The organism is Eikenella glucosivorans, assembly GCF_016025525.2.
GTDB lineage: Bacteria > Pseudomonadota > Gammaproteobacteria > Burkholderiales > Neisseriaceae > Eikenella > Eikenella glucosivorans.
In genome coordinates this window covers 1-51,543 of the sequence record NZ_JACSGR010000004.1, presented here as the reverse complement: position 1 = coordinate 51,543, position 51,543 = coordinate 1, and the positions used below count along the sequence as shown (strand labels likewise).

Here is a 51,543-nt window from a genome sequence, read left to right as displayed (position 1 = left end):
CATGCTGCCTCCAAAGTAAATTTATGTATGCAAAACGAAGGCCGCAGTTTAGCAAACTTTAACCAGCAAATAAAACAGATTTTGTCGCCAACCCATCTTTCTGCGCGGAATATGATGTTTTATCATAAAAAATCAACATGCAAAATCATTCACCGGCAGATTGATTGCAGCTCCCATATTGCCCGGCCTCATGCAAAACGCCTCTGTCGCACCCAGTTCAGTAAAGTTTTATTAACTCATCTTGGCGGCTAGCTGAAATTGCATGCCGGCAAGAAAATAGGTTGCACACCGCGAAAAATAACGGCGCCTTTTTTTCAGGTAGCCTGCTGCTCCGCACAGTGGCTACCTGAAAAACCGCCTTTATTGCTCGTTTGCAAATTCCGGCGGCGCATTCAGCTTGCGGTTTATGCCGTCGATTTGATTTTGCAGATCGCGGCGGCGTTCGCGGTAGAGCACGGCTTGGTCGGGGTGTTGGCGGCCTTCTTCGTTGAGCTCTTGCAGGCGGCGGTGCAGTTTTTGCCGCTCGTCTCGCCAGCGGGTGGCTTGGGCGCGACGCGGGGCGGCGGCTTCGTCGGCCTGTTGGTAGATGCGGGCGAGCTCGGCAGCGTTGGGGCAAACTTGGGCGTTAATGGGGCGGTCGCCGTCTTCGCCGCGTTGGCGGAAACGTGCTGGAGTGCAGTATTGCGCCAACCCGGCGCGGTAGCCGGCCTGCCATTGCTCGGCATCGGGCGGGAAGTTTGTGCCTTGGCAGAGGTTGCGGTAGCGGTTTTCTTCAAATGTGCCGTTGGCTCCGGCCGCGCCTTGGCGTTTGCCCAGGGCGTACCAATCGTAGTCAGCGCGGCAGATGAGCCGTTTTTCATCGGCGCGGCTGGAGTGGTCGAGCACGGCCACCAGCGCAGAGGCGGGCAGGGTAACGGGCAGCATGATGATTTCGCCCAAGGTTTCGCAGGCGCTCAGGAACGGGATGAGGGATAGGGCGAGCAGGGAGTTTTTGCGCATCATTTTTGAGGAAATGGTTTTCAGGTAGCCTGATTCGGGATTTTAGCGGATTTAGACAAACTGCGTGCTGAAGCGGAAGCCGCTCTTTTTAAGCAGCCTCTGCGGCGCATAAAGGCTACCTGAAAATCCGCCCGCCCGATTTTTCAGGTAGCCTTCCGGCTGTATAATGCCGCCTTCCTTCATTCCCCTGCCCGATGCCATGTCCGACCTGTTTGCCCCTGCCGCGCTTTCCGTTTCCGAGCTGAACCATCTGGCCAAAACCCTGCTGGAAGACCAGCTTTCCGGGCTGTGGGTGGGCGGCGAGGTGTCAAACTTGGTAAAGGCGGCCAGCGGGCACTACTACTTTGTTTTAAAAGACCAACGTGCCCAAGTGCGCTGCACCCTGTTTAAGCACGCCGCCCGCTCGTTGGCCGCACTGCTGCGCGAGGGGGAGGAAGTGGAGGTGCAGGGCAGGATCACGCTGTATGAGGCGCGCGGCGAGTTTCAGATTAATGTGCAGGAGGTGCGGCGTAAAGGGCTGGGGCAGTTGTTTGAGGCCTATGAGCGGCTGAAACAGCGTTTGCAGGCGGAAGGCTTGTTCGATCCGGCGCGCAAACGGCCGCTGCCCGAGGCGCCGCAGTGCATCGGCGTGGTCACCAGCCTGGCGGCGGCGGCGCTGCGCGATGTGGTCACCACTTTGCGGCGGCGCGCGCCGGATGTGCGCGTGATCGTATATCCCACGGCGGTGCAGGGTGCGGGCAGCGAATTTCAGGTAGCCTCCGCCATTGCGGCGGCGGCGGAACACGGACGGGCGGACGTGCTGATTGTGTGCCGCGGCGGGGGCAGCATCGAAGATTTGTGGGCGTTCAACGAAGAGGCGGCGGTGCGCGCGGTGGCAGCTTCTCCGATTCCCGTGGTGAGCGGCGTGGGCCACGAAACCGATTTCACGCTCACCGATTTTGCCGCCGACCTGCGCGCGCCCACGCCCACCGCCGCCGCCGAGCTGGCCAGCCCCAACCGCACGGAGCAGCTGGGCAAAATGCAGCAGCTACTCGGCCATCTGCGCCACACCCTGCAACGCCGCTGCACCGATGCCGCCCAGCGCCTCGACTGGCAGGCCGCCCGGCTGCGCCACCCACGCCAGAAATGGCAGGAGCAGCTAGGCGCCCTCGCTCGCAGCCGCCAAATCCTCGCCGACAGCATGCAGCGCCACCTATTGCGAAAACAGGAGCAGCTGGCCTATCTGGCGCAATTGTGCCGCCGCAGCCGTCCCGCGCCGGAAGCCGCCGCTCGGCAGCTGCACACCCAGGCCGTGCAGCTCAACCGCCACCTGGCCACCCTGCTCGCACACAAACAGGCTCAGTGCCAAAGGCAGGCAGGCATCTTGGCAGCCCTTTCCCCGCAACACACCCTCTCGCGCGGCTACAGCATCATCACCGACCGCGCCGGAAAAGTGGTGCGCGATGCCGGAAAACTGCACAGCGGACAAGTGTTACAACTGCGTTTCGAAACCGGCACGGCCAAGGCGCAGGTGCTGCCGCAGCGCACCGGGCAGCAGGACTTGTTTGACTAGGCAGGCTTGCCGTTTGCCGCTTTTGGGCAAACAAATATTTTCAGGTAGCCTCATTTGTGCAACGGCGGGCAAATGAGGCTACCTGAAAAAGGAAAATGGCTTCCGAAGCAGGAAGCCATTGGTTATTGTTGCGATTGCGTGTTGCCGAGAAAGCGGCATCATCTATTCGGCGGTGAAACCTTCTTCTGCCAACGCCGCTTTGAATGCGGCGATGTCGAAACCGTCGCCGTGCGTAATCACCACGCGACCGTCATCATGATTGGCATTCACCATCCTCACCCCGGCAACTGTCTCGCCTTTGGCAACCAGCCGGTCTCCGTCCGTTTTGCTCTGCATACCGGATACTTGAATCAACATTTGTGGCATATTAACCTCTAAATAATGTAGTCGATCAAAAAATCTATATATAAGCTTACTGCATTGTTTTTGTGAAAATATGCAGTAGACGTCGCAAGTATTGCCCGCGTTTATGAATCCGTTATCCAAACTTCGTTACAACATTTAACAGGCAATAATGCGCATTTTGCCTAGATAACGCCCGATTGTCCAGCCTTGCAAAGAGAATAAATGCCACAACCGGCATCCGCGCCACGCCACCCTCCTAGGCCGCCGCTGCCGGATTTGGTAAAATATTGAAAAAATCGACAGAAAGGCGGCAATAGAATGATCAGCATTTTTGACATGTTCAAAATCGGTATCGGGCCTTCCAGTTCGCACACTGTCGGGCCGATGCGCGCCGGGGCGCTGTTCCGGCAACAATTAATCAATCAAGGCTTGTTAAACAAAATCACCCGTTTCCGGGCGCATGTTTACGGCTCGCTCTCCTTCACCGGCCGCGGTCACGGCACCGACTCCGCCATCATCGGCGGCCTAGCCGGCTACGAGCCGGACACGGTGGACACCACCACCTTTCCAGAATTCATCCGGCAGGTCATGGCCAACAAAATCCTTCCCGACATCAATGGCCACCAAACTCCCTTCGACTACATGCACGATTTCCGCTTCCATTCCTCCTTCCTGCCGCTGCACGAAAACGGCATGCGCCTGGAAGCCTTTATCGGCAATGATATTGTGGCGCAGGAAGTGTACTACTCCATCGGCGGCGGCTTCGTGGTAACCGAAAAGCAGTTTGCCGAAGCCGAGCAAGAGCAGGCGCCGCTCAACGTGCCCTACCCCTACCGCAGCGCTGCCGATCTTATCCGCCAATGCAAGGAGCACAACCTAAGCCTGTCGGAAGTCATCTTCCGCAACGAATGCGCGCTGCGCCCCGAAGAAGAAGTACGCGCGTACGCCCACGCCATCTGGCAAACCATGAGAGACTGCATCCAGCGCGGCCTCAACACCGAAGGCACGCTGCCCGGCCCGCTGCACATCCAACGCCGCGCCCCGCTGGTGAAAAAACAATTGGAAAGCAGCGCCGGCATCAACAGCGACCCGATGGGCATCGTGGATTGGATCAACATGACCGCCTTCGCCGTGAATGAAGAAAACGCCGCCGGCGGCCGTGTGGTTACCGCGCCCACCAACGGCGCCTGCGGCATCGTGCCCACCGTGCTCGCCTACTACGACCACTTCGTGAGCACACTCACCGACGAACAAGTGCTGCGCTACCTGCTCACCTGCAGCGCCATCGGCAGCCTCTACAAAATGAACGCCTCCATTTCCGGTGCCGAAGTGGGCTGCCAAGGCGAAGTGGGCGTGGCCTGCTCCATGGCCGCCGCCGGACTCACCGAGCTGCAGGGCGGCAGCCCGGATCAAGTGTGTATTGCCGCCGAAATCGCCATGGAACACCACCTCGGCCTCACCTGCGACCCGGTAAACGGCCAAGTGCAGGTGCCCTGCATCGAGCGCAACGCCATGTCTTCCGTGAAGGCCATCAACGCCTCACGCATGGCGCTGCGCCGCACCACCGAGCCGGCGGTTACGCTCGACGAAGTCATCGCCACCATGTATGAAACCGGCCGCGATATGCACCAAAAATACCGCGAAACCTCCATCGGTGGCCTGGCTAAACATGTGCTGTGTTAGCCTGCTGCCAGCTTGCTGATTCCAAACTCAAAGGGCATGGGATGGTTTATTCCACATGCCCTTTCCGTTTTTCAGGTAGCCTTATCGGCTGCCGGAAGAGCAAGAGGCTACCTGAAAAACCGTTTTCAGGCAGCCTCGTTTGCGAAGGCGGCAAACATCTCCGGTGTGCCGCCCGTTTCATACGCCATCCATACCCTCTCACCTGCCCAATCTATCAGACTACCTGAAAATCCGCCGCCTTGTTTTCCGCTTCGCCAAAACCGTTTTTCAGGTAGCCTCTGCCTTCATCACATTCTCTTTACGCTTGAAAAGTTTTGTTTTAATGTTTGCCCGAACGCCAAATAGCCCAGATAATCCACAAGCTGTTGGCGAAGGCCAAAAGGTAACCGAAAAAACCGAGAAACGAGAGGCCGAACAGCTTGGGGCCGATGTTGCTGCTCAGCAGGATGGAGGAGCCGATAATCAGCGCCGCCGTTACCATGCCCATGGTGAGCCGGTTGGCGCTGTGTTCCAAATGCTGGTTGAGGCTGTCGAGGCGCTTCAAATCGAGGTTGACGTTTACACGGCCGCTTTGCAGCCGGTGGTTGAGGCGCAGCAGATTTTTCGGCAAATCGCCGAGCATGCGCCCCAGCATCCTGCCCTGCGCGCGGGTGCGCCGCCACACGTGCTCGGGCGAAAAGCCTTGCCGGATCACGCTTTGCACAATCGGCTTGGCGTGTTCCAGCAGCTGGAAATCGCCGTCAAGGCGCTTAACCACGCCTTCTAAGGTGAGCAGGGCTTTGAACAGCATCACCAAATCGCCGGGCAGTGCCAATTCATGCTCGCGCATGATGCGGGTGAGGTCGTTGATGACTTGGCTGATGCGCAAATCGCGCACGGCGGTGTGCTCGTAGTCGAGCAGCATTTCCATCACATCGGCACCTAGCAGGTCTTCATCGGGCACTTCGCCCTGTGCCCAGTTGGCGAGGATGTATTGCACGGCGAAGGGGTCGCGGTGGATTAGGGCTTCAATTAATGCGTTGATTTCCTGTCGCCGCACGGTATTCAGGTAGCCCACCATGCCGAAATCGATCAGCCCGATGCTTAAATCGGGATAGATAAAGATGTTGCCCGGATGCGGGTCGGCGTGAAACAAGCCTTGGCCGAGAATCATATTGAGTAGGGCGTCGGTGATGCGGCAGGCCAGGATGTGCCGCTCCTCTGAGCCAAATGCGGCCAAATCGGCATCTTTCAGCAGTTCGGCGGCCATGTATTCCTGCACCAGGATCTGCCGGTTGCTGTATTCGGGATAAACTTTGGGGATGTGAATGCCGGAGTGGCTTTCATACCAGGCGGCAAAACGCTGCATATGGCGCAGCTCAGCAGACAAATCGGTTTCCTTGGCTAGGCTTTTGGCAAAATATTGCACCATCTGCACTGGATGATAGCGGCGCGTTTCGGCGATTTCCGATTCTATCAATTGCGCCAAATAGGTTAGAATGCGCAAATCTGCCTGAATCAGCGGTTCGATATCCGGCCGGCGCACCTTCACCGCCACCTCACTGCCATCGAGCAGCACCGCACGATGCACCTGCGCGATGGAGGCACTGCCCACCGGCTCGTTGTCGATATGCCGAAACACTTCTTCCGGCGGCCGCCCCAGCTGCTCGGTGAGCAGCAAACGGATCTCCTCAAATGGCAAGGGATTGGCACGGCTTTGCAGCCGTTCGAACTCCTCTATCCATTCGGCGCTGAAAATATCCACACGGGTGGCCAGGATCTGCCCCAGCTTGATAAACGTGGGCCCCAGCTCTTCAAACGCCTGCCGGAAACGGCGGGCAGTGCCGATATTGGCTTGGCCGGCCGGCTGCTCCTGCCCGGCAGCACCACCCAGCCAGGAAGAGCGGTTCAGCTTAAGCCGGCCAAGGAAACTGCCCAACCCGTGCCGAGCCAGAACAGACACGATTTGGCGCAACCGGTTGAGGTCGCCCCAAGCCAAAACGGCAGATTTAGCCATACGCATACCCCCTGCAAAATCTGTATCCATAACGGATGCACAGCATAACATACCCGCCCCTTATAGCGCATACGCCGCCCGCCGCGCCGAGCTTCCGCCACACCCCGAATACGCTATAACACGGCAAGAAACAGAAAGCTCCAAATTGATGAAGTGGATCAAGCAAGCAAGTATTTTCGCCCTCACGGCGCTCTCCCTCGCCCTCCCGCTCAGCGCCCAAGCCGCGCCCGAAGGCTTGGATAACGACGCGCTCGAACGCCTCATCCGCGAACGCACCGGCCACGGCAGCAATGCCTCGTCTTCATCATCATCCAGCCGGTCATCATCCAGCCGCCAATCCTCAAGTAGCCGCTCCTCCGGCAGTCAAGACGAAGCCGGTGACCTCATCATGAATGCCATGAGCCTCATCGGCCTCTCCTACCGCTTCGGCGGCAACTCCCCCACCCAAGGCCTCGATTGCAGCGGCTTCATGCAATACATCTTCAAACGCAGCATGGGCATCACCCTGCCCCGCACCTCTGCCGAAATGGCCACCGTGGGTCAGCAAGTCGACCGTGCCAACCTCAAGCCGGGCGACATGGTCTTCTTCGGCGGCGGCGGCCGTGTATCCCACGTCGGCATGTACATCGGCAACGACCGCTTCATCCACGCCCCCCGCACCGGCCGCGACATCGAAATCACCAGCATGAACGGCAACTACTGGAAAAACCGCTACATCACCGCCCGCCGCGTAGACCGTTCCACCCGCTTCACCCGCTAAAGGCACACACCATGAACATGCCGGAAATGCCCAAATGGTATAGCGACAACGGCGAAATCGTTTCCTGCACCGAAAAAGTGAAAGTGATGCAGGAAAACATGCAGGAACTCTACCAGCTCGCACAAGACACCTTCGAAGACGCCCTGCTCATGGGCTGCGGCGAACAACAAGTGCGCGACTTCCTCATCGACCTCATGCGCCACGTGCACAACCCCTACCGCCAGCCCTAAGCGCCGAGCCACAATACAGGCTACCTGAAAATGCCACCCCATTTTTCAGGTAGCCTCTTTGCTATCCCACATCAACGTTGTCAGAATCCTTGGCAAATCCCGCCAAACCCGCTATAACTGAAGCCGCGCGCGATAAATATCCCCACTTCGGCGCGATAAATCAGTCCTGATATTATTGCACCCTATGCAACAACGTTACAAATCCCACCTTGCTTGGTGGGATTTTTCACGTCAAGCCTGCTCTGCCTGCTCCATGTTGATGGGGTAGTTGGCAATCAACAGCTCGTCAGCTTCGGTGGTGGCCTCCTTATTGATGCTGTAGCGCAGGCTGACCTCTTTAAACTGGAAGCCGGTGAAGATCTCCCTAATGGCCGGCACGTCGTTAATCGACAGCAGAAAGCGCCCTTTGATGTGGCGTAGCTGCTCGGCCAGCCGTTCGAAGTCGGCTTTGGCGAAGATGCCTTTGCCGTACATCGTCTCACAATCCCAATACGGCGGGTCGATGTAGAAGAAGGTGCCGGGCTTGTCGTAGCGGGCGATGAAGTCGTCGTAGTTGAGCCGCTCCAGCATCACCCCTTGCAGGCGTCGGTGGCTGTGTTGCAGCTCCTCGGCCAACCTGTCGGCGCGGAACTTGGGCGGGCGGGTGCTGGTGGCGGCGCAGCAGAACTCGGCCACCTTGCCGCCGAAACCCATGCGGTGCAGATAGAGGAAGCGCACCGCGCGCTGGATGTCGGTCAGGGTGGTGGGGTTGCAGTGCTGCAGCCGGCAATACTCATCGCGGCTGGGCAGCAGGTATTCCGCCTGCCGCAGCAGCTCGGGCAGGTGGTTTTGAACACACCTATATAGATTGATGACATCGGCGTTGATGTCGTTGATGGCCTCCACTTTGGATGGCGGCTTTTTGAACAGCACCCATGCCGCACCGCCGAACACTTCGGCGTAGCAGGTATGGTCTGACGGGATTAGCGGAATGATGGTACCGGCCAGGCGGTATTTGCCGCCCAGCCAGCCCCTAAGCGGACTGACGGGATGGGTGTTGCCCATGATGCTTGCTCCTTGAAGTTTGGCGCTCACAGGCACTCCGGGTTGTTAAAGAACCAAATTGGTTGACCGCTTTGCAGCGCGGGCATTTGATTTCCAGCTCACCCTCGCCTTTGGCCAACAGCTTATTGCAGTTTTTGCAACGATATTGCATTTTTGCAGCTCCCACATTACCGGTATGTTAGAATCCGCCCGCCTCTAGAGGTGGCGGCCTTGGGTCATGCAGGCTGTCTCTGCGTGGCTGGCGCGGTTTGGTGGGCAAACACCGGCCGCGCCGCCGTCCTACTTATTGCGTATACCCGCCCCTGTGGCGGGTATTTTCATGCCTCCTCCTTATATAGGGCGGGTACGATAACAGCGAGGTCGTTGGGCGACCAGCGCCAGCTTTCAGGCAGCCTCAACGCGGTGGCGCACCACTCGGAGCAGAACCAGCGGCGGCGGTTTTGCGGCAGTCCGAAGGCGATACCCAATGCGCCCATCAGGTCGTAGCCCTGCCCATCGGTGGACGTCCACACCCTCTGCAGCTGCTCGTGTACCTCAGGGACGGAGGGCAGCGGGATCAAGTCCCATTTAGCCGCCGGCAGCGGCATCACTTTGCAGCGCACGCCTTTATCGCGGATGGAAGCGGAGTAGCAGGTATAAACCGATGCCTGCGGATGCTCGCGCACCGCAATCTCGGCATGGCTGTACTGGCCGCGGGTCAGTTTGCGCGTGAGCCAGTCGGTAAACCGGGCACTCCATACCCGCCAGCCGGAGCCATCACGACGACCTTTGTACAAGGCTAGATAAATTGGGCGCTGGCTCATTTGTCGGCCTCCTCAAACTCGGCGGCGGGCTGCTCATCAAAGTTTGCCGTCCAGCCATCGCTGTAGTCGTATTCTAGCGGGTGTTCGGCTTGGAGCATGGCGGCACGGTGTCGTTTGGCATTGTGATAGTCCGCCATCTCGTCGGCTACCATTTGCATGACAATCTCTTCAAATAACGCTTTGGTGCACTTTTCCGGCGGCAGGTCGGTGTTGTCCATTGTCCGCCACGGTTCTTTGAGCGGAAACGCCTCATTCGGCAGGGTGCGCAAAGTCAAATATTGCAGCCGCGTGGCATCATCAGTCTGAAACCACTTGCCCACGCTTTTGACAAACACCCCATGCCGCAGGTTGTCATAGCGCTTGGCCTTGATGCGCTCCCACATCTCATCCTGCTGTTCGGCTTTGAGCCGGGCGGCACACTCGGGGTTGATGTGCCACTGCTCGCCGTCCCAAGTGCTGGATGGGCAGGGCGGCTGCTCGGCCAATACAGGCTTGCCGTCTTTGTTTGGCATAATCACTTGTCCGTTGGACTGCCCCGCCAGCAGTGCGGCGTGCTGCTCGGGGCTAATTGCTACCGCATCATCCGGCACGGTGCTGTGGATTTGGTCGTCATAAAAACCGCCGGTGGATTGTGAGTAATACAGTGTCATGGTTGTCTCCCGTTATTTGCCGATGGCGCGCCAAGCGAAGCCTTCAAAATCATTGGCTGCCGCACCTTGAGCCCATGTGTTAAGCATGGCGCTAAAGCCGGTGGCCGTTATCTCTCCCGCGCCGATGGTTAAGTCCGTGCCCACCGCGCCCGACCGGCCGCTGCTTTTGACGGTGATTTGCACGTTGTAACACTCGGAGGTAAACGCAATCGGAAACACTACTTTCACCGGCCCTTCTCCCTGCCAGCCCGTCAACACCTCGCCCCATTGGTCAATGAGGTCGTTGGGTAGTTTGGTGTAGCCGTTGGTGCCGGCTTGGTGCTGCATGGCGGCGGCCATCTGCTGCTTAATCGCCTCGCCCAAGTCGCTGATGTCGGCGGCGCGGTGGGTATGGTTTCTGTCAGCCTTGTCCTGCAACTGTGCGGCCAGCGTGGAGGCATCCAGTGCTCCGGCATTGGTTACTTGGCCGTAAGCCTTAATCCAAAACACGATGTCATCCAGGCTGTCTTTGGCCTTAATGCACAGCACCATGCCGATGTATTTCGGGGTGTTGTCCTGATAATAGGGTTTGGGCGTGTATTGGTCGGTGTAGGCGTGGTCGTAAGTGATGGGGACGGCGTGTTTTTGCGAGTATTTCCCGATAGCCGCTTGCTCATGTGCCGCCGAAAACATATCCGTACCGTTGTTTTTGCCCTCATTGCCGCCCAGTTGTCCGTAGATGACAAACATCGGGTCGCCTGCCTTGATTTGGCCGGGGTAATACTTATCCACCGGCAGGCGTTTGAGCAGCAGGTCGTCGTTGCCGTAGGCCACAAGCCCAAAAACATGATGGTGGTCGCCTACCGTCCACGGGTATTGTTGTCCGATTTGGCCGCTGCCGCCCACGTTGCGCACAAAGTAATCATCTACCGGCTTGACGTTGGCAATGCTGCCGTATTGCGCCACCAGCTTGCGATAGAGCTCGGGATAGGCGGACTGAGTAACCCTAGTGGCAATCTCGTCGTACTTAATCCAGCCATCCGGGATGTCGCCAAACGGGAAATAGGCGGTCATACCGATGTCGGAGCGCGTAAGGTTGGGCAGTTTGTTGCTGCCCAGTACGCGATACAGGTCGGGATAGGTAGCCTGCGTGAATGTGCTGCCGTCGGCCTTTAAAAAGCCTTCTTGGCTGGTAACGGCGCGCGGAAAGCCGATTACTGCGCCAACTGGCAGGCCTTTGCCGGCAGATTCAACAGCCTTGTCGTAAGCCGCCTTCACCGACTTCGGCGTGGCTGCCAGCTCTTCGCTGTTGCTGTCAGTGGCAGACGAGAGCTGTACGATGCCGGCCTTAGTAGTGCTGGCCGCACCCGGTTTGTCCTCCTCCTGCTTCTTCTTCAAATACTGCGTCCGCGCCGCCAGTTCCTTGGCCTGCCGGTTGGCTATGCCGTTCGGCCCGCCTAATACCGGGTCGGTGGTTTCCAGCTGGTAGATACCTTCCGACCATTGCGGGTTGTTCAGTTCTTCCGTGATATTCGCCATTTAAGCTGCTCCAAAGTTAAAGTTGCCGTCGTAGGCCGCCCGCCCGTTGTAACGCAGGGGGACGGCCTGATAATCCAAGGCTGCCAACAGGCAGCGTGCCGGTGCGAAGGCGGCCAGCGTTTTGCGCAACAGCGCGGCCTGGTCGTTGGTAATCACGCTATTCATGATGATGCGGTAGTGCGCCCAGTAGCTGCCTGCACCGTAAACATGGCTGCCGTTGTAGTTGATGCTGCCGTCGTAGGTTTGGCCGGTGAGCCCTTCAATAATCCGTACCTCACCGAACCCGAGCCGCCGCACGATTTCGCGGATTGCCCACGGCGTGCCTTTGTAGCGGTGCAGCTCGTACGCACCTTTAATCAGTTTGCGCCGTGCATCGTCGGATTCGGCCAGCCAGTAGCCGTCGGCACCCAGGATGCTGCGGCTCTCGGCCAACAGCGGCAGGTGTTCCGGGGCGACCAAATCGACCAGGCGCGGCATCAGCTGCGGCAGCTCGGCCAAATCCAAACGCAGACCCAATTCGGCCAGGGCGCGGGCGCGTTGGTCGCGTTCGATGATGGCGGCGTAGGAGAGTTTGGCCATCGCCTAGCCCTCCGCCGTTTGTGCGGCAATGCGGATGTTGACGCGGGTGCAGCGTGCCCACTGATCGGGCTTGACCACGGTCAGCGGCAGGTTGTGCAGCACCACGTTATAGACACCGGCCACTTTCAGCGCACTCATGATGTCCAGCGGCACGATGTCCAAACCGAGCCGACTGCGGCGGGCGGCTTCATACACTGCCCATGCCTGTTCGGCCGCCGCTTTGGCGGTGCGGGCATCGGTGCCGGTAAACAGGGTCAGCTCGGCGTCCAGCGTGTAATCGACGGCGGTCGGGGCTTTGACCACCACCGTATCGCACAGCGGGCGGCGTTTCTCGGCCGATAAGGCAGCCTGAATCTTGCCAATCAGCTCGGCATTGGGCAGGCCGTCTTTGGCCAGCACGGTTACCGCCACCCGCCCGCCTATAGGCTGGCCGCCGCCATCGGTATCGTTGGCCACGTGCACGTCCACCACCGCCGGGCTGGCCTGCCGCGCCCAATATTGGTAGGCACCCACTGGCCCGGCTACGCTAAAGCTCTCCGGTGCCAGCAACACGCGCTCGCGGTAGGCTTCGTCGCCTTCAATCTCTACGCCGCCAGCGGAAACGGTGGCGTTGCTGACGGCCACATCAATTGTCGGATGCAGCCGCTCGGCCAGGCTGTTGATTTGTCCGACCGACCAGCCGTTGCCGACTGTGCCGGTTTCGGTGCATTCGGCGGCCACTTCGGCGCTGCTTTGGGCGGCAGTCAGCAGGGCAGCTTCAGTGGTGACAAAGCTGGTCTGTCCGGCATTGACCCGCGTGCCCTTGGGTACGGCAATTTGTTCCGAACCGCTCAATACCGCAGTAAAGCGCAGGGTGGTCAAGGCAGGCTGCGCCTGCAGGCGCGGGGTGGACACATCATCGCCGCACAAGTCCAGCATCAGGCCGGTGGCAAAGCGCGGGTGCTGCTGTCGGTAGGCTTCATTCACCTGCTGGCGCAGCAGGTGCTCGCGGTAGGCAAAGGTGTTGATCAGCAGCCGTTCGATGTGCGCCGGCTGCAATACCTTGCCCGCGCGCTGCTCGTAGTCGGCAATCATGGCGGCCAGGCTCTGTGCCAAGTCGTCATCGACAATCTTGACCTCTTCGCGTTTCAGTTTGCTCAAATCCATTTTCAGGTAGCCTTTATTGCAATATCGGTGCGGTAGATTTCGCCCGCCACTTCATCTGCCACCCGCCAATGCACGGTCATGGTGATATGCGGGGCATGGCCGGCAAACGTGACCTGCTCGACCAGCGCGCGCTTTTCCCACGTCTGGATGGCCAACACCACTTCGCGCACGGTGTTGGGGATAAATTCGTCTTCCGGGTAATCGATGTAGTCGAACCAATTGCTGCCGAAATCCGGCCGCAACACGTCGCTACCCTTGCGGGTGGCGAGGATGTTTTCGATGCACTGGTTGATGTCGTCAAGGTCTTGCACGATGTCCTGCCCGCTCGCGAGAGGGGCGGGCTGCCAGTGGCGGCTGCGCGGGGTGGTCTGGGTAGTCATGGGTTTATTCTGCCTGCGCGGTGGCGGCGGGTCTTTTAAACGGGTTTAAAAAACAATCCCCGTATCGGGCGGGATACGGGGATTGTGCTGCGGGGATTGTCCGCGGTCTTGTAAAACGTTTTCAAAAATCAATCAGCCGGCCTGCATGCTGCCGGTGGTGCCGCCGGAGTCGCCGGGGTGGACGTGGCCGGACACGCTGATGCCGTTGAGGATGATATCGCCGTTGATGCGCACGGTGCCTTCGATGCTGGCGGTATCACCCCCGCCGCCGTTGGAAGCGGTCAGGCCGGCGGTGTAGGTCAGCATGCCCTTGACTGTGGTATTGCCGGTAATCTCCGTTTCCGGCGACTGAACCTCTACCTTGGCGGCGGCCTTAACCACCACCTTGCCCGGGGTGTCGACGGTTACCTGGCCGTCGGCTCTGTTATGGCTGATGACGGTGCCGTTGCTGAATTTCCGTAGCCACATATTCGCATCGGCAGCGGGCGTGCCGTCCTGCTCGTTGTAGATGACACCGAGGCACACACCGCCCTCGCCACGTGCGTCCAGCAGGCAGACGGCCAGTGCGCCGGGGTCGGGCAGCGCGTAGAACTGGTTGCCGCCCGCGCCCAGGCTGACCACCGGCAGCCAGTCGGTTTGGATGTCGTCCAAAGTCGGCACGGTGACGCGCACCGCGTGTTTGGCCGCGTCCACGGCCGAAACCGTGCCGAATTGCAGGGTGGCGGTAAAGTCATGGGTTCGCATTTTTGGCTGCCTGTTTTTTGGGTTGGGTTGCGGCGGCCGGCTGCGGCGGCTCGTCCGGCACGTATTCGACCATTTTGACCTCCAAATCGCTGGTAAAGCCGCCGCCGCGGCGGATTCCGTGCCGCGCCTGCTTCACGAGGTATTTGCCGCTGAACTTACCGAAGCCTTTGAGCTGCACGGTCTGCCCGGCCACCAGCTTGGCGTTGCCCACCAGCGAAATATTGCCGGCCACCTGAGATTGCTGCGCGTCGTTCAAGGCGGCATCGGCACGGGCATTGACCTGCGCCTGGCTCTCGCCGCGGTTGGCCACGATTTTGAGCGTGTCGCCGCTGCTGGCGCGCTTGCCGCCCGGGCGCAATGCGCGGCTTTGTCGGCGGGTGCGGCGCGTGGTCTTGCGTTTGGCATCGTAGCCGCTCACCACCGCTTCCTGCGGTACGCCCTTAATCAGGTCACGCAGCCTGAAGTTTTTGATGTCTTCCGGCAGCAAGACCGCCACCGGCTTTTGCTCGGCTAGCGCGTCGTTGGCTTGGAAGACCAATTGGCGGCCAACGATTTTGAAGGTGTGGCCGTACTCTTTGGCCAAACGGGTCAGAAACTCCACATCGCGCTCCTGATACTGGGTCACGCGCTCGATTGGGATGTGCCGGATGGTGCCGGTTACCTTCAGGTGCAACCGTCGGGCAATGCGGTGCACGATGTCGGCCAGCGTGGTGTGCTCGTAGGCACGGCCGCGCTGGGTGCGGTTGGATTTGGTGATGCCGGTGGACAGCGCTTTCAGGGTAATCACGGACGGCGGGTGCTGGTACTCAATCTCGGCCAGCTCCATGCTGCCCAGCTTGAGCATGCCGTTAATCTGGTCGCCGATTTCCAGGCTGATTTTGTCGCCCTGCTCGGGATACCACTTTTGCCGCCAGCGGCCGTCCACGTCTTCCAGCTCCACCTGCACTTCGTCCGATTGGCCTTCCAAGTAATCGGTGTAGCTCACCGATAACAAATAGGGCTGGATGTCGCTGGTAATGTCCTTTTGCTCGTATTTGATGATGACCTTGGGCAGGGTCACCGGATGGCTGGCCGTGCTGTTCAGGCTACCTGAAAGCAAGGCACCCAGATGGAGGTTAGGCATCTGCATCGTCGTCTCCGTTATCGCCGCGCAGCCACGGCGGCATGTCGGCTTGGGTTTGGGGTTTGGCCGGGATAACCGGCACGAACACGGTCAGGTTGGCGGCGAACTGCTCGGCCGCCGGCAGGTGCGGATTGGCGGCAATCAGGCGGGAGATTTCCAAGGGGTTGCCGTAGTATCGCCAGGCAATCAAATCCCAGCGGTCACCCTCGCGTGTCAGGTGTCTTAATACCGATTCGCTCATTTCGTCCCGTCCTTTCTGCCGGCCAGCCACGCGGTCAGGCTTTGCGCACCGCGGGCGCCGTTGTTCAGGCTGTCGGCGGCAGCGGAAACGGCGGCCATGCCGCCTTCCAGCCAGCCGCCCACCGTGCCGCTTTGTGCACCGTTGCGCAGCGCGGCCAAACCGCCGGAGAGTTCGCGCGCCGCCTGCCCGCCGTAGGCCAGCATCTCGGCCGCACCGGACAGGTTGCCGATGTATTTGCCGACTTCAGGCAGCCTGTTCAATTTACCCAACGCCGTGCCGCCGAGATTGACCGCATCGCCCACCACGCCGAACAAGGCCAGCGGGTCGTGTTTCAGCTCGCGGGCATGGGCAATCAGGGTTTGCAGCTGGCCGACCTCTTGTTCCACACTGCGGTAGATGCGCACGCCGGTCTGCACCGCATCGGCCAATTTGGACAAAGGGGCACGCACCGACTCGGGCAACATGGCGAGCAGCGGGTTTTGGCCGTTGGCCACGCCCGGGGTCGGCAGCGGGTTGTTCGGGTCGCCGACAAACTCGGTCAGGCTCACGTCCAGCTCGCGCGCGGCGGTGCGGCCGCGGCCATCCTGCAACAGGGTGCGGGCGGTCAGCGACTCAATCACAAACCAGCCGACAAAACGGCCGGAGCCGAACACCAAGGACACCGCCTGCTGTGCCTCTTTGGCCGCAATCAAGCCCTTGTAGGCCGCGTCCACATCGCCCAGCTTCCAATGCAGCTTGATGCCGAAGCGTATCTGCGTCAGCTCGTTGCCCATCGCCTGCAACCTCGGCCGCCCGGCCAGCACCTCATGCTTGGCATAGCTGGCACCGTGGGCCTCTTCAAGGTCGGTAAAGCTGCCCAGCAGCTCGAAGCGTACCTCGCCCAACATGGCAAACATCAGTAAGCCCTCCTAGCCTTATCGGCCATCAGCCGTTCAAACAATTGCTCAAACTCGCGCAAGCCCATCTGCATGGCTGCCTGAATCTGCCCCGCATCGCCGCCGGGTGCATTGATGGTCGGGTTGAAATGCACCGTAATGCCGCCTGCCGCAGCCGTGCCCTGCCGTGCAGCAGAGAGTTCGGCGCTGTTGGCGGCCATTGAAGCGGCCAAGGATGAGGTGTTGTTGGTGAAACGCTGTTGCAAATCCGAAGCCACAGAGCCGATGGCGTTAAGCGGGCGGGAAGCGCCGCCGTCGATACCCAGCTGCAAGCCCTGCATCATCCAGCCGCCGAAGCGCCTGAACAGGCGGCTCGGGGAGTGGATTTCGTTGCGGATGGCAAACTTGGACGAGAACCAGCCGGCCACGCCTGAGAACCATGCCTTAACCTCTTCAAACTTGGCTTTTAAGCCGTTCCACAGACCGCTGATGATGTTTGAACCGAACTCCGTGAACTTGCCCGGCAGCTCAATGCCGAACCACGAGAGGACGGCGGCAAAGGCCGAATAGAAGGCACCAATGGGTGACCAGTTGAGGATCAGGCCGAGGATGCCGAGCAGGCCGCCGTCGAAGGCGGTTTTGATTTGTTCCCAAGCCGAGCCGACCAGCGAGAAAATGCCGTCGAAAATCATGCGCCAGCCGTCTAGAATCATTGGGCCGATATTCAGAATGCTGCCCAATATATAGCCGATGATATAGCCGAAGCCCTGCGCACTTTCCGAAGCCTCGTCATTGGACGAAAAGAAATCCGAAAAGAAACCTTTAACCACATCCCAAATCTGTTGCCAGCCGAAAGCAATCATTTCCAACAGTGGCAACACCGGCCGAATTCCGTCTTGAATACCGTCCCACAAGCCGATAAAGAACGACTTCACCGCACCCCAGTTTTTATAAATCAGGAATGCTGCGATGGCGATGGCGGCAATGGCCGCACCGATCGGATTGGACATGGCCGCCATACCGACTGATGTCCAAATACGCTGCAACCACATCATGGCGCCGCCCAAACCGCGCACCCTGCCGGCCATCGATAAAAAGCGGGAACCGGCCACGCTGACCCGGCCGATACCGCGTTCCAACAAAGACATGGCACCGCGCGCCTGGCGGGCGGAAAAACCCATGATGCGTAAGGCCGTTGCCCCGCGCCCCATCCTCAGCAGGCGGAACACACCGTTAAAGCGCAACAACGTACCGTGCAGCCCTAAAAGACGCTGCACCACCCCCAAACCGGCACCGGCCACACCGTTAAACAGCAGACGTACGCCGAGCGAGGCCGCCTTAACGCTGACCAGTGCCACGGCAATCTTAATCAGGGTATGAATCAGCTTTGGATTGGCCTGTGCCCATTCGGTCATTCTGTAAACCACCGGCATCAGGCTTTTGAGGAAATCATTGATGCCCGGCAGCATCACGCTGCCCACCGTAATCCCTAATTCCATCAGACTGTTTTTAAACAGCCGCAGTTGGTTGGCAGTTGTTGCCGAGCGGTTTTGGAACTCGCGCTGCATAGAGCCCATGTATTTCAACTGCCCGCCGGCATCGGTTTCGCTCAATAGGTTCAGCTGCCGGTTGTACTCTTCCATCGAACCGGTCAGCAGCAGCACGTCGTCGGCGTAGTTGCGGCCGAACATCTTCAAAAGCAGCGGCATCTGCTGCTCTTTCGGCAACTGGCGCACACGCTGCAAGAAGTCGGAAATCGCGCCCTGTGCGTCTTTATCCATGGCGGCAGCAAAGTCTTTGGTAGTCAGCCCCAGCTGTTTGAGTTCGTCATCAAACTTGCCGACCCGCGCTAAAGAAAAGGCCGTTACCATGCCCTTGGTGGCTTGTGCCGCCAACTCCGGCGCCTTACCCATACTGAGGAAGGTACTGCCCAAGGCTGCCCCCTGATTGTCGGTCAGCCCCAGTTGTTTGATGTCACTACCGACCCGGGTCATCACATTGACGATATCGGCAGCCTTGGAGTTGGTATTGTCCGACAGATAGTTGATGGCATCGCCGAACTCCGACATGGTTTCAATCGGCCGCCGCAACACATTGGACATAGTGGCCATGGCCTCGCCGGCAGTACCGGCCGACATATCAAAAGCCACCCCCATCTTGGCCGCATCTTCGGCAAAGCCAATCAGTTTTTCACGTGCCACACCGGATTGGCCGCCGGCAGCCACGATAGCGGCCAACTCATCGCCGGCCATCGGGATGGAACGGGTTAGGTGCAGAATATCCCGCTCCATCGCTTTAGCTTGCTCGGGCGTGTCGAAATTGACCACTTTGCGCACATCAGCCATGGCTGATTCAAATTCAATCGCCAGCTTGATTGGTACGGAAACCACACCGACGGCGGCCACCGTACTGAGGATTTCCGACTTCAAACTGTCGCGTACCGAGCGGTTGCGTTGGATAGCGGCATCAATCCTGCCGCGCTGATTTTGATTGCGCCGAATCCGGCTCATGGTTTCGCCCAAACCATCATACTGCCGCTGCAGGCGGCGCAGTTCTGACGAACCTTGGCGGCTGCTGTCGCGGATTGCCCGACCCAGCAGCAACTGTTCGCGGCGCAACAGGGTAGTGCTGCGCCGCACAAAATCCACCCCGCCGCCGACCGAGCGGATAGCGGCAATCGTGCTTCCTATAGCAGCACCGATCTTGACAACTATTGATAACTCGGCAGACATGTTTTACTATCCTATAAACCTAGACAGGGAAAGGAGAAAGAAATGGCAGTCATCGTTGCTTTGGTTGTATTGCTCGCCTTCGGCACCCTGCTGCTCGAAGCCGTTGGCATCGTGCTTGGCATGGTTTGGCTGGCCGTATCTTTCTGTTTGGATATTTCCGCCGCCCGCCGACTGCGCCGGCGCTGGCAGCAGCGCGAAGAGGAGGAGGAACAGGCTCGCTTTAGCGAACACCGCCGCCCGTATGACGAACAGCGCAGCCGGGAAAACCTCGCCTATTGGCAGCAGCGTTTGTCTGAGCAATAATCACAACCCTTTCCGGTAGCCCGCCTTGATTTGGCGGGCTGCTTCTTTTTGGAAGTCAATGAAGTCTTCCATGGTCAAATCGTCGATGGCCTGTATCGGCCAGCCATACCACCACGCCACATCCGCACAGGCCGCCAGCAACTGTGCCGCCAGTTCGGCATGGTCAGTCGGCTCGGATGGCTGAGGCCGGTTTTTCCTGACAGTAGCGAAACCAGTCTTGAATCTGCTTGTAATCGCTCAAATCCAGCGCATCCATGTCTTCCGGCACCAAACCGGCCAATCGGGCGGCCAAGGCAATCTCCTGCGCGGCATCGCCTTCCAAACGGCTGACTGCCCGCAGATCGGCTACTTTGGCGCGCCTCAGGGTCAGGCTGTCCAGTTGGCGACCGTCGGCCAAAACAACCGGCACATTCAATGTAATCGTGATGTTCATCCCCAAGTCTTCCTGTAATTTCTGTGCTTCGTTCTGAGCCATTTTTGCAATCCTTTTTCAAAATCGGCCGGGCGGCGCGGCCGGAATCAAACCGCCGGTGGTAAATAAAAATCCCTACATCTGGATTGATGTAGGGATTTTGCCTGTGGGGCTGTCCACGGTCTTTTAAAACGTTTTCTAAATTAAGCCCCGATATTGCGCCGGTAGGTCTCTTCCACGTCCACGCCGTCTACGCGGTATTCGTTGGTAAATGTATTGATATACAAAGTCTCTCGACCATCTAGCACTTGGCGGATTTCTGTGGTCTGGTAGGTGCTGGAAAACTCCGCCTTCTCCTTCGGTTTGAATCCGCCCAAGGCGTTTTTACTGAAGGTTGCGGTTACCATTGTCACCAACGGCACCTCTTTCACGCGTCCGGTAGTATCGTAGGTTTCCACATCGGCGCGCACCATTAATTGTGCAGCACGGTATGGATTGGCAGCACGGCGTCCAACTTCCGGGAAAAAACTATTCCATGTGATTTCCCCTTCTAATGCTGCCATACCCATCGGTAACTTAATCGTGCCTTTGATGCCTAAACCCTTGAATTCATCCTGCTCGAATTCTACTTCCGGCAATTTAAACTCAGACGCTTTACCTAACAAATTATTGCCGTCAATATAAACATTGGCATTATAAATAGCGGTAACTGCAGTCATTACTTACTCCTTACTTTTATCGTTGGCTGACCAAGTTGGCCAGATATTTGCGGGTCATCACGCTGGCATTGCTGATGCGCTCGGCCGGCAGCTTGGGCGTGTATTCGTACTTAATCGGCACTTGGCCTTTACTGAAAGCATCCACCAAGTCGTAGTCGTAATCCAAGTCTACGCTGTAACCGACGATGGATTGCAGGGTGCCCAGATAGGTGCGGATGGAGCCGAGCAGGCTGTCAATCAGGGCATCGTCAATCGGGCGGTCGATATACTGCAATTCGAAGCGGCGGATGGATTCGTCGATCACGTCGCCGGTGCGTTGCGCCACCTCGAAGTTTTTGATGTGGCTGACGGTCGGGAAGCAGGCCAGGCGGTTGCCCCAGAGGCGGTAGCCGGTGCCGTAGCTGTTGAACACCGTGGTAATGCCTTTTTCGTTGAGGCGGTTGGTGTCGCTCTGCGGGTCGTCGGCGCGGGCGGTCAGCGGCATTTCGATGCCGGTCACGCCCAGCAGGTCGCGGTTGGACGAGCTGTACCAGTAGCCTTGTTCTACGTCGGTCTTCATACGCAGGCCGGCAGCGTGGGTAGCCAGGCTCTCCACGCCGAGCAAACCCAACACATAGGGATAGAACAGCATCATACGGTCGCTGGAGGTTTGGAAGTTGATACTGCCCAACGGGCCACGGCCTTCGATGGCCTTGCTCAGGGTGGTCTGCTGCGGTGCTGCCGCATAGCCGATGGCCTTAATCTGCTCGGCCAGCACTTCGATGGCGGCGCGGCATTTGGCGGTCTTGTCGTACTCCGGCACGATGATGATTTTGGCATCGGCGCCGAAGCGGTTGAAGCCTTCAATCACCGCCTGCAGTCCGGTGCGTTTGCCGGTGGCGGCCACATAGGCGCCAATGATCTCTTCTTCGGTTACCTTGGACGGGTCGGTGTAGGTATAACTGATGGTCGGCGCGGTGGGTTTGGTTTTGAACACAATCTCGCCGAGCAGGGCATCGGTAACGGTGTAGTCGCTGCCCTCGTTCAGGGTATTGCCTCCGTCTTTCACGGTATAGCCTGCCTGCAAGGCCGGATGGGCGGTGCGGGCGGTCAGGGTGTCAGCATCGACCGTCAATGCCTCGTCGGCCACGCTGCTCTTATGCTTGGCCGGGTCGCACACATTGACCACATAGGCGGTGCCGGCCTTGTAGCGGGTAAAGATATTGGCGGCGTCGGGCAGGGTAAAGCCTTTGCCGGTCAAGCTGCTGCCGAATGGCAAGAAATCACGGGCGGCGGCGCATACGGTCAGCGTATTGACCGCACCGGCTGGAGCCGTGCCGACAATAGCGGTAATCGCGCCGTCGGCGGTGTAGATCGGGCTGGTACCGCCGTCGATACGTTTGGTTTCCGTACCGTGGTGGAAAGCTGCGGACATAATAATCTCCTAGGGTTTGGGTTTGATATCTGGGTTGAGCGGCTGGCCTTGCTGCCGCAGGTACAGGCTGCTGACTTTGGGTCGGGTATCCGCCGGGCGGCGTTCGACCTGCTGGGTTTCGGTTTGGGCAATCAGCTGGTATTGCCATGCCCCGCCTTCTTCAGCCAAAAACTGCTCGCTGATTAAATGGCACGGCTCGCAGTCGGGCGGGCGGTAGCCGGTGATGGCCAGCCGCAATGCGTCGAGCAGATCCAAGGCTGCACCGTCATGGTTCAGGCCGCGCCCGAACACGGTCAGCGCCAGTGTGACGTCGCGCTGCTGGCCGATTAGGCCGAGGCCGTCCGGGCGGGCAAACTTGCTGCCTTGATAACCGACCAGCACCGCGCCCAGCGGTGCCATAAAGCGGTAGCCGGCCGGGTCGTCCGGAAACAGCTCCACCGTGTAGGCGGGCAGCTCGGCGGCCAAGTAATCGCGCACGGCAATCAGAATCGGGCGGGTGGCAGACATCAGTAGCCTCCCCAGTTTTGCTTGGCATTGCCGCGCACCCGGTAGGCACCGCGCTCGGCCTGCGGCCGCTCGGTATCGCTGGCCAGCTCGTCGGCACGCACGCCCAAATGCAGCTTGCCGTCGCGTACCTGCACCAAGAGCTTGAGCGCGTTGTCGTAGGCTGCCTGCAAAGGTTTGGGGAAATCGGCAGTGTTGATGCGGCGGGTATGCAGCCAGTAGCGCGCGATGTCGCTGCACACCGGCCGCAGGATGCTGGGTACCGGCTCCAGCGGCAGGGTGTAACGACCCATCAGGTAGCCGTCGGCAATTTCGCAAGCATAAGCGATGGCTCTATCCACCACCGCCCAGTCCGGCTCGGTGCTGCCGCCGATATCGTTGGTCAGTTGGGTCAGCTCGGCCAGGCTGACGGCAGCCTTGATGTCTTCGCGCGTGATGTACATGGCCTAGTCCTTTTTGCCTCTGCCGCGTGCTTTGGACTGTTCTTCAGGCTGCTCGGCAGATTCTGCCGGCTGTTCGGTTTCAGCTTGTGCCGGCTGCTCTGTCTCGGCAGGCGCGGTTTCGGCCTCAGCCGGTTGTTCGGGCTGGGTCGGTTCGGCAGGCGGCTGTTCCGGCACCGGTGTTGTGCCGTCCGGCTGGTAGCCGGATGCGTCCAAGTCTGCGTCCGAGATGCTGCCTGCGGTCACATGTGCGGCCACCAGCTCGTACTGCTCGGGGGTCAGGTCTACAGCTTCACCAGCTTCGACACGGAACTCCTTGCCATCGGCATCAGTCAGAATCAGCGGGGTGTTGGCGATATAGGTTTTAATCATGGTCAGGCTCCCAGTTTGATGCGGATGACTTCGTTGGCGCCGACGGCGGCGTCCAAAGCGCGGCCGAGAGTGACAGCCGAGGCGGCCTGTTTTACCGCACAGCCCTGCGCGTCCGAAGCCACGGCATCGCCTGCGGCCAATGCGCCGCCGGATTCCACCAGCACAATGCCCAGTGCATCTACGGCCAAACTGTCGCCCTGGTCGGCGTCGTATACCGACACGCCTACGGCGGGCTGTCCGGCGGTAGCCTGTTTGCCTTCAAAGTTCACGAAACGTTTCTGTACGATGGCGGCTGCCGCGATGATGGTTTCGGTCAGCACAGCCTTTTTGGTTTTTGCCATTTGTCTTGCTCCTGTATTTGGCGGGCTACCTGAATTTTCAGGTAGCCTTTCGGTTGATTTAAGCCACCACGTCTTTCAGCAGGTAGCCGCATTTGCCGCCGGTTACCACAGCTTTTTTGATGTCGGTGTAACGTACATATTCGACCTTGCCGCCCACGCCTTCGTAAGTGTCGATGAAGGGCAGGCCGCTGCGGCGGAAGGTATAGCCGAAGCTGGGGTTGCCTTCGTCTGCCGGCTGTCCGGCGCTGTTGGCACCGCGGATCTGCAGGCTGACATGGTTGCCCCACACGTTGGCAAATTGGCCGTTGGCGGTCAGGCGGCTCTCGCCGATGATGATGTCTTCCAGTTCGAACAGGTCTTTGAGGATGTCGAGCGTAATGCGTTTTTTATCGTTGGCACCCAGCTGTGCCTGCAGCTTCGGGTGGTAGCGCAGGTGTTTCAGCACGCCCGCACCAATAACCATGATGTTCGGACGCAGACCGACCGCTTCAGCGATTTTGTCCTTGGCGGTATCTACGTCGGCGAGCGGGTTGCTGTTGGCTTGATCGCTCCATTGACTGGTGCCGCTTAAGGTTCTGACGTGGCCGGAGGCGTAGCTGGAAGCGTTCTGCACCAAACCGGCCACGATGACTTCGTTTTTCAGCAGCACGCCGTCTTTCACTCGGCGGGCGGCTTTGGCCTTCTGGCTGAAATAGGCTTCCTTCTCGGCGCGGTAGTCCACGCCGGCAGCCAAGTCGTGCTCTTCCAGCGTAACGGTTTCCCAGCCGTTGCCGTCCAACACGATTACATTGCTGTCGGCACCGATGGCGCGGCGGGTTTCGTATTCCTCAAACGCGGCTTTGCCGTGGGTGGGGAATTTGACGATTTCGGCTTCCACCGATACCACCGGAAACACCGTTTCGGCGATAAAGCGGTTGGGGGCGTAGCCCTGCGCCACAGTGGTCAGAATGGGGGAAACGCCCTGCAGTTTTTTCAAATAGTTTTGACTCATGGTGTCAGTCCTTATTTCATGCAGCGGAATACTGCTTGTTCATAGGAAATGCCTTCTTTGGCCGCTAGTGCCTTGGCGCGTTGGTGTAATTCCAGCTCGGACGGGTCGGCATACTCGGCAAAGTCTAGACTGCCTGCCGTTTGCGGTTCGCTGCCGGCGGCTACATGTCCGATCGGCAGCTGCTGCGGCAGCACCGCCGCCAAAAACTCGCGCAGCGCAGCGCCCAGCGGCTTCGCCGCCTCGCCCTCGCCGAAGTCGGCGGTGGTGTGCTCGGGGTGCTCGGCAAAATCCAGCACCTGCACCACCAAGGCTTTGTCGGCAGGTTTCAGGCGGCCTTCTTTCACTAAGCCCTCGGCAAAGTCGGTGTTTTGCTGGTGGGCGGCATCGCGCAAATCTTTTGCCTGCTCATCCTGCAGCTTCTGCAATTCGGCCTTGGCCTGGGCGGCATCGGCCTCCGCCTTCTCACGTGCGGCCTTTTCGGCAGCCAGTGCGGCGGCTTGGTCTTGTTCAGACATGGGAGACTCCTTATGGTCGGTTGGGTTGGGGGTGGGAGGGGGATCGGCAAACAACACCGGGTCGGGAGGCAGGTCGGGCCGGGCGGCCATTTCCTTGATGCCTTCGATTTCCCAGTCCGGCACTACCTTGTCGGCGGCGTCTTGGCCAAACTGGGCAATCAGCCATTCGCGCATATTGCGCCACAGCCGGGCGGCGATACCGTGCGCCGCCTCGGAAAACTCCACATACACCTCGCCTTCGGCAAAGTTGATGGCGGCAAGGCCTTTGACCGCGGGCGGCTGAGCACCCAAAAAACCGACATGGCGCAGTGACCAAACGCCGGGTTTCGGGTTGTTCGGGCTGTCCGGCGGGTAAAAACTGGCCGACACCTTCTTGTAGCGTCCGGCCTTCACTAATCCGGCAAAGTCGTCATCCACCTGTGCGAAATCGGCAAACAGCACGCCGTTCTCGGTTTTCAGGCCACTGATCCAGCCGAAGGCCGGGTCGTCGGTTTTGGGATGGCCGACCACAATCGGTGCTTCGTGCAGCTTCGGGTCGTAGGCCGCCACAGCCTCAGCCAAATCGGCCGCGCTGATATTGACCTGTCGGCCGTTGTTGTCGGTATGCGTACCGGCTCGAAAAATCTCAAACATAAAAATCCCCGCATCGGTTGATACGGGGATTCTGCTCGCGGATTTGTCCGCGGTCTTTTAAAACGTTTTCAAAAATGCGTTGAGCCTAAAAATCTGAAACCGCCAAATTTGCGTTTTTAGCGCGTTTGGCGGTCAGGATAGGCAAACATACCAACTTTCAAAAAGACATCGGTCAGGCGATTTCCTGACCGACTTAGTGCGCGATTCAGACTTATTGTTCCGGCGTACCAAACAAGTCGGCCTGTTTCTCGGCGAGTATCTGCCCGCGCACTTGGCGAATAATGCCGTACAGCCGCTGTCTCGTTATTTGGTATTTTCGTGCCAGTTCATCGTGATTATAGCCGGTAAACTCATCGTAGATTTTACGGTTACGGGCTGCAGCGCGGGCGGAGATGTTACGTGGTATGTAGATATTCTCCCCGCTGAAGGTATCCAAGATGCAGTCAACCGCCTCTTCCGACAATTTTTCTGCCTCTTCCTCAGACAGTCCTTTGTCCACCAACAACCTGACCCACGCATCAAATATGGCGGAAGCCAGCTCGTTATATTTGTCTACCATTATTCCCTCCCTTTATCTGCCACCCGTTTTTTCCATTGTTTCAGGTGCTCAATCACCCGCGAAGCATCGTCCACGCTCAGCCAGCCCTGATAGTCCACGCCGGTCATGCGGCTGACGAAACGAGCCAGGCTCAATTCGCTCGGGCTGCGTACCGCGCCCAAGCGGTGCAGCTCCAACCACAGGGCACGGATTTTTTTGATTTGCGCATCTACCCCGGCGGTGGCCTCGCGCACAGGAATGTCCGGCTTGCCACTCTCGGCCTGCGCCTTGGTGGTGACCACGAAGCCCTGCGCCTTCATGCCGCGCAGCGCCAGTTCCAGCTCCTCCAACGACAGTTTGGTGCTGCTGGTCTTGCCGCCCGATACGTTGGCCAGCAGCCTGCGGTAGGCAGCATCGTCCAGCATCAGCTGGTTCTTGGCCACGTGCAATAGCTTAATCAGCCGGGCTTTCTTGTGGGCTTTGGGTTCACGCATTTGGACTCTCCTAATATTCCACTGATGCCGCCGCACTGTGGCAGCGGCATGGGTTGAACATCACGCTTTAACCAAGTCTTTGAGCTTCTCGTTCGGTGTGAACTTCACTTTGCGTTTGGCCGGGATGTCGACCGGTTCGCCGGTTTGCGGATTGCGGCCGGTACGCGCGGCCGTCTCGACCACCTTGAACGTCCCGAAGCCGGGCAGGGTTATCCGGTCGCCTTTGGCCAAAGCCTCCGTGATACTGTGTTGCACGGCCATCAGCGCGATTTCGGCATCGGCCCGGCTCAATTCGCCGTGTTCGGCAATGGCTTTGATTAACTCTGATTTAGTCATGGTTTAACTCCTGTTTAAATTGCGGCAGGCCGTGCCGCTCGGTATTACTTACTGGACGGTACACGCCCGGAACTCCTTGCCGGTTACCGCCTTAAACTCCTGCTTAATCAGCTCCATCGCAATCAGGCCGAGATTTTGCGCGATGCTGCCGCTGTCTTCTCCCGGGTCGGGCAGCCGTTCGTCTGACGTTATTTTCAGCATGACCCCGCGCGGGGTGTCGGCAATCATGATGGTTACGGTGGCCATATCGTTACTCCTGCCAACCGCCCATCAACTCAACCAGCTCGCCGATTAAGGCGCTCAGATTGGCGGACACGATGAGCTGCGAAGCAGCGGCCAAGTCGGCGGCATTGTCGCCGTGGTTTTCCGCCGCTTCCTGCAGCACGTCCAAATACTGGATACGTTTGAGCGTGAACTCGCTGGTTAGCACAAAGGCAACCCGCTCGTCCCAAACCAAGCCCAGCTCGCTCACTATCTTGCCGCAGCACACATGGCCGGCCACTTCCTCGGCTGTCAGGTCTTGCCGTTTTATGCGTATCTCCGGCGGCACATCACCCGCGCCTCGCAATGAGGCAATGTCGTCCAGCTCAAAGCGTCCGGCGGCATGGCCGCGCAACAGCCATTCAGTCATCAGTGCCGATGGCGTTTGGCGGGTATGTACCAGCTGGGCTTTCAAGCCGCCCAAGGTTTCGCGCAGTTTAGCGAGCAGGTTTTCCGCTTTGGAGGCGGCGGCGGTGTCCACCAGCAACATGCCGTCGGCAAAGAGTGCACGGGTATGGGTGGCGCGGACAAAGGCTCGCGGCAGCAACTCATCGGTTACCTGCTCCTTCAATTCCTGCCGTTCTTTGCGACCGATCGAACGACCTTCCTGCTGCTCGATACGTGCCACCCGTTCGCCTACCGCCCGCTGGATGACACTACCCGGCAATACCTTCTCCTCCCGCCTTAACGCAATCCCCATCGTTTGTTCAACCTTAAAGACCAATTCGGGGGTGAAGCTCTGCGGTGCGGCAAAACCCTCGGTAAACCAATCTAACCCACCGCACGGGGCAAAGGGTGCGTCGGCCAATTTATCGGCCAGCAGGGCGGCATTCGGGGTTTCAGGTAGCCTGAACACGGTACATTGACTAAACCACATAATTACACCTTCGCGATATCCAAATTCATCAAGCGATACTCGCCGTTGGCATCGCGCTCGTGTACCCGCACAAAGGCCTTGCTGGTATGCACCTGCAGGCTGTCGCTCAATGCATCCATCGCGCGTTGCCATTTCTCGTCGCTGATGTCCAGACGGCGCAGCCCCAGCACGCGGGCGGTGCTGATATTGCCGTCGCGGTCGGTGGCGAAGGCGGCGTTGATGATGGCCAGCAGCTCTGGGCGGCTGCCTTCCGAGTATTCGCGGATACATTCGTCAATCAGCACTTTGGCAGCGGCCAGCCCTTCATCGAATACCAGGGCATCTTGCATTGCCAGCTGCACGCGGTATTGGCCGTCGAAACTGTGCAGGCGGATATTGCCCTTCTTGCCGCCCAGCGAGGTGCCGTACTGGTTGGCGGAGAGTTCGGCAAAGGCCGCAATCTCATCCATCGCCCAGCGGCGGTATTCCTGCAATTCTTCCTGTACCGCGCGGGCGCGGGCGGTAATCTTCTGCACCAGCTCGTCGCGCAGCAGGTCAATCGGGCGGATGTTGGCAATCGGCACCAGATTGCCGCGTGCGTCCTTCTTGTATTGGCTCATATCAATTTGGCTCATCTTCATTCCTTCCATCGTCTAAAAATCGGTTTCGTTCAATCATCTTGTCGGCCAGCATGCCTAACATTTCGGCCAAACGCTTTTTGTTTCTGGCTATTTCCTCTTCCGTCCACACCTTTTTCGGGGCTTCCAGCTGCGGCGGGGGCGGCACAGGCGGGATGCAGGCAATCAGCATTTTCGGGGTCGGCCAGCGGTCTACGGTTGCCCATAACGCGCCGAAGGCCTGTCGGATGCGCGGTACGTCGCGCTCGTCGTCCCAGGCGATCGGCAGCGAATCGAAAGCGGCAATCCATGCCTGATACGTCCCGTCGGCCGCATCGAGCGGCGGATGCCCAGGCAACCGCATGGCGAACATGTGCTGGATGCCGGACACCAAGGCATTGTTTACTTCTTTGGTCATCATTTCGGATCATCATCGCTTAAACTTCTCACCGGCTGCGGCCGCTTGTAGGGTGCTGCTGGCCGTGGTCTGTTGTTGCGGGTTAAGGCTGCCTGAAAGGGCGGTATCCGCTGCCGGAGCCAAGGATGCGCCGGCGGTTTTGTCCGGCGTCCAGAAGGTCAGGTTTTCCAGCAGGAAGCCGTGGCTGGTCAGGGGCGGGGTCAGCTTGCCGCTGTCGCGGGCTTCGATAACGCGGTTAAACGCCCAAACCCAAGCCTCGCGCGGCGCGGGGTAACTCTGCCGCTTGCGGGTAATCTCGCCCGCCTGAATCAGCGGTACCAGCTCGCCCAGCAGTTTGGCCGCCCGCGCCCAGCTCAGGTCGCGCTCGCCCGGGCGGAACAGGCCGAGATAGCGCAGCGCGGCTTTGGCCAGCTCGTCGGAGATACCGGCCAGCGCCACCATCAGGCTGCGGGCGTCATCGTGGGTCAGCAGCACTTCGAGGCTGGCCACCGCACCGCAGGCGGGACAACGGGTTTTCATGGCTGCTCCCGGTCGATAAAGATGTCGTCGTATCGGTTGACGACAGCCATGACCCAAACGCAGGTTAAAGCCAGCGCACCAATCAGCACCAACAGGCTGGATATGATGCCGGCCAAATACCACAGGAATTTGGCTATCGCTGCCATTGCTTCAATCATTTTCTTGCTCCCTATTTTCCCAATCGTTTTAACTCTGCAGTTTTGCCAAGCGGCGTATCCAGTCGAACACCCTCTCCGGCATCCCTACCACGCCAATAATCGTCCGCTAGTTTTCTGGCCATCTTCACATCCCGCAGTTTTGCGGTAGAGAATTTGCCATACTTAGTCGCTTTATATTGTTGGATAAGTCCTTTTTCTTCTCCGCTCATAGCAAAAGCCCGAACAGCACTTCGCACTTCAGATACCCAACCCCTGCAAAACTCATTGGCGCGGGCGGTTTTGTTTTTGGCGATACGAACCCGAGACAAGGTGGTTTTCATGTACTCCCGGCGGGCAGCCTTCAATTGGCGTAGCAGCACTTCATACGCATAAGCCGCCAACTCCGGTCGGCCGTGGGTACCACAAAATACAACCTGCCCGCCGGAAAAATCGTGATGCACCCAGCGGTCGCAGCCAAAGGCATTGCCGCACAGGTGGATCAAATCCCAGTGCCAGCTCGGCAGGGTTTGGGCGGATTTGACTCGCTGCTCACCCACATCGGCCAATGCGATATCTGCATCCTCCAAACCGAACTGCGCCATCAGCTTCTGCGCATGTTTCAAAGCTTGTGCTGCCTCGTGTTCGTTGGCAGACTTACTAAGTGCCAAGCATTTTTTAATTTTCTCCAACGCTGTTGCTTTATCCATCTCATTCCCCTACGGGTTCTAAAACCACGCCGCGCATCCGCTCTTGATCGCTCATGCGCTCGTACACTGCTACCGCTTCGACGGCCTCGCTCTCGGCCTGCCGCTCTTTGGCTGCCAGCCGTGCCGCTGCCGTATCCGGTTGTCCCACCAGCTGCCGATGGGCGGCAGGCTGCGGGGTACAGCTGCCGGCCATGGCGGCATAGGCCACTGCCACGATGGCGGCAATCAACCAGTTCCGAGCTTCGCGGCGGGCAACGTTTTTTAATTCCGACCACATGGTTGTTATCCTTTCCAACTGATGCGGATATAACGCACCGCTTCGCCGATACCGATACCGATGATGACCAGCGCCAGCGCCAAGGTCAGCGCGTTGCCGAGCACCTGCCAGCAGCTTGCCTGTACAAACCAGTTCCAAAATGCACTCATCTCACACCCCCCTTACCATGTCGCCGTCCACCGGCATCTGCAGCTCGGCCGCCTGATTCATTGCGGCACTGACTAGGTTATTGACCGCCAGCGGGTAGAGCAGGCTGTGCTCTTCCATCCCGCGCCCGCTGCGGCCGCGCACCGTCAGCCGTTCGGCCACCGCGTCAATCGCGCTCTCGTCCATAATTTTGGCGATGTCACCGCCGGCGCGTTCGATTTTGTGTTTCAGGTAGCCTGCCAGCCGTCCGTCGGTCAGCGGCAAGAGCGTCACCACCTCGCAGCGCTGCACCACTTCGCGCACCGCCGGGTTGTTTTCGCTGAGCTTCTGCGCCAGTTCGGTCTGGCCGATCAGTACGATGCCGAGCAGGCGGTCAAAACCGTTTTTGAGCTCGAAGAAGCGTTTCAGGTGCTTCAGGGTGGGAATCGGCAGGCCGTGCGCCTCCTCAATCATCAATACATGCTTGTTGCCCGCTTTGGCACTTTCCTGTAATGCCCTGTGAATTTGGCGGAAACGTGCCTCCGAATCGCGGTAGGGTCGGGTGCCGGGCGATACGGCTTCCAAGATGGCGGCGGCAATGTGCGCGGCTTTCAGGGTTTTGCCCTTCACATCGTTGTCTTCCATCGCCAGCACATACGGTTCGATGGTGATAACCTGCCTGCCTTCGCGGTTGATGCGGTCTTGCAGGTCTTCGCGCAGGGTGGACTTGCCCGCGCCGCTTTCGCCGACCACCGCCACAAAGCCGCCGTGGCAGGCCGTCTGAAACATTGCCTCGCGCACATAGCGCACATCAGGGGTCATATACACGTCTTCCGCGCTGCGGATTTCGTCGTTGAACGGGTCGCGTACCAGGCCGAAATAACGGCGGGTGGCTTGGGTCAAAGTGGCTTTTCGTAGTAACATAGCGTCGTCCTCGCTTTCATTAGGGTGGGCAGGTGCGGTTTCCGGTTCGTTTTCCAGACATTGCGGAATGTCCGCACCATTCGTTTCAAAATACTGCTTCAAACTCTCGCGCAGCTCGGCTGCGCCTTTTTTCGGCCATTCGCCGTGGTTGATTACCGCCACCAACCTGGGCTTGCTGCAGCCGATTTCGGCGGCGGCCACGGCGTACGATTTGCCGATTTTTCTAAATGCTTCCTTCATCTCATGCCCCTTTCACAATCCGCAGGCTGCCTGCGGTTTTCAGGCGGCCGAATACTTCTTCGATCTGGCTGGCGGCCACCCCGTCCGGGTACAGCCGTTGCAGGGTTTTTACCGCCTCGCCCCAGTTGCCGCCGGCCGCTTCGATGCGCGGTTTTAACAGCTTGGCCAGCTCGACCTTGCTCAACACCTGCTCGCGCACTTCCATCGTGTTGTAGGCCATCTGTTGCCCTTGCTTGGGCATATACAGGGTGTTGGCGGCGGCCAGCGTGTCTTCCTGATGTTTGAACGGGTCGATTTCGCCGCCGAAGGGCACCGCCTTGCCTTTGCGTTTGGCCGCTGCCGCTTCCAGCGTGTCGGTCTGCATCGCCAGCTTGTCCAGTTCCTTGGCGTGGCTTTGTGCGATGGTGTCGGCCTGCCCTTTGTATTCCGCACCGATGACGGCGGCATCGGCTCTGAAGCCCATCTCGTCGAACACCACCTCCGGCACCGCCTGCCAGATTTCGTTGCCTTCGCTGTCGTAAGTGGCGATACGTGCGCCGGTCGGCTCCCACGGGTTTTTGGCCACCAGCAGTTTCTGCCCCACCAGCACGCCCTTGATGTCTTTCACGCTGTACACCCGGCCGCCGAAGCGGATTTCCAGATCGGGCGACACCTTGGCTTCTTTCGGTGCGGAAACGGCCAGCTCGCGGCAGTAGTCGGCAGGCGGCGGTAGAATCAGCTGCTCGGCCTTGATTTTGTTCCATGCCTGATAGCGGGTCAGGCCGTGCCGGCTGTGAATCTGCGTGCCGTTGTAGTAACGCATCCAGCGTTCGGCCAGTCGGTTCAGCTGCCCGATGTCGTGCACCTCGGTAAAGCGCAGGCTGCTTTCAAACGCCGTTTCCACAATGTCGTTGCCTTTTTCCACCTGTCCTTTGGCGCGCGGGTTGCCCGGCTTGTTGATCTGCACATGCACGTCCAGCGACTTGCACAGGTTTTTAAACGCTACTGAGGTATTCGCACTGCCCGGGTCGAGCATCACCATGCGCGGCACGCCGCGGAACGGGTCTTTCAGAATGTCCGCCTTCTCCTGCATCATGAAGATAAAGAAGTCGCACAGGTTGGCGCTGGTCTCGCCACCGAAGTAGTAGCGGGCGAGAATAGTGCCGCTGGCGTGGTCGGTGCCGGTGTAGCGCCACACACGGTCGTTTTCGATTTTGACCACGTTTTTCGGTTTGTTTTTGTAGAACTCTTCCTGCTTCATTACCCGCAGGCCGCTGTCCTCGCCGCTGCGCGGCAGGTAGTAGAGCACGCACAGGCTGGGGTCGATTTGCCAGCAGTGGTTCGGGTGCTCCGATTTCATGCGGTTCACCGGCGCGGGCTGCAGCAGTTGGTCGGGATGCAGCTTGTATTCGCGCAGGGCGCGGGTAACCGTGCTCTCGGACAAGGGCAGCACCTCGCCCGTCTCCTCATCCACGCGGGCGGCATCGATTTTGCCGTTGGCGCGCAGCATCTCCACCGCACGGGCGACCGACATCAGCCGTTTGCCGTTGCGCCGCATCGCCTCCATCAGCACGGCCGAAATCAGCTGTGCCTCGTGCAGGCTTAATTCCGAGCGGCCGGCATCGCTGCGCCGTTTGCGGCTGGGCTTCACACTGACCGCTTCCAGTTTGCGGTACAGCGTGGCCACGCTGATGCCCAGCTCGGCCGCCTGACTTTTCAGGTAGCCTGCCTTCTCGCCGTGGCCGAGGGTGGCTGCATGAGCGGCCACGGCAGCCAGTTTCTCGGTCAATGCAGGGTTCATGGTTTACTCCCCGTCCAGCCATTCCGGCTTGGCGTTGGTCGGTGCTTCCTGCGGCAGGGTAAAGCGTTCGCGCAGGGTTTCGGCATCGCGGATGATTTGGTTGATGGCCGCCACCATCTGCGGGCGGTGGTCGTAGCCGTTGGCTTCGCCGTGTGCCAGCATCTGTTCGAAGACCTCGGCAAAGCGGCTCAAGTCGCTGCGGGCGGCCACTTCCAAACTGGAGAGCTGCATGGTCAGCTCGCTGCCCACGTCTTCGGGGCTCGGCTCTTTGCCCGTCTGCTTCTTGGCCAGTTTCTCGGCCAGCTCGTCCACCTTCTTGTTTTTGTCGGCGATGATTTTGTCTTTGGCCTCGGCGGTTTCGCGGCTCTCGCGCAGGGCGGCGCGGAGTTCGTTGCGGGTCATGCGGTCAATGTCATCTAGGGTCATACCGTTTATCGAACCGCCGTCGGCCAGCTCCTGCAAGTCCTCGTCATCCTCCGTCATCAATTCAAACAATTTGGATTTCCCCAGCGTGAGCAGTTTCGGTTGGGCTTTTAGCAGTTGCGGCGAGCAGAATTTCACGGTTGCCTGAATCATCTTGCGGGCGGATTCGGGGGAAATACCAAACTCACTCTTTACTGTTGCCTGGAATTTACCGTGCGGCATATGCTCTTTCAGCACCACCAGCACCCTGCCGAATTCAAAAAATGCCTCTTGTGCCTCCCTGAATTTCAGCCGCCCGCGTTCGATAAAGACCTTTTCGTCATAGACTTCGCCGTCCGCCCACAGCCGCATGATTTCGCTGCTGTGTATCATCGCGGCCTGTTCCGGTTTCGACGGCTCGGCATCCAAAAATTCAACTTCCGGTGTCATTTTTCATCCTTCCCAAAATGCTCGCTGGCGAGCGTTTTCAAATTTCAACTTTTTGCCAAAACGGTCGCCAGCGACCGTTTTCAACCCTTAAAATCGGCTGCCGGCTTCCAACCGATAGCTTATTTCTTTCAGCCGTTCCTGCAGCTGATCATGCTGCTGTCTGAACCGCTCTGCGATTTGCAGAGTGCGCATGCTGTAGGCGAAATTGCCGTTGTCCAGCTTCATCACCAGTCCTTCCTCAATCAAATCATTCAGATCTCGACTCACATACACCGGCGAAATACCAAGGCTGTCAGCAATCTCCTTATTGCTGATGCCGATAATCGGATGGGCTTTTAGTGCCTTAAATACTTTTAAAATCCGCGTGCCTTTACCACTTGCCATATCAATCCTCCGGTTGCTCTTTCAGTCCCAATTTAATCGCCGCCTCGTGCGCCATGCCGCGCCGGCCTTTCAGTTGGCCGCGCAGCAGGTGCTCCACTACCGTACGCTCGAAGCCGAAATATCTTGCCCATGCGCTGCGGTTGATGCCGTGCCGCACGAAGTACCGCTGTGCCGACTGTGTTGTCTGCGGATAGGGCAGCGGCAGAAATTTGTCATGTTGCTTACTCATTTAGTGCCTACCTGTGTTAATCTGTGCTAATCGTTTATTCCAAGGAGTCCCGCGCCATGCATATCGACAATGCCCCTGGGTTTTCTACTGCCGAAGAACATATTGCCGAGCTGTACCGCCGGATAGATGGGTTAAATGACCGTATTGGGAGTCTCGACTTGGTGTTCTATCCCATTTGCCTCGCCATCCGTTTGCAGTCTCCCCTTTTCTTTGATGAAATCACGTCCGGAATGGAAACCGTCCATCAACAGAAAATAAAAGAGGCGGCGGAGGCGGATTCTCCGATTGATTCTAATAAGGTCTACGCTTTGGAACGCCTCTTAGCGACAGCCAAGCTTGTTCGAGAGAGTGCCGGAAATGTTCAATCCGAAGTTGCCGCTGCCGGGAAGCCAGCCGGATAAAAGCCTTTCTTTTCCGGCTCAAGGCCGCTTGGATTTCCTGACGTATGATTCGACGCAATTCTTGTTCGGTCATTTTTCGTCCTTTTCTGTGTCGGATTGGTTTTAACTGTGGTGTTGCGTGTATATTATACACACTTGCGTATAAAGTAAAGAGGTTTTTGATGCAATCGCGTATAAAATCTAGACTGCTGCTTGCTTGCAAACAATTAGGAATAGATAAACCAAAGGATTTTCAAGCTGCTACAGGCTTTCCTTATCGGACTGCACAAAGTTACCTAAATGGGACGAGAACACCGAATGCGGAGGGCTTGGCGGAAATTTGTACGCGATTGCGTATAAATCTAAACTGGCTGCTGACAGGGATAGGCGAACCCTTTGTGAGCACTACGCCGCCGGCATCGGTAAAATTAGCCCCGGCGGCTGCCGTGCTGCGCGAGCCTCAAGGGGCTTATCATGTGGAAGCGCCGTTAAACGAGCGCGAAAGGCAGTTGTTGGAAGATTTCCGTTCGGCCAACGAGCAGGGGCAGAATGCGATTGAGGATGCAGCCAAAGCGATGGCGGCAATCGCGGCACTTGCGAAAAATAAAGTAGGATGAAGAGATGAGAGCTTTGCTGATAGCTGTTTTGCTGCTGCCGTTAATGGCGGCCGCCCAAACCGTTTCCTGCCGGGTGGTCGGAGTGTCCGACGGGGATACGCTGACTTGCCTGGCTGCGGGCAATCAGCAGATTAAAGTGCGCCTGAACCAAATCGACGCCCCTGAAAAAGGCCAGGCCTTCGGGCAGGCAGCCAAACGGAAGCTGTCGTCTTTGGTGCACGGCAGGCAGGTGCAGCTCCGAACCGAGGGTTTGGATAAATACGGGCGCACTATTGCAGAGGTATTTTCAGGTAGCCTGAATGTCAATAAAGAGATGGTGCGGAGCGGCTATGCTTGGGCATACCGCGAATATGTGCGGGATAACGAATATCTGCGCTTGGAAGAGCAGGCGCGCCGCGCCAGCCGTGGGTTATGGTCGGAGCCCAACCCCATTTACCCCAGCGAGTTTCGGCATGGTCGCCGTGCCGGCACGGTATCACGGCAAATCCTGCCACCGCATGAACCGCGCCGCAATAATCAGGGCGGCTTCGCTTGCAACGGCAAACGCTTCTGCCGCGAAATGACCAGCTGCGCTGAAGCCCGCTTCTATCTCAGGCAATGCGGCGTAGGCCGCCTTGACCGCGACGGCGACGGCGTCCCTTGTGAAAGCCTGTGCCGTTGATTTCCCGCATTTTCGGAAAATGAATTAAAAGACATTGGACGAATTTTTCTGATACCATCCTAGAAGCGGCGGCGAACGTATTTTTGAAAACGTTTTAAAAGACCGTGGACAGCTTCCAGCGCAGAATCCCTGCATCATTTGATGCAGGGATTTTCTTATGTATATCACCATTACCGCAGGACACAGTAACACCGACCCCGGCGCCGTCAACGGCAGCGACCGCGAGGCCGACATCGCGCAAGACATGCGCAACATCGTCGCTTCTATCCTCCGCACCGACCACGGATTGGAGGTTAAAACCGACGGTGAGGGCAAGGGCAATCTGCCTTTGCGAGAGGCAGTCAAACTCATCAAAGGCAGCCGCCTGGCCGTCGAGTTCCACACCAACGCGGCACTCAATAAAACCGCGACAGGCATTGAAGCCTTATCCACCCCAAAAAACAAAGCCGCCTGCCAGCGGCTCTGTCAAGCCGTGGCCGACATCAGCGGCTGGAAACTGCGCGGCGAGGGCGGTTATAAGCCCGACAACGCCGGCCAGCACAGCCGCTTAGCCTACGCCCAAGCCGGCGGCATCATCTTCGAGCCGTTTTTTATTTCCAACGACGCGGACTTAGCCCAATGGAAGCAAACCAAATGGAGCATCTGCCGCGCCATCGCTAACGCCATTGCCGAAGAGGTTCAATCATGAAAATCACTTCTAAAGACGGGAAATTCTTTGTGTTCGATGCAACCGAGAGCCTGTTGGTTAATATTCTGCGCAACTTGTTTACCCTTTCTATTCTGGCCTTCTGCATCTACATCAGCCGGGGCTCGACATGGTGGACATTTGTCAGCGGCTTAATGTTCATCGTTGGAATATTCAGCTGGCTGTTCGGTCAACTTAAGCGGGTGCTTACCTTTAATTCATGGGATGAATTCCGCGCTTGGGTCGAGCAGCAGGAGAAAAGCCGCCATGAATAGCCTTAAAAACTGGCTTGCCGGCGCCTTTACCAACCCGTCTACCGGCCAAGCCAGCCACACCAAGGTGTGGGCGAATGTGGCCTATACCGTGATGACCTACAAATTTGTCATGGCACCCGAACCGGTGGAGTGGATGTGGTGGAGCTACGGCTGCATTGTGGGTGGTTATGCCCTCATCAAGCGCGGCCTATCCATCATCCCGCAGCTGGAACAGATCAAACAACAGGGAGATCAAAATGTGGATGCTACCGACGAATAAATCTTTGCTGTACGCACTCGGCATCGGCCTGACATTGGCCAGCGTATACGGTGCGGGCTACACCCACGCACGCCGTATCTATCGCGGCGAAATCGCACAGCTGCAGCAGCGCCATACCGAGCAGGCGCTGGCCGCCGAACAAGCCTACAGCGCCAAGCTGGCCGAAGTCAGCGCGGAAAAACAGAAGTGGCACGACTTCGCACAGCAGCAATCGGCCAAGCTGGCTGAAACCACCCGTCAATTGGACACCCAAACCACACGCATCAAACAGGAGATAGCGAATGCAGTCAAAAACGATCAAAGCAGCGGCCGTTGTTATAGCGGCCTTGGCACTGGCAGCCTGCAGCTCTACAAACAAGCCCTTGGCTACACCGATTAAGGTGGTGGAGCGCCCGGTGCTGCCGCCCGCCGCTGCCGAACTGCTGGCCGAGCATCCGCGCCCGGCGCCGCCGGTATCGGGCAGCCCCACCGATTTGCTCAATCACGCCGCCGACTACGGCGCATGGTGCGGCAAACGCGACACCCAAGTGCGCGGGTGGCAGGAATGGTATCGGAGCAAGCAGTAATGGATATTTCAGACAGAGCCACCCAGCAGGAGGAGCTGGCGCGAGAGGAGGCACTACGCCAAATCAGGCTACCTGAAAATCCGGCCGCCACCTCGCTCTTGTACTGCGTGGATTGCGGCGCCCGCATCCCCAAACGTCGCCGCCTGGCCGTCCCCGGCTGTACCCGCTGCGTGGGCTGCCAGGCATACCAAGAAATCGGATACCCCTAATGATGGAAAACAAAACCTTTATCAGCATTGAGTTCTGGCAGCTGGTCGGTTTCCTGCTCTCTTTCCTCGGCGTGTGCTGGGGCTTCGGCAAGATGCTGTTGGCGCAGTTTCAAAACCAGCAGGCCGAGCGGCAGCGGCAGTTTGAGACCATGCGGCAAAAGCTGGAGAGCATGGACAACCAGTTCGCCGAGCAAAAGGCCATCCTGCCGGAAAAGTATGTTCTGCGCGAAGACTATATCCGCAACCAAGCCGTGCTGGAAGCCAAGATGGACAGCATCCAGCACACACTAACCGACCTGTACAAAATAGAAAGCCAAAAGAAATGAACGATAAAGCCCGCAGGGAAGGGATGCGCTGGCATCTGATCAACACCCTGAACAAAGCCCGGCCGTACACCTCCAGCGAAGTGTTTCTGTTGGACGTGATGCGCGGCATTTATCCCGATGCCACCGCATTGGAGCTGCGCCAGCAGCTCGAATATCTGAGCGACCGCCGCCTGATCGATCTGACCAAGCAGCCCGCCGGCATGTGGTTTGCCGACCTGACCCGGCTCGGTGTGGACTTGGCCGAATACACCATCGACTGCCAGCCCGGCATCGCCCGTCCGGACAAATACTGGGAGGGCTGATCATGGCACGCCGCAGTACCATTGCCCTATTGCCGGACGATGTCCGCCACGAGTTCGAACGCCGGCTGGCGGCCAATGCGTTCGGCAACTATACCGAGCTGACCGAATGGCTGAACGCACAGGGTTACGAAATCAGCCGTGCGGCCGTACACCGCTACGGCCAAAAGGTCGAGCGCCGATTTGCCAGCATCAAGGCCAGCACCGAAGCCGCCCGTCTGATTGCCGAGGGCGCATCCGATGAAGGCGACACCCGTTCCGAAGCCCTGATGGCGATGTTGCAGACTGAGCTGTTCGATGCATTGGTCGCCATTGGCGAGATACCGGATACCGAACTGAATGTGGTTGACCGCTTCGGCATGATGTCGGAGGCAGCCAAAAAGATTTCGGCACTCACTTCGGCCAGCACCCGCCTGAAGCAATGGCAGAGCAACCTGAAAGAGAAGATGGATGCTAAGTTTGCTGCGCTCGAAGCCGAATCGGCCAAGCAGGACAGCGGCCTCGACCCGGAAACGCTTAAGCGCATCAGGCAGGAAGTATACGGGGTGTTTTCATGACACAGCCGGCCTTAACCCTCTATCCCTACCAGCAGCGCTGGCTGGCCGACCACAGCCGCTTCAAAGTCGGTATGTTTGCCCGCCAGACGGGCAAAACCTTTACCACCACGCTGGAAATTGTATTGGACTGCTTAGATGCGGAATCGCAAGGCAAACGCACGCGCTGGGTTATCCTGTCACGTGGTGAACGGCAGGCTAAAGAAGCAATGAACGAAGGCGTGAAACGCCATCTGGAAGCGGCCGGCGTGGCCTGCGAAGTGATGCAGGTGCCGTTCGACGCCACCACCAATGCCTTAGAAGTGGTGCTGCCCGGCGGCAGCAAGATTACCGCGCTGCCCGCCAATCCCGACACCGCCCGCGGCTTCTCGGCCAATGTGTTTCTCGACGAGTTCGCCTTCCATAAAGACAGCCGCGAAATCTGGAAGGCGCTGTTCCCGGTCATCTCTGCCGGCTGGAAGCTGCGCGTGGTTTCCACGCCGAACGGCAAGGGCAACAAATTCTACGAGCTGGTTACCGACGAAAAGAATAAGGAATGGAGCCGCCACATCGTCGATATCCATCAGGCAGTGGCCGACGGTTTGCCACGCGATATCGAACAGCTGAAGGCCGGCCTGAACGATGACGATGCCTGGGCGCAGGAGTTTGAGCTGCAATGGCTGGACGAGGCCAGTGCCTGGCTGTCCTACGATCTGATTCACGGGGTGGAAGATGAGCAGGCCGGGTTACCTGAAAACTACACCGGTAATCCTTGTTATGTCGGCGTCGATATCGGCATCCGCAACGACCTATTTGTGATTTGGGTGTTGGAGCAGGTGGGCGACGTGATGTGGACGCGCGAACTGATTACCCGCCGCCGTGCCAGCTTCGCCGAGCAGGACGCCCTGCTGGACGAAGTGTTCGAACGTTACCGCGTCTTGCGCTGCTGCATGGATAAAACCGGCATGGGCGAAAAGCCGGTGGAAGACGCGCAACGCCGCCACGGCGAGAGCCGGGTGGAAGGCGTGCTGTTCAATACCGCTTCCAAACTGGCGCTGGCCACCATCGGCAAAGAGGCCTTCGAAGATAAGAAAATCCGTATCCCTATCGACCAACACCTGCGCAGCGACCTGCACAAGCTGCAAAAAACCACCTCCGCCACCGGTGCACCGCGCTTTGTGGCCGAATCCGACGCCAACGGTCACGCCGACCGAACTTGGGCGTGCTTTCTTGCCCTCAATGCAGCCGACGGTGAGACCGGCCCGGTACGTGTGGCCAGCCGTAAAATCCGCCGCCGCAGCCCCTTAACCCGAGGATACTGATATGGCCAAACCCCACTTCAAACTCAAAACCGCCAACGGCGCGGTTACCCTCCAACCCGCCGACCTGACCGCCCACCTCGCCGTTGCCCAACGCTTTTGGGGCATCGGCGGCTTCGGCGGCTATCTGCCCAATCCCGACCCCGTGTTGAAAAAGCTCGGGCGCGACATCTCGGTTTACCGCGAGCTGCTGTCCGACCCGATTGTCGCCGGCCATGTGCGCCGCCGAAAGTCGGCGGTGGCCGGTATGGAATGGCGCATCGAAGCCAACGGTGTGCCTGACACGGTCTGCGACACCATCGCCGAGCTGTTCTCCGGTTTTGACCTGTACCGCCTGATCAACCAAATCCTAGATGCCACCCTGTACGGCTATCAGCCCTTGGAAATCATCTGGCAGCGGGGCAGCCTGTGGCTGCCGGCCGAAATCGTGGCCAAACCGCAGGAGTGGTTTCAGTTCGACCAAGACGGGCAGCTGCGCTTCCGCCTTTCAGGCAGCCTGAATGACGAACCGGTACCGGCCTTCAAATTCCTGTGCCCGACCCACAATGCCAGCTACATCAACCCATACGGTATCGGCGATTTGTCCTGCATCTACTGGCCGACCATCTTCAAACGCGGCGGGCTGAAATTCTGGGCGGAGTTCTCGGAGAAGTTCGGCGCGCCGTGGATCATCGGTCGCGAGCCGCGCAGCAATACCGACCAAGACACCGACCGCCTGCTGGATGCGCTGGAACAGCTAATCGGCAACTCGGTGGCCACCATTCCCGATGACAGCAGCGTCGAAATCAAAGAGGCGGCGGGCAAGCAGGGCAGTGCCGATGTGTACGATCGATTTATCCGCTACTGCCGCTCCGAAATCGCCATTGCGCTGCTCGGCCAAGACCAGACCACCGAGAAAGACAGCACCCACGCCAGCGCCACCGCCGGTTTGGAGGTAACCAAGGATATTCGGGACAACGACTGCCGCATCGTCGAAGGCTGCCTGAACCAGCTCATCGACTGGATCTGCGGTTTCAACTTCGCCGCCGACACCCCGCGCCCGCAATTTGTCTTGTATACCGAAGAAGCAGGCGACAAGACCTTGGCCGAACGCGACCAAATCCTGACCGGCTGCGGTGTCAGATTATCCGAAAGCTACTGGAAACGCGCCTACAACCTGAGCGATGACGATATTGTTCAGGTAGCCTCTCCGACAAATGCGACGCCGGCGTCACCTTTGGCCGACTTCGCCGAACACCGGCCGGCTGCCGATGCCGGCTTGGTCATCGACGCCCTCGCCCCTCTTTCAGGCAGCCTTGACGCACAGGGGCAGGCATTAACCGATATCTTGATTGGCAGCCTGAAACAGGGGGCGGCCACGCCCGAAGCGGTACTGGACAGGCTGACCGCCGCTTATCCGAATATGGATGATGCCGCGCTTCAAGAGGAATTGGCACGCTTAATCTTCCTGGCCGAACTGGTCGGCAGAGTGGAAGCTGCTGAGGAGCTGGCCGAATGAATCCTGAAGACATTAAAACTATCTTCGACATGCAGCCCGAAGCCGCCGTGGCCTATCTGCAGCAGAAAGGCATCAACGTATCGTGGGACTGGCAGGATATGCTGGATGATGCGCACGCCACCGCCTTCACCGTGGCCAAAACCGCCGGCATGGATGTGGTTTCGGACATCTATGCTGCCGTGGTTAAAGCCGCCGAAAGCGGGCAGACCTTGGAGCAGTTCGGCGAGCAGCTGACGCCGGTATTGCAGGCCAAAGGCTGGTGGGGCAGGCAGGACGTGCCGCACCCGGACACGGGCGAAATCCAGACCGTGCGCCTGGGCAGCCCGCACCGCCTGAAAACCATCTACCTGACCAATATGCAGTCGGCCTATATGGCCGGACGCTATGCCGAGATGATGGGTGCGGCCGACACCCATCCCTATTGGGAGTATGTGGCGGTCAACGACGAGCGCACCCGCGAAACCCACCGCCTGCTGAACGGCAGCGTTTATGCCGCCGATGACCCGGTGTGGGACAGCCTGTATCCGCCCTTGGACTACCGCTGCCGCTGCCGGGTTCGACCCTTGTCGCGCAGCCGTGGGGCAGACCGGGTAAAACCCAGCCCGCAGCTGGAAACCCAAACCGTGGACATCGGTGTCAACCAATATACCGGCGAAGAACGACATGCCCGGCGCACCGGCATCCGCATCAACGGACAGTTCGTCGCCCCCAATGCCGGCTTCAATGCCAACCAAGGCAAAGCCATGCTCTCGCGCATGGCTTCGGTGGCAGTGGACAAAGCGCAGGCCGCCCATCCTGATATTGCCCGTGTGGCGCTGCGGCAGATGATGGGCAACGAGCGTTTCAAATCCTCGCTCAATGTCGCCCAATTGGCTTGGGTGCTGCAATTATTGAGGGGGTGATGGCTATGGTGTATCTAGACTGGAATCCCGATGACGAGCATAGCGGCGATGTACAAGTCGACCGTGCATACGATTTGAGTTCCATTTTATTGAGCTATAACGGCCTGACCGTCCGTCTGGACGGACATCAGGCATTCGTCATCATGCAGGGGCTGGCCGAGGTGTTGAACTACGAACTGTTAGAACGCGCACTCGGGGAGGAAGACGATGCTTGAAATCAGCCTGGACGACAGCGACCTGAAACGCGGCCTCGGGCAGCTGCTGCACAATGCCCGCCACCCGCACCCGATGATGCGAGCCATTGCCGCCGAACTGCTCAGCATCACCGAAGACAACTTCGCCCACGAAAGCTGGGGCGGCAAAAAATGGCCGGACAATGCGCGCGGCGGCAAAATCCTGCAAAAGAGCGGGCAGCTGGCCGCCAGCATCCACACTGCCTCTGGCAGCAACTTCGCCCGCATCGGCACCAACAAACCCTACGCCGCCATCCACCAGTTCGGCGGCACCATCAAAGCCAAAAACAAACCCTATCTTGTATTCAAAGTCGGCGACGGCTTCCGCAGGGTCAAACAAGTCAAAATCCCGGCACGCCCCTACCTGCCGATGAGCAAAGGCGGTACACTTCAGGCCGGCGCCGAATCACGCCTTCTGGATGTCGCCCTCGATGCTTTGGCACAGGGTGTCCGAAAATAAAAAAGCGGGCAAATCCGCCCGCTCCATTTTGTTGCACCCAGTGCAACGTTGTTACAAATTTCCTATCCCCCTTCATCCATCCTCATCCAACTTAATCCCATTTATCTCACAGACCCCTTATATTTATCTCACTGGGTTTCATATAACCCAGCCTTCCCCAATCCAACCACACCCTTCCGCCATGACCGACACCGCCACCCTCCAGCTCGCCAAACAACTCATTGCCCAGCCCTCCATCACCCCACACGACCACGGCTGCCAAGACATCATCGCCGAGCGCCTGCGCGCCATCGGCTTCACCATCGAAGCGCTCCCCTTCGGCCACACCCGCAATCTCTGGGCACGGCTCGGCAGCGGTACCCCCCTGCTCTGCTTCGCCGGCCACACCGACGTCGTCCCACCCGGCCCCCTCGAAGAATGGACCTCCCCTCCCTTCCAACCCGCCGAACGCCACGGCAAACTCTACGGCCGTGGCACCGCCGACATGAAAACCAGCATCGCCTGTTTCATCACCGCCTGCGAACGCTTTACCGCCGCCCACCCCCATTTTTCAGGTAGCCTCGCCCTCCTCATCACCTCCGACGAAGAAGGCGACGGCCGCGACGGCACCACCCGCGTCGTCGACACCCTGCGCGCCCGCGGCGAACACATCGACTACTGCATCGTCGGCGAACCCACCGCCGAACACACCCTAGGCGATACCATCAAAAACGGCCGCCGCGGCTCCCTCTCCGGCAACCTCACCATCCACGGCAAACAAGGCCACATCGCCTACCCCCACCTCGCCGCCAACCCCGTCCACCTCGCCGCCCCCGCCCTCGCCCAGCTCACCGCCGAACACTGGGACAGCGGCAACGCCTATTTCCCCCCCACCGGATTCCAAATCTCCAACATCCACGCCGGCACCGGCGCCACCAACGTCATCCCCGGCAGCCTGTCCGTCCAATTCAACTTCCGCTTCTCCACCGAATCCAGCGCTCAAAGCCTGCAACAGCGCGTAGAAGCCATTTTGCAGCAACACCGCCTGAATTACGACATCCAATGGCAGCTCTCCGGCAAGCCCTTCCTCACCCCCGCCGGCCGCCTCACCCAAGCCGCCCAAGCCGCCATTGCCGAAGAATGCCGCATCCAAGCTGCCCTCTCCACCGGCGGCGGCACCTCCGACGGCCGCTTCATCAAAGCCATCGCCCGCGAACTCATCGAGCTCGGCCCCGTCAACCAAAGCATCCACCAAATCGACGAACACATCGAGCTCGCCGCCATCCCCCGCCTCTCCGCCATCTACGAAAACATCCTCCGCCGCCTGCTATTAGATTGACACAGCAAGCAAAAATTTTCAGGTAGCCTGCATCCGCCACAGGCTACCTGAAAACATAGTGGATTCAATTTAAACCGCTACCGCGTTGGCTCACCCCGTCCCGATTTTTGTGAATCCGCTATATACCCCATCACAACAAAACACTTTTCAGGTAGCCTCTCCCGCATCCAAGAGGCTACCTGAAAAACAAACGGAGCAAGTTTCACCAAACACAACGCCTTGCCACAAAGGCAGTATTCTCATCCCGCCCAAAATACCAAAGGCCGCCCCGCCCTCCGGCGAAACAGCCTTTCCACATCACAACACCCTAAGCCGTGTGCTCAAACACCGCCCCCTTCTCCGCCACCACACTCTCCGGAGGCACCCCGCGCAACTCCGCCAGCTTGGCCGCAATCTGCGCCTGCGCCGCCGCACACAATTCCTGCCGCGTTTTACCCTGCGGCGCAATCGGCTCCAGGAAATACAGCACCGCCTCACTGCGCCGCTGCGGCAAAATCCGGCAAAACGACTGCCACAGGCTCATCTCGCCATAATAAGCCATATCGATATTCGGGCTGCCGTCCGCATTCGGATAATACGACAACACCGGCCACACCGCCTGATTGCCCACCACCGCCGTATCAAACAGCCCGCTCTTAAACGGCTTGATGCCCGTACCGTCCGTGCTCGTCCCCTCCGGGAACACCACCGCATAATCCTTTTCCGCCAAAATCTGCAGCAACACCTCCATCACCTGCTGCGAAGACTGCCGGCTGCCGCGCTTGATAAACACCGTGTCCACCCGCTCCACCAGCCAGCCGATCACCGGCCAGTCGCGCACCTCCTGTTTGGCCACAAAGCGCACGGCCTGCACCGAATTAATCAGGAAAATATCCAGCCACGACACATGGTTGCCCACCATAAACTGGCCGCCCTCGGCAAAAAACCGCTCCGCGCCGTGCACCGTCAGGTTCACGCCGAACACCTTCATACACTGCCGCGACCAGCGCCGAATACGCCATTGGCGCTTCGCCTTATCTTCACGGCCGAAAAACAAGGCTACCTGAAAGCAGCCCCACAGCAAAATGGCGGCCACCCCAAATAGCCTGGCAATCAGTCTGAGCCTACGCATCAGCTAACCTTGTTTCCTGATTTATTTCACAAAATGCTTGGCATAACGCGGATCGATGTTTTTCATCGGCATCATCACCAGCATATCGGCGCTGCCGAAATCCTTGTCCCAATGCGGTTCGCCGCAAATCCACACGCCCGCACGCAGATAGCCCTTCATCAGCGGGGGTGCCTCCACGTCCAAATCCTGCCGCAGCTGATCCAGCGGCAGCGGCACTTTCGGGAACACGCGGTATTCCTCCGGCGAATAATGCGTCTGCTTCAGCTTGTGGAACAGGCTGGCGGCATAATCCCCGCCGTCGTCCATGTGCACACTGCCGCAGCCGATCATGTATTCCAGGCCATGCGCCTGCATAAAGCCGATCAAACCCATCCACAACAGCGAAATGGTGCCGCCGGTGCGGTAATCCTTATGCACACAGGCACGGCCCAGCTCCACCGTTTTCGGCAAGATATGCCGGATGCGCGACAAATCGAATTCGGAATCGGAATACCAGCCGCCCGCCGCCTTGGCCGCTTCTTCGGTAATCAGCCGGTAGGTGCCGATGATGCGGCCGCTGGTTTTGTCGCGCACGATCAGGTGGCGGCAGAATTCATCGTAGCGGTCGATGTCGCGGCCGTCTTCGCCGTGGATGCCGGCGCCCATTTCCAGGCCGAATATCTCGTAGCGCAGGCGTTGCGCTTCCGCCACGGCATCCGCTTCGCGGGTAACGGACACTTCAAGGCTGCCGCCGTCTACGAGAAGCCATTCTTGGTCTTTTGTCTGTTGCATGGGTTGCTCCGGAAAACGTGCTACATTCGCACAGGCCGAACTGTAAAGCCACACGGCGCAAGAGGCAAGCAAATTGTGCTCACCTGCCGCAAGAAACAAAGTCCACACCAAACATAAGCCGCGAATTCGGCTGGCTGTTTTGCAACATACTCAAGACAACAGCCAGCCAACCGTTTCCCTTTTGCTCACCATTTTTCAGGTAGCCTCCAAGCAAGCCGCGCAACCCGCCGCAATCATCACACACCGCATTCAACCCAGCCGCCCCAATAAGGCTACCTGAAAAAGCAGCAGCCATGCCGCGCACATACCCTCCTGCCGACCACACGGCAAATCTGTCCCATTGTGTGGCTTCCCGCGTTTCTCACACCATCCCTATCGCGATAAAACTTGAACCAAGCATCTTTTCTATGGTATAAAGCAAGTTTCGTTTCTATCTAATATTTTTGAAGTTTGGAGAATAACCATGGCACGAGTTTGCAAAGTAACCGGAAAGCGGCCGATGTCCGGTAACAACGTATCGCACGCCAACAACAAAACCAAGCGCCGTTTTTTGCCGAACCTGCAATCGCGCCGTTTCTGGGTTGAAAGCGAAAACCGCTGGGTGCGTATCCGTGTTTCCAACGCAGCTTTGCGTTTGATCGACAAAGTCGGCATTGACGCCGTTTTGGCCGATTTGCGCGCACGCGGCGAAGCCTAACCATCATTTAAGGAATCAGAGTCATGCGCGATAAAATCAAGCTGGAATCTAGCGCCGGTACCGGCCATTTCTACACCACCACCAAAAACAAGCGGACCATGGCCGGCAAATTCGAAATCAAAAAATTCGATCCGGTTGCCCGCAAACACGTGGTTTACAAAGAAGCCAAGCTGAAATAAGTATTTCGGCCGAGCTTCACACCGAGACACTGCATTCTCTGCCCAGCAAGAGGATGCAGTTTTCTACATCTGCGTCCGGTAAAACCGTCGTTAAATCGGGCAAATTCAAGGCACAGCGTGCAATCTGCCCTACCCCGCTATCCGATAAACGGTATACTGTGCGCCGCATTGTGGCTACCTGAAAAATAATATCTGTCCCGATGCCGCCGCTTTTGCAGCAGTTTCCGCACAATCCAAACCTTGCAGGCTGCCGCGTGCAGCCTGCGGAGCAAATCCCACCATGCTTTCCCTAGAAACCTGGATCGGCCTGCGCTATATGCGCGCCAAAAAACGTAACGGCCTGATGTCCATCATCAGCATTATTTCGATCCTCGGCATCGCCACCGGCGTGACCGCGCTGATTGTGGTGCTTTCCGTGATGAACGGCTTTCAAAAAGAAATCCGCGGCCAGCTACTGCAAGTTACCCCGCATATGCAGCTGAACTATCTGCAGGCCGAGCCTGGCGACGACTGGCACAGCTTGGCTAAAATCGCTCAGGCCAATCCGCGCGTGCTGGGTGTGGCACCGTATGTGAGCGGGCAGGCGCTGCTGGCCAATTCCGGCGAAGTGCAGGGCGTGCAGGTGAAAGGCATCGACCCGGCCGAAGAGCCGAAAGTGTCCGAATACGGCAGCAAACTGCCCAACGAGCTCTATCAGCAGCTTCATCCCGGCCAGTTTGAAATGATTTTGGGCAAAGACATTGCCGACCGCCTGGGCGTGCAGCCGGGAGAAAAGGTTACCCTGATTTCGCCCGAAGGCAACGTAACGCCCATCGGCATGGTGCCGCGCATGAAGCAGTTTACTGTGGTGGCCACCGTGTCTACCGGCATTTTCGCGGTGGACAACAGCCTCTCCGTCATCCACATCGATGACGCGAAAACCCTCTACCGCGCGGGCGACGGCGATGTGGGCGTGCAGCTGCGCCTGTCGCAGCCGGAAACCGTGCCGGACGTTACCGCCATGATCGTGCCTGCCGAAGAACGTGACAAAATCGCCGCCTACGACTGGACCTACCAAAACCGCGACTATTTCCAAGCCGTGGAAGTGGAGAAAAAAATGATGTTCGTGATCATGTTCTTCATCAGCCTGGTGGCCTCCATCAACCTGATTTCCACGCTGATTATGACTGTAACCGAAAAACAGGCCGCCATCGCCATCCTGCGCACGCTCGGCCTGCCGCCGCGCGGCATCATGAAAATCTTCCTGGTGCAGGGCACGCTGCTGGGCGTGGTCGGTACCGCCATCGGCGTGGCGCTGGGCATCACTGTGGCGCTAAACGTGGGCGGCATCGTGGCCGGTATTGAGCAGCTGGCCGGGCGCAAGCTGGTTACCTCCGCCATCTATTTCATCGACTACATGCCCTCGCAAGTAAAACTTTCCGACGTACTGGCCATCGTGAGCATTTCCCTCGGCCTCTCCTTCGTGGCCACCCTGCTGCCGAGCTGGCGCGCATCCAAAACCCAACCCGCGGAGGCCCTGCGCTATGAATAAAGAATGGGTAATCGAATGCCGCAACGTGGGTAAAACCTACGACGACGGCAGCCTCAAAGTGGAAGTATTGCACGATGTGGATTTTCAGGTAGCCTCAGGCGAAGGCATCGGCATCATCGGCGCCTCCGGCAGCGGCAAATCCACCCTGCTGCACATCCTCGGTGGGCTAGACAAACCCACCAGCGGCGAAGTCAGCATCAAAGGCCAGGGCCTGAACAGCCTCTCGCAGCTCGCCATCGGCCGGCTGCGCAATCGCCACTTAGGCTTCGTGTATCAGTTCCACCACCTGCTGCCCGAATTTTCCGCGCTGGAAAACGTGATGATGCCGCTCTTGGTGGCGCGCCGCAGCAAGGCCGAAGCCCAGGCCGCCGCCGCCGAAATCCTAGAAAAAGTCGGCCTCGGCAGCCGCATGACGCACCGCCCCGGCGAACTTTCCGGCGGAGAACGCCAACGTGCCGCCATCGCCCGCGCATTGGTCACCAAGCCCGACTGCCTGCTGGCCGACGAGCCCACCGGCAACCTCGACCGCAAAAACACCAGCCACGCGCTCGACATGATGCTCGAACTCAAACGCGAGCTGGGCACCGCCCTCATCGTAGTCACCCACGACGAGCAGCTCGCCAAACGCTTCGACCGCGTGCTCACCATGGACGACGGCAGCCTGCGCGGCTGAGCCCGCCCGCCGCATCAAACCAAGCCGCCGAACGGAATCATCCTTCGGCGGCTTGGTTTTGGGCACAATTCAGGTCAGGCTACCTGAAAGCGCAGCTTCAACGCAGTTAAAACGATGTTTCCGAAGGAAGCTGAGTTTCTGCGAAGCTAAAAACAGAAAATAAACTTTTTCAGGTAGCCTCTAGCTTGAAGTGTAGAAATCAGTAGCGTTGTTTACAGTATTTCTAGGAGAATACTGAAACATGAACATGCACAAAAATACCCGACTCACCCCGCACCACCGCCAAGCCATCTGGCTGGCTT

Annotated in this window: 75 protein-coding genes and 1 pseudogene (2 of these 76 cut by a window edge); 29 read left to right on the top strand and 47 right to left on the bottom strand. The window is 58.6% G+C overall.

The features are described 5' to 3' along the window. Positions 1-3: the 5' portion of an anaerobic C4-dicarboxylate transporter gene (locus tag H9Q10_RS05800; protein WP_238480150.1), read on the bottom strand. The gene continues 1,338 nt to the left of window position 1, outside the view; the window shows 3 of its 1,341 coding nt (coding positions 1-3); it begins with the start codon at positions 1-3; its stop codon lies off the left edge, out of view. Here H9Q10_RS05800 and H9Q10_RS05795 point away from each other — a divergent pair. Further along, positions 1-252 carry the 3' portion of a hypothetical protein gene (locus H9Q10_RS05795; RefSeq protein WP_197903054.1) on the top strand. The gene continues 18 nt to the left of window position 1, outside the view, so only the last 252 of its 270 coding nucleotides appear in the window; the start codon falls outside the window, past its left edge; its stop codon occupies positions 250-252. The genes H9Q10_RS05800 and H9Q10_RS05795 overlap by 21 nt on opposite strands. A gap of 108 nt (positions 253-360) precedes the next feature. Here the strand turns inward: H9Q10_RS05795 and H9Q10_RS05790 are convergent, their stop codons facing one another. Continuing rightward, positions 361-1,002, bottom strand: coding sequence for a DUF2799 domain-containing protein (locus H9Q10_RS05790; protein WP_197903053.1), 642 nt, complete (start codon positions 1,000-1,002; stop codon positions 361-363). Positions 1,003-1,198: 196 nt separating this feature from the next. On the opposite strand from H9Q10_RS05790, the gene xseA reads away from it, so the two are divergent. After that, on the top strand, positions 1,199-2,551 hold the full coding sequence (xseA, locus tag H9Q10_RS05785) for an exodeoxyribonuclease VII large subunit (RefSeq protein ID WP_197903208.1): 1,353 nt from the start codon (positions 1,199-1,201) through the stop codon (positions 2,549-2,551). A 162-nt stretch (positions 2,552-2,713) separates the two neighbouring features. Here xseA and H9Q10_RS05780 read toward each other — a convergent pair whose 3' ends face one another. Further along, complete coding sequence (locus tag H9Q10_RS05780; protein ID WP_197903052.1) at positions 2,714-2,917, bottom strand: hypothetical protein; 204 nt, start codon at positions 2,915-2,917, stop codon at positions 2,714-2,716. A 297-nt stretch (positions 2,918-3,214) separates the two neighbouring features. Here H9Q10_RS05780 and H9Q10_RS05775 point away from each other — a divergent pair, with 297 nt between their 5' ends. Continuing rightward, entirely contained in the window at positions 3,215-4,579 is a 1,365-nt protein-coding gene (locus tag H9Q10_RS05775; RefSeq protein ID WP_197903051.1) for an L-serine ammonia-lyase, read from the top strand. Between the two features lie 319 nt (positions 4,580-4,898). Here H9Q10_RS05775 and H9Q10_RS05770 read toward each other — a convergent pair whose 3' ends face one another. After that, positions 4,899-6,575, bottom strand: a complete 1,677-nt coding sequence (locus tag H9Q10_RS05770) for an ABC1 kinase family protein (RefSeq protein ID WP_197903050.1) — start codon at positions 6,573-6,575, stop codon at positions 4,899-4,901. A 148-nt stretch (positions 6,576-6,723) separates the two neighbouring features. Here H9Q10_RS05770 and H9Q10_RS05765 point away from each other — a divergent pair, with 148 nt between their 5' ends. Next, a complete protein-coding gene (locus H9Q10_RS05765) occupies positions 6,724-7,335 on the top strand; it encodes a C40 family peptidase (protein WP_197903049.1) in 612 nt (203 codons plus the stop codon). An 11-nt stretch (positions 7,336-7,346) separates the two neighbouring features. Next, a complete protein-coding gene (locus H9Q10_RS05760; protein WP_197903048.1) occupies positions 7,347-7,565 on the top strand; it encodes a hypothetical protein in 219 nt (72 codons plus the stop codon). A gap of 231 nt (positions 7,566-7,796) precedes the next feature. On the opposite strand, the gene H9Q10_RS05755 is transcribed toward H9Q10_RS05760, so the two are convergent. The 13 genes from H9Q10_RS05755 to H9Q10_RS05695 form a co-directional block, all read right to left on the bottom strand. Then, positions 7,797-8,609, bottom strand: a complete 813-nt coding sequence (locus tag H9Q10_RS05755) for a DNA adenine methylase (protein WP_197903047.1) — start codon at positions 8,607-8,609, stop codon at positions 7,797-7,799. After that, the gene (locus tag H9Q10_RS05750) at positions 8,578-8,760 is read right to left on the bottom strand and encodes a Com family DNA-binding transcriptional regulator (protein ID WP_083296798.1); all 183 of its coding nucleotides are present in this window, start codon (positions 8,758-8,760) and stop codon (positions 8,578-8,580) included. Before H9Q10_RS05750 ends, H9Q10_RS05755 begins: the two co-directional genes overlap by 32 nt. A 166-nt stretch (positions 8,761-8,926) precedes the next feature. After that, positions 8,927-9,412 (bottom strand): hypothetical protein, encoded by a 486-nt coding sequence (locus H9Q10_RS05745; RefSeq protein ID WP_197903046.1) that lies wholly within the window; start codon positions 9,410-9,412, stop codon positions 8,927-8,929. After that, positions 9,409-10,062 carry a DUF4376 domain-containing protein gene (locus tag H9Q10_RS05740; RefSeq protein ID WP_197903045.1) on the bottom strand — a complete coding sequence of 218 codons (654 nt, stop codon included), beginning with the start codon at positions 10,060-10,062 and terminating at the stop codon, positions 9,409-9,411. Before H9Q10_RS05740 ends, H9Q10_RS05745 begins: the two co-directional genes overlap by 4 nt. Positions 10,063-10,074: 12 nt before the next feature. After that, on the bottom strand, positions 10,075-11,580 hold the full coding sequence (locus tag H9Q10_RS12135; protein ID WP_238480149.1) for a phage tail protein: 1,506 nt from the start codon (positions 11,578-11,580) through the stop codon (positions 10,075-10,077). Then, positions 11,581-12,159: a phage tail protein gene (locus H9Q10_RS05730; protein WP_023887382.1), complete on the bottom strand. Its 579-nt coding sequence runs from the start codon at positions 12,157-12,159 to the stop codon at positions 11,581-11,583. 3 nt (positions 12,160-12,162) lie between these two features. Beyond that, on the bottom strand, positions 12,163-13,305 hold the full coding sequence (locus tag H9Q10_RS05725; RefSeq protein ID WP_197903044.1) for a baseplate assembly protein: 1,143 nt from the start codon (positions 13,303-13,305) through the stop codon (positions 12,163-12,165). A gap of 2 nt (positions 13,306-13,307) precedes the next feature. Then, positions 13,308-13,685, bottom strand: coding sequence for a GPW/gp25 family protein (locus H9Q10_RS05720; protein ID WP_197903043.1), 378 nt, complete (start codon positions 13,683-13,685; stop codon positions 13,308-13,310). 132 nt (positions 13,686-13,817) lie between these two features. Beyond that, positions 13,818-14,429, bottom strand: a complete 612-nt coding sequence (locus H9Q10_RS05715) for a phage baseplate assembly protein V (protein WP_197903042.1) — start codon at positions 14,427-14,429, stop codon at positions 13,818-13,820. Further along, positions 14,416-15,558, bottom strand: a complete 1,143-nt coding sequence (locus H9Q10_RS05710) for a phage late control D family protein (protein WP_238480148.1) — start codon at positions 15,556-15,558, stop codon at positions 14,416-14,418. The genes H9Q10_RS05715 and H9Q10_RS05710 overlap by 14 nt, the downstream gene beginning before the upstream one ends. Then, on the bottom strand, positions 15,545-15,793 hold the full coding sequence (locus H9Q10_RS05705; protein WP_064087614.1) for a tail protein X: 249 nt from the start codon (positions 15,791-15,793) through the stop codon (positions 15,545-15,547). Before H9Q10_RS05705 ends, H9Q10_RS05710 begins: the two co-directional genes overlap by 14 nt. Beyond that, positions 15,790-16,689, bottom strand: coding sequence for a phage tail protein (locus H9Q10_RS05700; RefSeq protein WP_197903041.1), 900 nt, complete (start codon positions 16,687-16,689; stop codon positions 15,790-15,792). Before H9Q10_RS05700 ends, H9Q10_RS05705 begins: the two co-directional genes overlap by 4 nt. Next, positions 16,689-19,400 carry a phage tail tape measure protein gene (locus H9Q10_RS05695; RefSeq protein WP_197903040.1) on the bottom strand — a complete coding sequence of 904 codons (2,712 nt, stop codon included), beginning with the start codon at positions 19,398-19,400 and terminating at the stop codon, positions 16,689-16,691. The genes H9Q10_RS05700 and H9Q10_RS05695 overlap by 1 nt, the downstream gene beginning before the upstream one ends. Before the next feature lie 42 nt (positions 19,401-19,442). On the opposite strand from H9Q10_RS05695, the gene H9Q10_RS05690 reads away from it, so the two are divergent. Beyond that, positions 19,443-19,703: a hypothetical protein gene (locus tag H9Q10_RS05690; protein WP_064090617.1), complete on the top strand. Its 261-nt coding sequence runs from the start codon at positions 19,443-19,445 to the stop codon at positions 19,701-19,703. Here the strand turns inward: H9Q10_RS05690 and H9Q10_RS05685 are convergent, their stop codons facing one another. From H9Q10_RS05685 to H9Q10_RS05555, 27 genes are all read right to left on the bottom strand, one after another. After that, entirely contained in the window at positions 19,704-19,823 is a 120-nt protein-coding gene (locus H9Q10_RS05685) for a GpE family phage tail protein (RefSeq protein WP_338082306.1), read from the bottom strand. A 43-nt stretch (positions 19,824-19,866) separates the two neighbouring features. Next, entirely contained in the window at positions 19,867-20,178 is a 312-nt protein-coding gene (locus tag H9Q10_RS05680; protein ID WP_064090619.1) for a phage tail assembly protein, read from the bottom strand. Positions 20,179-20,318: 140 nt separating this feature from the next. Beyond that, complete coding sequence (locus H9Q10_RS05675) at positions 20,319-20,834, bottom strand: phage major tail tube protein (protein WP_197903039.1); 516 nt, start codon at positions 20,832-20,834, stop codon at positions 20,319-20,321. 16 nt (positions 20,835-20,850) lie between these two features. Next, a complete protein-coding gene (locus H9Q10_RS05670) occupies positions 20,851-22,248 on the bottom strand; it encodes a phage tail sheath family protein (RefSeq protein ID WP_197903038.1) in 1,398 nt (465 codons plus the stop codon). Between the two features lie 9 nt (positions 22,249-22,257). After that, positions 22,258-22,755 (bottom strand): Gp37 family protein, encoded by a 498-nt coding sequence (locus tag H9Q10_RS05665; protein WP_197903037.1) that lies wholly within the window; start codon positions 22,753-22,755, stop codon positions 22,258-22,260. After that, positions 22,755-23,195, bottom strand: a complete 441-nt coding sequence (locus H9Q10_RS05660; RefSeq protein WP_197903036.1) for a DUF1320 domain-containing protein — start codon at positions 23,193-23,195, stop codon at positions 22,755-22,757. The genes H9Q10_RS05665 and H9Q10_RS05660 overlap by 1 nt, the downstream gene beginning before the upstream one ends. Before the next feature lie 3 nt (positions 23,196-23,198). After that, positions 23,199-23,564 (bottom strand): hypothetical protein, encoded by a 366-nt coding sequence (locus H9Q10_RS05655; protein WP_197903035.1) that lies wholly within the window; start codon positions 23,562-23,564, stop codon positions 23,199-23,201. 2 nt (positions 23,565-23,566) lie between these two features. Continuing rightward, positions 23,567-23,905: a DUF2190 family protein gene (locus H9Q10_RS05650; protein WP_067524697.1), complete on the bottom strand. Its 339-nt coding sequence runs from the start codon at positions 23,903-23,905 to the stop codon at positions 23,567-23,569. A 58-nt stretch (positions 23,906-23,963) separates the two neighbouring features. Beyond that, the gene (locus tag H9Q10_RS05645; protein WP_197903034.1) at positions 23,964-24,896 is read right to left on the bottom strand and encodes a major capsid protein; all 933 of its coding nucleotides are present in this window, start codon (positions 24,894-24,896) and stop codon (positions 23,964-23,966) included. Between the two features lie 11 nt (positions 24,897-24,907). Further along, positions 24,908-26,044, bottom strand: a complete 1,137-nt coding sequence (locus H9Q10_RS05640) for a 2-oxoacid:acceptor oxidoreductase (RefSeq protein WP_197903033.1) — start codon at positions 26,042-26,044, stop codon at positions 24,908-24,910. Between the two features lie 211 nt (positions 26,045-26,255). Further along, positions 26,256-26,603 (bottom strand): Mor transcription activator family protein, encoded by a 348-nt coding sequence (locus tag H9Q10_RS05635; protein ID WP_067524703.1) that lies wholly within the window; start codon positions 26,601-26,603, stop codon positions 26,256-26,258. Further along, positions 26,603-27,076 carry a regulatory protein GemA gene (locus tag H9Q10_RS05630; RefSeq protein ID WP_197903032.1) on the bottom strand — a complete coding sequence of 158 codons (474 nt, stop codon included), beginning with the start codon at positions 27,074-27,076 and terminating at the stop codon, positions 26,603-26,605. Before H9Q10_RS05630 ends, H9Q10_RS05635 begins: the two co-directional genes overlap by 1 nt. Positions 27,077-27,136: 60 nt before the next feature. After that, complete coding sequence (locus H9Q10_RS05625) at positions 27,137-27,412, bottom strand: HU family DNA-binding protein (protein WP_067527810.1); 276 nt, start codon at positions 27,410-27,412, stop codon at positions 27,137-27,139. A 48-nt stretch (positions 27,413-27,460) separates the two neighbouring features. Then, complete coding sequence (locus tag H9Q10_RS05620; protein WP_197903031.1) at positions 27,461-27,658, bottom strand: hypothetical protein; 198 nt, start codon at positions 27,656-27,658, stop codon at positions 27,461-27,463. Positions 27,659-27,662: 4 nt separating this feature from the next. Beyond that, positions 27,663-28,550, bottom strand: a complete 888-nt coding sequence (locus H9Q10_RS05615; RefSeq protein ID WP_197903030.1) for a recombination-associated protein RdgC — start codon at positions 28,548-28,550, stop codon at positions 27,663-27,665. A 2-nt stretch (positions 28,551-28,552) separates the two neighbouring features. Then, entirely contained in the window at positions 28,553-29,164 is a 612-nt protein-coding gene (locus H9Q10_RS05610; RefSeq protein ID WP_179946230.1) for a DUF3164 family protein, read from the bottom strand. Then, positions 29,151-29,567 (bottom strand): hypothetical protein, encoded by a 417-nt coding sequence (locus H9Q10_RS05605; protein ID WP_064087595.1) that lies wholly within the window; start codon positions 29,565-29,567, stop codon positions 29,151-29,153. The genes H9Q10_RS05610 and H9Q10_RS05605 overlap by 14 nt, the downstream gene beginning before the upstream one ends. 9 nt (positions 29,568-29,576) lie before the next feature. Then, a complete protein-coding gene (locus H9Q10_RS05600; protein ID WP_197903029.1) occupies positions 29,577-30,083 on the bottom strand; it encodes a hypothetical protein in 507 nt (168 codons plus the stop codon). Next, the gene (locus tag H9Q10_RS05595) at positions 30,080-30,241 is read right to left on the bottom strand and encodes a hypothetical protein (protein WP_197903028.1); all 162 of its coding nucleotides are present in this window, start codon (positions 30,239-30,241) and stop codon (positions 30,080-30,082) included. The genes H9Q10_RS05600 and H9Q10_RS05595 overlap by 4 nt, the downstream gene beginning before the upstream one ends. Positions 30,242-30,252: 11 nt before the next feature. Beyond that, positions 30,253-30,927 (bottom strand): DUF2786 domain-containing protein, encoded by a 675-nt coding sequence (locus H9Q10_RS05590; protein ID WP_197903027.1) that lies wholly within the window; start codon positions 30,925-30,927, stop codon positions 30,253-30,255. A gap of 1 nt (position 30,928) precedes the next feature. Then, positions 30,929-31,204, bottom strand: coding sequence for a hypothetical protein (locus H9Q10_RS05585; RefSeq protein WP_197903026.1), 276 nt, complete (start codon positions 31,202-31,204; stop codon positions 30,929-30,931). 5 nt (positions 31,205-31,209) lie between these two features. Continuing rightward, on the bottom strand, positions 31,210-31,353 hold the full coding sequence (locus tag H9Q10_RS05580; protein WP_023888069.1) for a hypothetical protein: 144 nt from the start codon (positions 31,351-31,353) through the stop codon (positions 31,210-31,212). A gap of 1 nt (position 31,354) precedes the next feature. Continuing rightward, a complete protein-coding gene (locus tag H9Q10_RS05575) occupies positions 31,355-32,494 on the bottom strand; it encodes an ExeA family protein (protein WP_197903025.1) in 1,140 nt (379 codons plus the stop codon). Position 32,495: 1 nt separating this feature from the next. Next, complete coding sequence (locus H9Q10_RS05570) at positions 32,496-34,274, bottom strand: DDE-type integrase/transposase/recombinase (RefSeq protein ID WP_197903024.1); 1,779 nt, start codon at positions 34,272-34,274, stop codon at positions 32,496-32,498. 3 nt (positions 34,275-34,277) lie between these two features. Further along, entirely contained in the window at positions 34,278-35,126 is an 849-nt protein-coding gene (locus H9Q10_RS05565; RefSeq protein WP_197903023.1) for a hypothetical protein, read from the bottom strand. Between the two features lie 87 nt (positions 35,127-35,213). Beyond that, positions 35,214-35,510, bottom strand: coding sequence for a helix-turn-helix domain-containing protein (locus H9Q10_RS05560; protein WP_197903022.1), 297 nt, complete (start codon positions 35,508-35,510; stop codon positions 35,214-35,216). A gap of 1 nt (position 35,511) precedes the next feature. Beyond that, positions 35,512-35,739, bottom strand: coding sequence for a DNA-binding protein (locus H9Q10_RS05555; protein ID WP_009425435.1), 228 nt, complete (start codon positions 35,737-35,739; stop codon positions 35,512-35,514). Positions 35,740-35,795: 56 nt separating this feature from the next. Here H9Q10_RS05555 and H9Q10_RS05550 point away from each other — a divergent pair, with 56 nt between their 5' ends. The 18 genes from H9Q10_RS05550 (at position 35,796) to dapE (ending at position 46,279) form a co-directional block, all read left to right on the top strand. Next, positions 35,796-36,140: a hypothetical protein gene (locus tag H9Q10_RS05550; RefSeq protein WP_197903021.1), complete on the top strand. Its 345-nt coding sequence runs from the start codon at positions 35,796-35,798 to the stop codon at positions 36,138-36,140. 161 nt (positions 36,141-36,301) lie between these two features. Then, positions 36,302-36,736 carry a helix-turn-helix domain-containing protein gene (locus H9Q10_RS05545; protein ID WP_197903020.1) on the top strand — a complete coding sequence of 145 codons (435 nt, stop codon included), beginning with the start codon at positions 36,302-36,304 and terminating at the stop codon, positions 36,734-36,736. Between the two features lie 4 nt (positions 36,737-36,740). Beyond that, on the top strand, positions 36,741-37,397 hold the full coding sequence (locus tag H9Q10_RS05540) for a thermonuclease family protein (RefSeq protein WP_197903019.1): 657 nt from the start codon (positions 36,741-36,743) through the stop codon (positions 37,395-37,397). Between the two features lie 157 nt (positions 37,398-37,554). Beyond that, positions 37,555-38,085, top strand: coding sequence for an N-acetylmuramoyl-L-alanine amidase (locus H9Q10_RS05535; RefSeq protein WP_197903018.1), 531 nt, complete (start codon positions 37,555-37,557; stop codon positions 38,083-38,085). Beyond that, positions 38,082-38,357, top strand: a complete 276-nt coding sequence (locus tag H9Q10_RS05530; protein ID WP_197903017.1) for a hypothetical protein — start codon at positions 38,082-38,084, stop codon at positions 38,355-38,357. The genes H9Q10_RS05535 and H9Q10_RS05530 overlap by 4 nt, the downstream gene beginning before the upstream one ends. Then, positions 38,350-38,616 (top strand): hypothetical protein, encoded by a 267-nt coding sequence (locus tag H9Q10_RS05525; RefSeq protein WP_009425429.1) that lies wholly within the window; start codon positions 38,350-38,352, stop codon positions 38,614-38,616. Before H9Q10_RS05530 ends, H9Q10_RS05525 begins: the two co-directional genes overlap by 8 nt. After that, positions 38,594-38,995: a hypothetical protein gene (locus tag H9Q10_RS05520; protein WP_197903016.1), complete on the top strand. Its 402-nt coding sequence runs from the start codon at positions 38,594-38,596 to the stop codon at positions 38,993-38,995. Before H9Q10_RS05525 ends, H9Q10_RS05520 begins: the two co-directional genes overlap by 23 nt. After that, positions 38,979-39,182 carry a hypothetical protein gene (locus H9Q10_RS05515; protein WP_064087582.1) on the top strand — a complete coding sequence of 68 codons (204 nt, stop codon included), beginning with the start codon at positions 38,979-38,981 and terminating at the stop codon, positions 39,180-39,182. Before H9Q10_RS05520 ends, H9Q10_RS05515 begins: the two co-directional genes overlap by 17 nt. Next, a complete protein-coding gene (locus H9Q10_RS05510) occupies positions 39,182-39,391 on the top strand; it encodes a TraR/DksA C4-type zinc finger protein (protein WP_067527790.1) in 210 nt (69 codons plus the stop codon). Before H9Q10_RS05515 ends, H9Q10_RS05510 begins: the two co-directional genes overlap by 1 nt. 2 nt (positions 39,392-39,393) lie before the next feature. After that, positions 39,394-39,717 (top strand): membrane protein, encoded by a 324-nt coding sequence (locus H9Q10_RS05505; protein ID WP_036495617.1) that lies wholly within the window; start codon positions 39,394-39,396, stop codon positions 39,715-39,717. Then, the gene (locus H9Q10_RS05500) at positions 39,714-40,019 is read left to right on the top strand and encodes a hypothetical protein (protein ID WP_009425424.1); all 306 of its coding nucleotides are present in this window, start codon (positions 39,714-39,716) and stop codon (positions 40,017-40,019) included. Before H9Q10_RS05505 ends, H9Q10_RS05500 begins: the two co-directional genes overlap by 4 nt. A gap of 2 nt (positions 40,020-40,021) precedes the next feature. Then, on the top strand, positions 40,022-40,573 hold the full coding sequence (locus H9Q10_RS05495) for a DUF3486 family protein (RefSeq protein WP_035574110.1): 552 nt from the start codon (positions 40,022-40,024) through the stop codon (positions 40,571-40,573). Next, the gene (locus H9Q10_RS05490) at positions 40,570-41,871 is read left to right on the top strand and encodes a terminase large subunit domain-containing protein (RefSeq protein ID WP_197903015.1); all 1,302 of its coding nucleotides are present in this window, start codon (positions 40,570-40,572) and stop codon (positions 41,869-41,871) included. The genes H9Q10_RS05495 and H9Q10_RS05490 overlap by 4 nt, the downstream gene beginning before the upstream one ends. Before the next feature lies 1 nt (position 41,872). Next, positions 41,873-43,366 carry a DUF935 domain-containing protein gene (locus H9Q10_RS05485; protein WP_197903014.1) on the top strand — a complete coding sequence of 498 codons (1,494 nt, stop codon included), beginning with the start codon at positions 41,873-41,875 and terminating at the stop codon, positions 43,364-43,366. After that, complete coding sequence (locus tag H9Q10_RS05480; RefSeq protein WP_197903013.1) at positions 43,363-44,268, top strand: phage head morphogenesis protein; 906 nt, start codon at positions 43,363-43,365, stop codon at positions 44,266-44,268. The genes H9Q10_RS05485 and H9Q10_RS05480 overlap by 4 nt, the downstream gene beginning before the upstream one ends. Beyond that, positions 44,268-44,483, top strand: a complete 216-nt coding sequence (locus H9Q10_RS05475; protein WP_049258200.1) for a hypothetical protein — start codon at positions 44,268-44,270, stop codon at positions 44,481-44,483. Before H9Q10_RS05480 ends, H9Q10_RS05475 begins: the two co-directional genes overlap by 1 nt. Next, the gene (locus H9Q10_RS05470) at positions 44,476-44,961 is read left to right on the top strand and encodes a phage virion morphogenesis protein (RefSeq protein ID WP_197903012.1); all 486 of its coding nucleotides are present in this window, start codon (positions 44,476-44,478) and stop codon (positions 44,959-44,961) included. The genes H9Q10_RS05475 and H9Q10_RS05470 overlap by 8 nt, the downstream gene beginning before the upstream one ends. A gap of 181 nt (positions 44,962-45,142) precedes the next feature. Continuing rightward, positions 45,143-46,279 carry a succinyl-diaminopimelate desuccinylase gene (dapE, locus tag H9Q10_RS05465; protein ID WP_197903011.1) on the top strand — a complete coding sequence of 379 codons (1,137 nt, stop codon included), beginning with the start codon at positions 45,143-45,145 and terminating at the stop codon, positions 46,277-46,279. 307 nt (positions 46,280-46,586) lie between these two features. Here dapE and H9Q10_RS05460 read toward each other — a convergent pair whose 3' ends face one another. The 3 genes from H9Q10_RS05460 to H9Q10_RS05450 all read right to left on the bottom strand — a co-directional run bounded on the left by H9Q10_RS05460 (position 46,587) and on the right by H9Q10_RS05450 (position 48,465). Next, positions 46,587-47,390, bottom strand: coding sequence for a lysophospholipid acyltransferase family protein (locus H9Q10_RS05460; protein ID WP_197903010.1), 804 nt, complete (start codon positions 47,388-47,390; stop codon positions 46,587-46,589). 21 nt (positions 47,391-47,411) lie between these two features. Continuing rightward, complete coding sequence (locus tag H9Q10_RS05455; RefSeq protein WP_197903009.1) at positions 47,412-48,161, bottom strand: GNAT family N-acetyltransferase; 750 nt, start codon at positions 48,159-48,161, stop codon at positions 47,412-47,414. 79 nt (positions 48,162-48,240) lie between these two features. Then, the gene (locus tag H9Q10_RS05450) at positions 48,241-48,465 is read right to left on the bottom strand and encodes a hypothetical protein (protein ID WP_197903008.1); all 225 of its coding nucleotides are present in this window, start codon (positions 48,463-48,465) and stop codon (positions 48,241-48,243) included. Positions 48,466-48,624: 159 nt separating this feature from the next. Between H9Q10_RS05450 and rpmB the strand changes: the two genes are divergently transcribed. From rpmB to H9Q10_RS12380, 5 genes and pseudogenes are all read left to right on the top strand, one after another. Continuing rightward, positions 48,625-48,858: a 50S ribosomal protein L28 gene (gene rpmB / locus H9Q10_RS05445; protein ID WP_197903007.1), complete on the top strand. Its 234-nt coding sequence runs from the start codon at positions 48,625-48,627 to the stop codon at positions 48,856-48,858. Positions 48,859-48,881: 23 nt separating this feature from the next. Continuing rightward, a complete protein-coding gene (gene rpmG, locus H9Q10_RS05440) occupies positions 48,882-49,037 on the top strand; it encodes a 50S ribosomal protein L33 (protein WP_197903006.1) in 156 nt (51 codons plus the stop codon). A 280-nt stretch (positions 49,038-49,317) separates the two neighbouring features. Then, a complete protein-coding gene (locus tag H9Q10_RS05435) occupies positions 49,318-50,568 on the top strand; it encodes a lipoprotein-releasing ABC transporter permease subunit (protein ID WP_197903005.1) in 1,251 nt (416 codons plus the stop codon). Beyond that, positions 50,561-51,241 carry a lipoprotein-releasing ABC transporter ATP-binding protein LolD gene (gene lolD / locus H9Q10_RS05430; RefSeq protein ID WP_197903004.1) on the top strand — a complete coding sequence of 227 codons (681 nt, stop codon included), beginning with the start codon at positions 50,561-50,563 and terminating at the stop codon, positions 51,239-51,241. Before H9Q10_RS05435 ends, lolD begins: the two co-directional genes overlap by 8 nt. Positions 51,242-51,482: 241 nt before the next feature. Next, positions 51,483-51,543 (top strand): annotated as a pseudogene (locus H9Q10_RS12380) (helix-turn-helix domain-containing protein); the annotation flags it as partial.

Bases quoted from the DNA above. Each gene is read 5' to 3' on its own strand.
- H9Q10_RS05545 (WP_197903020.1), top strand. From the start codon at position 36,302: ATGCAATCGCGTATAAAATCTAGACTGCTGCTTGCTTGCAAACAATTA.
- H9Q10_RS05755 (WP_197903047.1), bottom strand. From the start codon at position 8,609: ATGGGCAACACCCATCCCGTCAGTCCGCTTAGGGGCTGGCTGGGCGGC.
- H9Q10_RS05590 (WP_197903027.1), bottom strand. From the start codon at position 30,927: ATGGATAAAGCAACAGCGTTGGAGAAAATTAAAAAATGCTTGGCACTT.
- H9Q10_RS05745 (WP_197903046.1), bottom strand. From the start codon at position 9,412: ATGAGCCAGCGCCCAATTTATCTAGCCTTGTACAAAGGTCGTCGTGAT.
- H9Q10_RS05770 (WP_197903050.1), bottom strand. From the start codon at position 6,575: ATGGCTAAATCTGCCGTTTTGGCTTGGGGCGACCTCAACCGGTTGCGC.
- H9Q10_RS05480 (WP_197903013.1), top strand. From the start codon at position 43,363: ATGAATCCTGAAGACATTAAAACTATCTTCGACATGCAGCCCGAAGCC.
- H9Q10_RS05610 (WP_179946230.1), bottom strand. From the start codon at position 29,164: ATGAGCCAAATTGATATGAGCCAATACAAGAAGGACGCACGCGGCAAT.
- H9Q10_RS05740 (WP_197903045.1), bottom strand. From the start codon at position 10,062: ATGACACTGTATTACTCACAATCCACCGGCGGTTTTTATGACGACCAA.
- H9Q10_RS05725 (WP_197903044.1), bottom strand. From the start codon at position 13,305: ATGGATTTGAGCAAACTGAAACGCGAAGAGGTCAAGATTGTCGATGAC.
- H9Q10_RS05600 (WP_197903029.1), bottom strand. From the start codon at position 30,083: ATGAAAACCCGTTGTCCCGCCTGCGGTGCGGTGGCCAGCCTCGAAGTG.
- H9Q10_RS05630 (WP_197903032.1), bottom strand. From the start codon at position 27,076: ATGCGTGAACCCAAAGCCCACAAGAAAGCCCGGCTGATTAAGCTATTG.
- H9Q10_RS05695 (WP_197903040.1), bottom strand. From the start codon at position 19,400: ATGTCTGCCGAGTTATCAATAGTTGTCAAGATCGGTGCTGCTATAGGA.
- H9Q10_RS05560 (WP_197903022.1), bottom strand. From the start codon at position 35,510: ATGGCAAGTGGTAAAGGCACGCGGATTTTAAAAGTATTTAAGGCACTA.
- H9Q10_RS05595 (WP_197903028.1), bottom strand. From the start codon at position 30,241: ATGATTGAAGCAATGGCAGCGATAGCCAAATTCCTGTGGTATTTGGCC.
- H9Q10_RS05520 (WP_197903016.1), top strand. From the start codon at position 38,594: ATGTGGATGCTACCGACGAATAAATCTTTGCTGTACGCACTCGGCATC.
- dapE (WP_197903011.1), top strand. From the start codon at position 45,143: ATGACCGACACCGCCACCCTCCAGCTCGCCAAACAACTCATTGCCCAG.
- H9Q10_RS05675 (WP_197903039.1), bottom strand. From the start codon at position 20,834: ATGACTGCAGTTACCGCTATTTATAATGCCAATGTTTATATTGACGGC.
- H9Q10_RS05790 (WP_197903053.1), bottom strand. From the start codon at position 1,002: ATGATGCGCAAAAACTCCCTGCTCGCCCTATCCCTCATCCCGTTCCTG.
- rpmB (WP_197903007.1), top strand. From the start codon at position 48,625: ATGGCACGAGTTTGCAAAGTAACCGGAAAGCGGCCGATGTCCGGTAAC.
- H9Q10_RS05525 (WP_009425429.1), top strand. From the start codon at position 38,350: ATGAATAGCCTTAAAAACTGGCTTGCCGGCGCCTTTACCAACCCGTCT.
- H9Q10_RS05670 (WP_197903038.1), bottom strand. From the start codon at position 22,248: ATGTCCGCAGCTTTCCACCACGGTACGGAAACCAAACGTATCGACGGC.
- H9Q10_RS05720 (WP_197903043.1), bottom strand. From the start codon at position 13,685: ATGACTACCCAGACCACCCCGCGCAGCCGCCACTGGCAGCCCGCCCCT.
- H9Q10_RS05565 (WP_197903023.1), bottom strand. From the start codon at position 35,126: ATGACACCGGAAGTTGAATTTTTGGATGCCGAGCCGTCGAAACCGGAA.
- xseA (WP_197903208.1), top strand. From the start codon at position 1,199: ATGTCCGACCTGTTTGCCCCTGCCGCGCTTTCCGTTTCCGAGCTGAAC.
- H9Q10_RS05500 (WP_009425424.1), top strand. From the start codon at position 39,714: ATGAACGATAAAGCCCGCAGGGAAGGGATGCGCTGGCATCTGATCAAC.
- H9Q10_RS05690 (WP_064090617.1), top strand. From the start codon at position 19,443: ATGGCAGTCATCGTTGCTTTGGTTGTATTGCTCGCCTTCGGCACCCTG.
- H9Q10_RS05750 (WP_083296798.1), bottom strand. From the start codon at position 8,760: ATGCAATATCGTTGCAAAAACTGCAATAAGCTGTTGGCCAAAGGCGAG.
- H9Q10_RS05765 (WP_197903049.1), top strand. From the start codon at position 6,724: ATGAAGTGGATCAAGCAAGCAAGTATTTTCGCCCTCACGGCGCTCTCC.
- H9Q10_RS05775 (WP_197903051.1), top strand. From the start codon at position 3,215: ATGATCAGCATTTTTGACATGTTCAAAATCGGTATCGGGCCTTCCAGT.
- H9Q10_RS05730 (WP_023887382.1), bottom strand. From the start codon at position 12,159: ATGGCCAAACTCTCCTACGCCGCCATCATCGAACGCGACCAACGCGCC.
- H9Q10_RS05495 (WP_035574110.1), top strand. From the start codon at position 40,022: ATGGCACGCCGCAGTACCATTGCCCTATTGCCGGACGATGTCCGCCAC.
- H9Q10_RS05455 (WP_197903009.1), bottom strand. From the start codon at position 48,161: ATGCAACAGACAAAAGACCAAGAATGGCTTCTCGTAGACGGCGGCAGC.
- H9Q10_RS05475 (WP_049258200.1), top strand. From the start codon at position 44,268: ATGGCTATGGTGTATCTAGACTGGAATCCCGATGACGAGCATAGCGGC.
- H9Q10_RS05705 (WP_064087614.1), bottom strand. From the start codon at position 15,793: ATGAGCGAATCGGTATTAAGACACCTGACACGCGAGGGTGACCGCTGG.
- H9Q10_RS05780 (WP_197903052.1), bottom strand. From the start codon at position 2,917: ATGCCACAAATGTTGATTCAAGTATCCGGTATGCAGAGCAAAACGGAC.
- H9Q10_RS05605 (WP_064087595.1), bottom strand. From the start codon at position 29,567: ATGATGACCAAAGAAGTAAACAATGCCTTGGTGTCCGGCATCCAGCAC.
- H9Q10_RS05665 (WP_197903037.1), bottom strand. From the start codon at position 22,755: ATGTCTGCCACCCGCCCGATTCTGATTGCCGTGCGCGATTACTTGGCC.
- H9Q10_RS05490 (WP_197903015.1), top strand. From the start codon at position 40,570: ATGACACAGCCGGCCTTAACCCTCTATCCCTACCAGCAGCGCTGGCTG.
- H9Q10_RS05535 (WP_197903018.1), top strand. From the start codon at position 37,555: ATGTATATCACCATTACCGCAGGACACAGTAACACCGACCCCGGCGCC.
- H9Q10_RS05570 (WP_197903024.1), bottom strand. From the start codon at position 34,274: ATGAACCCTGCATTGACCGAGAAACTGGCTGCCGTGGCCGCTCATGCA.
- H9Q10_RS05615 (WP_197903030.1), bottom strand. From the start codon at position 28,550: ATGTGGTTTAGTCAATGTACCGTGTTCAGGCTACCTGAAACCCCGAAT.
- H9Q10_RS05470 (WP_197903012.1), top strand. From the start codon at position 44,476: ATGCTTGAAATCAGCCTGGACGACAGCGACCTGAAACGCGGCCTCGGG.
- H9Q10_RS05485 (WP_197903014.1), top strand. From the start codon at position 41,873: ATGGCCAAACCCCACTTCAAACTCAAAACCGCCAACGGCGCGGTTACC.
- H9Q10_RS05575 (WP_197903025.1), bottom strand. From the start codon at position 32,494: ATGAAGGAAGCATTTAGAAAAATCGGCAAATCGTACGCCGTGGCCGCC.
- rpmG (WP_197903006.1), top strand. From the start codon at position 48,882: ATGCGCGATAAAATCAAGCTGGAATCTAGCGCCGGTACCGGCCATTTC.
- H9Q10_RS05655 (WP_197903035.1), bottom strand. From the start codon at position 23,564: ATGATTAAAACCTATATCGCCAACACCCCGCTGATTCTGACTGATGCC.
- H9Q10_RS05760 (WP_197903048.1), top strand. From the start codon at position 7,347: ATGAACATGCCGGAAATGCCCAAATGGTATAGCGACAACGGCGAAATC.
- H9Q10_RS05640 (WP_197903033.1), bottom strand. From the start codon at position 26,044: ATGTTTGAGATTTTTCGAGCCGGTACGCATACCGACAACAACGGCCGA.
- H9Q10_RS05715 (WP_197903042.1), bottom strand. From the start codon at position 14,429: ATGCGAACCCATGACTTTACCGCCACCCTGCAATTCGGCACGGTTTCG.
- H9Q10_RS05530 (WP_197903017.1), top strand. From the start codon at position 38,082: ATGAAAATCACTTCTAAAGACGGGAAATTCTTTGTGTTCGATGCAACC.
- H9Q10_RS05540 (WP_197903019.1), top strand. From the start codon at position 36,741: ATGAGAGCTTTGCTGATAGCTGTTTTGCTGCTGCCGTTAATGGCGGCC.
- H9Q10_RS05645 (WP_197903034.1), bottom strand. From the start codon at position 24,896: ATGAGTCAAAACTATTTGAAAAAACTGCAGGGCGTTTCCCCCATTCTG.
- H9Q10_RS05625 (WP_067527810.1), bottom strand. From the start codon at position 27,412: ATGACTAAATCAGAGTTAATCAAAGCCATTGCCGAACACGGCGAATTG.
- H9Q10_RS12135 (WP_238480149.1), bottom strand. From the start codon at position 11,580: ATGGCGAATATCACGGAAGAACTGAACAACCCGCAATGGTCGGAAGGT.
- H9Q10_RS05460 (WP_197903010.1), bottom strand. From the start codon at position 47,390: ATGCGTAGGCTCAGACTGATTGCCAGGCTATTTGGGGTGGCCGCCATT.
- H9Q10_RS05585 (WP_197903026.1), bottom strand. From the start codon at position 31,204: ATGTGGTCGGAATTAAAAAACGTTGCCCGCCGCGAAGCTCGGAACTGG.
- H9Q10_RS05700 (WP_197903041.1), bottom strand. From the start codon at position 16,689: ATGTTTGCCATGTTGGGCGAGGTACGCTTCGAGCTGCTGGGCAGCTTT.
- H9Q10_RS05555 (WP_009425435.1), bottom strand. From the start codon at position 35,739: ATGAGTAAGCAACATGACAAATTTCTGCCGCTGCCCTATCCGCAGACA.
- H9Q10_RS05620 (WP_197903031.1), bottom strand. From the start codon at position 27,658: ATGGCCACCGTAACCATCATGATTGCCGACACCCCGCGCGGGGTCATG.
- H9Q10_RS05660 (WP_197903036.1), bottom strand. From the start codon at position 23,195: ATGTACATCACGCGCGAAGACATCAAGGCTGCCGTCAGCCTGGCCGAG.
- H9Q10_RS05510 (WP_067527790.1), top strand. From the start codon at position 39,182: ATGGATATTTCAGACAGAGCCACCCAGCAGGAGGAGCTGGCGCGAGAG.
- H9Q10_RS05710 (WP_238480148.1), bottom strand. From the start codon at position 15,558: ATGCAGATGCCTAACCTCCATCTGGGTGCCTTGCTTTCAGGTAGCCTG.
- H9Q10_RS05650 (WP_067524697.1), bottom strand. From the start codon at position 23,905: ATGGCAAAAACCAAAAAGGCTGTGCTGACCGAAACCATCATCGCGGCA.
- H9Q10_RS05550 (WP_197903021.1), top strand. From the start codon at position 35,796: ATGCATATCGACAATGCCCCTGGGTTTTCTACTGCCGAAGAACATATT.
- H9Q10_RS05435 (WP_197903005.1), top strand. From the start codon at position 49,318: ATGCTTTCCCTAGAAACCTGGATCGGCCTGCGCTATATGCGCGCCAAA.
- H9Q10_RS05580 (WP_023888069.1), bottom strand. From the start codon at position 31,353: ATGAGTGCATTTTGGAACTGGTTTGTACAGGCAAGCTGCTGGCAGGTG.
- H9Q10_RS05505 (WP_036495617.1), top strand. From the start codon at position 39,394: ATGGAAAACAAAACCTTTATCAGCATTGAGTTCTGGCAGCTGGTCGGT.
- lolD (WP_197903004.1), top strand. From the start codon at position 50,561: ATGAATAAAGAATGGGTAATCGAATGCCGCAACGTGGGTAAAACCTAC.
- H9Q10_RS05680 (WP_064090619.1), bottom strand. From the start codon at position 20,178: ATGGCTCAGAACGAAGCACAGAAATTACAGGAAGACTTGGGGATGAAC.
- H9Q10_RS05635 (WP_067524703.1), bottom strand. From the start codon at position 26,603: ATGGTAGACAAATATAACGAGCTGGCTTCCGCCATATTTGATGCGTGG.